The sequence below is a fragment of the Pseudobutyrivibrio ruminis DSM 9787 genome (assembly GCF_900218035.1).
GTDB lineage: Bacteria > Bacillota > Clostridia > Lachnospirales > Lachnospiraceae > Pseudobutyrivibrio > Pseudobutyrivibrio ruminis.
In genome coordinates, this window is the sequence record NZ_OBMR01000004.1 from 1 (window position 1) to 57,671 (window position 57,671).

At 38.3% G+C, this 57,671-nt stretch carries 56 protein-coding genes (1 of these 56 running past the window's edge); 9 read left to right on the top strand and 47 right to left on the bottom strand.

The genetic code is table 11. The features are described 5' to 3' along the window. Positions 1-150 precede the first annotated feature (150 nt). Positions 151-390, bottom strand: coding sequence for a Veg family protein (locus tag CRN97_RS03530; protein WP_033152984.1), 240 nt, complete (start codon positions 388-390; stop codon positions 151-153). Between the two features lie 321 nt (positions 391-711). Here CRN97_RS03530 and CRN97_RS03535 point away from each other — a divergent pair, with 321 nt between their 5' ends. After that, positions 712-1,443 (top strand): lysophospholipid acyltransferase family protein, encoded by a 732-nt coding sequence (locus CRN97_RS03535; protein ID WP_179670669.1) that lies wholly within the window; start codon positions 712-714, stop codon positions 1,441-1,443. 35 nt (positions 1,444-1,478) lie between these two features. Here the strand turns inward: CRN97_RS03535 and CRN97_RS03540 are convergent, their stop codons facing one another. From CRN97_RS03540 to hpf, 4 genes are all read right to left on the bottom strand, one after another. Beyond that, complete coding sequence (locus tag CRN97_RS03540) at positions 1,479-2,858, bottom strand: UDP-N-acetylmuramoyl-tripeptide--D-alanyl-D-alanine ligase (RefSeq protein ID WP_097075893.1); 1,380 nt, start codon at positions 2,856-2,858, stop codon at positions 1,479-1,481. A gap of 24 nt (positions 2,859-2,882) precedes the next feature. Further along, positions 2,883-3,923, bottom strand: coding sequence for a D-alanine--D-alanine ligase family protein (locus CRN97_RS03545; protein ID WP_097075894.1), 1,041 nt, complete (start codon positions 3,921-3,923; stop codon positions 2,883-2,885). Between the two features lie 87 nt (positions 3,924-4,010). Next, positions 4,011-4,889: a helix-turn-helix domain-containing protein gene (locus CRN97_RS03550; protein WP_097075895.1), complete on the bottom strand. Its 879-nt coding sequence runs from the start codon at positions 4,887-4,889 to the stop codon at positions 4,011-4,013. Positions 4,890-4,984: 95 nt separating this feature from the next. Further along, positions 4,985-5,518 (bottom strand): ribosome hibernation-promoting factor, HPF/YfiA family, encoded by a 534-nt coding sequence (hpf, locus tag CRN97_RS03555; protein ID WP_044936281.1) that lies wholly within the window; start codon positions 5,516-5,518, stop codon positions 4,985-4,987. 232 nt (positions 5,519-5,750) lie between these two features. Here hpf and ymfI point away from each other — a divergent pair, with 232 nt between their 5' ends. Continuing rightward, positions 5,751-6,482, top strand: coding sequence for an elongation factor P 5-aminopentanone reductase (gene ymfI / locus CRN97_RS03560; protein WP_097075896.1), 732 nt, complete (start codon positions 5,751-5,753; stop codon positions 6,480-6,482). A 59-nt stretch (positions 6,483-6,541) separates the two neighbouring features. Here the strand turns inward: ymfI and CRN97_RS03565 are convergent, their stop codons facing one another. Next, positions 6,542-7,507, bottom strand: coding sequence for a helix-turn-helix transcriptional regulator (locus CRN97_RS03565; RefSeq protein WP_097075897.1), 966 nt, complete (start codon positions 7,505-7,507; stop codon positions 6,542-6,544). Between the two features lie 89 nt (positions 7,508-7,596). Between CRN97_RS03565 and CRN97_RS03570 the strand changes: the two genes are divergently transcribed. From CRN97_RS03570 to CRN97_RS03580, 3 genes are read left to right on the top strand one after another with little or no spacing between them, the layout of a single operon-like run. Further along, positions 7,597-8,991, top strand: coding sequence for a hypothetical protein (locus tag CRN97_RS03570; RefSeq protein WP_074792284.1), 1,395 nt, complete (start codon positions 7,597-7,599; stop codon positions 8,989-8,991). Continuing rightward, entirely contained in the window at positions 8,975-10,264 is a 1,290-nt protein-coding gene (gene murD / locus CRN97_RS03575; RefSeq protein WP_097075898.1) for a UDP-N-acetylmuramoyl-L-alanine--D-glutamate ligase, read from the top strand. The genes CRN97_RS03570 and murD overlap by 17 nt, the downstream gene beginning before the upstream one ends. 9 nt (positions 10,265-10,273) lie before the next feature. Continuing rightward, positions 10,274-10,546 carry a hypothetical protein gene (locus CRN97_RS03580; RefSeq protein ID WP_049960317.1) on the top strand — a complete coding sequence of 91 codons (273 nt, stop codon included), beginning with the start codon at positions 10,274-10,276 and terminating at the stop codon, positions 10,544-10,546. A gap of 3 nt (positions 10,547-10,549) precedes the next feature. Here CRN97_RS03580 and CRN97_RS03585 read toward each other — a convergent pair whose 3' ends face one another. The 9 genes from CRN97_RS03585 to CRN97_RS03630 form a co-directional block, all read right to left on the bottom strand. Then, complete coding sequence (locus tag CRN97_RS03585; RefSeq protein WP_097075899.1) at positions 10,550-13,222, bottom strand: AAA family ATPase; 2,673 nt, start codon at positions 13,220-13,222, stop codon at positions 10,550-10,552. Then, complete coding sequence (locus CRN97_RS03590) at positions 13,219-14,304, bottom strand: metallophosphoesterase family protein (RefSeq protein WP_044936289.1); 1,086 nt, start codon at positions 14,302-14,304, stop codon at positions 13,219-13,221. The genes CRN97_RS03585 and CRN97_RS03590 overlap by 4 nt, the downstream gene beginning before the upstream one ends. A 701-nt stretch (positions 14,305-15,005) precedes the next feature. Continuing rightward, on the bottom strand, positions 15,006-16,472 hold the full coding sequence (locus CRN97_RS03600; protein ID WP_097075901.1) for a glycoside hydrolase family 1 protein: 1,467 nt from the start codon (positions 16,470-16,472) through the stop codon (positions 15,006-15,008). 18 nt (positions 16,473-16,490) lie between these two features. Further along, on the bottom strand, positions 16,491-18,104 hold the full coding sequence (gene ptsP / locus CRN97_RS03605; RefSeq protein WP_097075902.1) for a phosphoenolpyruvate--protein phosphotransferase: 1,614 nt from the start codon (positions 18,102-18,104) through the stop codon (positions 16,491-16,493). A 12-nt stretch (positions 18,105-18,116) separates the two neighbouring features. Continuing rightward, positions 18,117-18,374 (bottom strand): HPr family phosphocarrier protein, encoded by a 258-nt coding sequence (locus CRN97_RS03610; protein ID WP_090395445.1) that lies wholly within the window; start codon positions 18,372-18,374, stop codon positions 18,117-18,119. Between the two features lie 15 nt (positions 18,375-18,389). Continuing rightward, positions 18,390-19,874 (bottom strand): family 1 glycosylhydrolase, encoded by a 1,485-nt coding sequence (locus tag CRN97_RS03615; protein ID WP_097075903.1) that lies wholly within the window; start codon positions 19,872-19,874, stop codon positions 18,390-18,392. Between the two features lie 57 nt (positions 19,875-19,931). Further along, positions 19,932-21,251, bottom strand: coding sequence for a PTS sugar transporter subunit IIC (locus tag CRN97_RS03620; protein ID WP_097075904.1), 1,320 nt, complete (start codon positions 21,249-21,251; stop codon positions 19,932-19,934). A 42-nt stretch (positions 21,252-21,293) separates the two neighbouring features. Further along, complete coding sequence (locus CRN97_RS03625) at positions 21,294-21,590, bottom strand: PTS sugar transporter subunit IIB (RefSeq protein ID WP_090395442.1); 297 nt, start codon at positions 21,588-21,590, stop codon at positions 21,294-21,296. 34 nt (positions 21,591-21,624) lie between these two features. Next, on the bottom strand, positions 21,625-21,957 hold the full coding sequence (locus tag CRN97_RS03630) for a PTS lactose/cellobiose transporter subunit IIA (RefSeq protein ID WP_090395441.1): 333 nt from the start codon (positions 21,955-21,957) through the stop codon (positions 21,625-21,627). Positions 21,958-22,275: 318 nt separating this feature from the next. Here CRN97_RS03630 and CRN97_RS03635 point away from each other — a divergent pair, with 318 nt between their 5' ends. Then, positions 22,276-22,713: a DUF3284 domain-containing protein gene (locus tag CRN97_RS03635; protein WP_097075905.1), complete on the top strand. Its 438-nt coding sequence runs from the start codon at positions 22,276-22,278 to the stop codon at positions 22,711-22,713. Between the two features lie 55 nt (positions 22,714-22,768). Here CRN97_RS03635 and CRN97_RS03640 read toward each other — a convergent pair whose 3' ends face one another. From CRN97_RS03640 to ung, 6 genes are all read right to left on the bottom strand, one after another. Beyond that, complete coding sequence (locus CRN97_RS03640) at positions 22,769-25,384, bottom strand: PRD domain-containing protein (protein WP_097075906.1); 2,616 nt, start codon at positions 25,382-25,384, stop codon at positions 22,769-22,771. A gap of 7 nt (positions 25,385-25,391) precedes the next feature. Next, a complete protein-coding gene (locus CRN97_RS03645) occupies positions 25,392-26,228 on the bottom strand; it encodes a Cof-type HAD-IIB family hydrolase (protein ID WP_097075907.1) in 837 nt (278 codons plus the stop codon). Between the two features lie 151 nt (positions 26,229-26,379). Then, positions 26,380-28,449 (bottom strand): methyl-accepting chemotaxis protein, encoded by a 2,070-nt coding sequence (locus tag CRN97_RS03650; RefSeq protein ID WP_097075908.1) that lies wholly within the window; start codon positions 28,447-28,449, stop codon positions 26,380-26,382. Positions 28,450-28,575: 126 nt separating this feature from the next. Then, positions 28,576-29,346, bottom strand: a complete 771-nt coding sequence (locus CRN97_RS03655) for a response regulator (RefSeq protein WP_097075909.1) — start codon at positions 29,344-29,346, stop codon at positions 28,576-28,578. A 16-nt stretch (positions 29,347-29,362) separates the two neighbouring features. Next, on the bottom strand, positions 29,363-31,807 hold the full coding sequence (locus CRN97_RS03660; RefSeq protein ID WP_097075910.1) for an ATP-binding protein: 2,445 nt from the start codon (positions 31,805-31,807) through the stop codon (positions 29,363-29,365). A 142-nt stretch (positions 31,808-31,949) separates the two neighbouring features. Then, positions 31,950-32,624 carry a uracil-DNA glycosylase gene (gene ung / locus CRN97_RS03665; protein WP_097075911.1) on the bottom strand — a complete coding sequence of 225 codons (675 nt, stop codon included), beginning with the start codon at positions 32,622-32,624 and terminating at the stop codon, positions 31,950-31,952. 173 nt (positions 32,625-32,797) lie between these two features. Here ung and CRN97_RS03670 point away from each other — a divergent pair, with 173 nt between their 5' ends. Next, complete coding sequence (locus tag CRN97_RS03670) at positions 32,798-34,567, top strand: sensor domain-containing diguanylate cyclase (RefSeq protein WP_097075912.1); 1,770 nt, start codon at positions 32,798-32,800, stop codon at positions 34,565-34,567. A gap of 2 nt (positions 34,568-34,569) precedes the next feature. On the opposite strand, the gene CRN97_RS03675 is transcribed toward CRN97_RS03670, so the two are convergent. The 9 genes from CRN97_RS03675 to CRN97_RS03715 all read right to left on the bottom strand — a co-directional run bounded on the left by CRN97_RS03675 (position 34,570) and on the right by CRN97_RS03715 (position 42,276). Then, positions 34,570-35,097, bottom strand: a complete 528-nt coding sequence (locus CRN97_RS03675; RefSeq protein ID WP_033152949.1) for a transcription repressor NadR — start codon at positions 35,095-35,097, stop codon at positions 34,570-34,572. A gap of 20 nt (positions 35,098-35,117) precedes the next feature. Then, a complete protein-coding gene (gene nadC / locus CRN97_RS14260) occupies positions 35,118-35,969 on the bottom strand; it encodes a carboxylating nicotinate-nucleotide diphosphorylase (protein ID WP_097075913.1) in 852 nt (283 codons plus the stop codon). Further along, positions 35,970-37,277 carry an L-aspartate oxidase gene (locus tag CRN97_RS14265; RefSeq protein WP_097075914.1) on the bottom strand — a complete coding sequence of 436 codons (1,308 nt, stop codon included), beginning with the start codon at positions 37,275-37,277 and terminating at the stop codon, positions 35,970-35,972. A gap of 22 nt (positions 37,278-37,299) precedes the next feature. Continuing rightward, entirely contained in the window at positions 37,300-38,208 is a 909-nt protein-coding gene (nadA, locus tag CRN97_RS03690; RefSeq protein WP_097075915.1) for a quinolinate synthase NadA, read from the bottom strand. 777 nt (positions 38,209-38,985) lie between these two features. Next, positions 38,986-39,237 carry a TIGR03905 family TSCPD domain-containing protein gene (locus CRN97_RS03695; protein ID WP_033152943.1) on the bottom strand — a complete coding sequence of 84 codons (252 nt, stop codon included), beginning with the start codon at positions 39,235-39,237 and terminating at the stop codon, positions 38,986-38,988. A 33-nt stretch (positions 39,238-39,270) separates the two neighbouring features. Beyond that, the gene (locus tag CRN97_RS03700; RefSeq protein ID WP_097075916.1) at positions 39,271-39,975 is read right to left on the bottom strand and encodes a YARHG domain-containing protein; all 705 of its coding nucleotides are present in this window, start codon (positions 39,973-39,975) and stop codon (positions 39,271-39,273) included. Positions 39,976-40,052: 77 nt separating this feature from the next. After that, on the bottom strand, positions 40,053-41,210 hold the full coding sequence (locus tag CRN97_RS03705; protein WP_097075917.1) for an alanyl-tRNA editing protein: 1,158 nt from the start codon (positions 41,208-41,210) through the stop codon (positions 40,053-40,055). Between the two features lie 12 nt (positions 41,211-41,222). Continuing rightward, the gene (locus CRN97_RS03710; RefSeq protein WP_097075918.1) at positions 41,223-41,642 is read right to left on the bottom strand and encodes a hypothetical protein; all 420 of its coding nucleotides are present in this window, start codon (positions 41,640-41,642) and stop codon (positions 41,223-41,225) included. Next, positions 41,632-42,276, bottom strand: coding sequence for an HAD family hydrolase (locus CRN97_RS03715; RefSeq protein ID WP_074790963.1), 645 nt, complete (start codon positions 42,274-42,276; stop codon positions 41,632-41,634). Before CRN97_RS03715 ends, CRN97_RS03710 begins: the two co-directional genes overlap by 11 nt. Before the next feature lie 90 nt (positions 42,277-42,366). Between CRN97_RS03715 and CRN97_RS03720 the strand changes: the two genes are divergently transcribed. Continuing rightward, positions 42,367-43,134 carry a YlmH/Sll1252 family protein gene (locus CRN97_RS03720; RefSeq protein WP_097075919.1) on the top strand — a complete coding sequence of 256 codons (768 nt, stop codon included), beginning with the start codon at positions 42,367-42,369 and terminating at the stop codon, positions 43,132-43,134. Between the two features lie 6 nt (positions 43,135-43,140). Here CRN97_RS03720 and nadE read toward each other — a convergent pair whose 3' ends face one another. Together nadE and CRN97_RS03730 are read right to left on the bottom strand one after the other, a co-directional pair. Next, positions 43,141-43,890, bottom strand: a complete 750-nt coding sequence (gene nadE, locus CRN97_RS03725) for an NAD(+) synthase (protein WP_044936309.1) — start codon at positions 43,888-43,890, stop codon at positions 43,141-43,143. Between the two features lie 11 nt (positions 43,891-43,901). Beyond that, positions 43,902-44,714, bottom strand: coding sequence for an NUDIX hydrolase (locus CRN97_RS03730; RefSeq protein WP_074790958.1), 813 nt, complete (start codon positions 44,712-44,714; stop codon positions 43,902-43,904). 157 nt (positions 44,715-44,871) lie between these two features. Here CRN97_RS03730 and CRN97_RS03735 point away from each other — a divergent pair, with 157 nt between their 5' ends. Continuing rightward, on the top strand, positions 44,872-45,924 hold the full coding sequence (locus tag CRN97_RS03735; RefSeq protein ID WP_097075920.1) for an SGNH/GDSL hydrolase family protein: 1,053 nt from the start codon (positions 44,872-44,874) through the stop codon (positions 45,922-45,924). A 2-nt stretch (positions 45,925-45,926) separates the two neighbouring features. Here CRN97_RS03735 and CRN97_RS03740 read toward each other — a convergent pair whose 3' ends face one another. The 15 genes from CRN97_RS03740 to CRN97_RS03810 form a co-directional block, all read right to left on the bottom strand. Continuing rightward, positions 45,927-47,210 (bottom strand): alginate O-acetyltransferase AlgX-related protein, encoded by a 1,284-nt coding sequence (locus tag CRN97_RS03740; protein ID WP_097075921.1) that lies wholly within the window; start codon positions 47,208-47,210, stop codon positions 45,927-45,929. Positions 47,211-47,218: 8 nt separating this feature from the next. Beyond that, positions 47,219-48,466 carry an MBOAT family O-acyltransferase gene (locus CRN97_RS03745; protein WP_242961998.1) on the bottom strand — a complete coding sequence of 416 codons (1,248 nt, stop codon included), beginning with the start codon at positions 48,464-48,466 and terminating at the stop codon, positions 47,219-47,221. Between the two features lie 239 nt (positions 48,467-48,705). Continuing rightward, a complete protein-coding gene (locus CRN97_RS03750) occupies positions 48,706-49,800 on the bottom strand; it encodes an acyltransferase family protein (protein ID WP_097075923.1) in 1,095 nt (364 codons plus the stop codon). Between the two features lie 5 nt (positions 49,801-49,805). Next, the gene (locus tag CRN97_RS03755) at positions 49,806-50,189 is read right to left on the bottom strand and encodes a PH domain-containing protein (RefSeq protein ID WP_097075924.1); all 384 of its coding nucleotides are present in this window, start codon (positions 50,187-50,189) and stop codon (positions 49,806-49,808) included. A 61-nt stretch (positions 50,190-50,250) separates the two neighbouring features. Then, complete coding sequence (locus tag CRN97_RS03760; protein ID WP_097075925.1) at positions 50,251-51,090, bottom strand: CPBP family intramembrane glutamic endopeptidase; 840 nt, start codon at positions 51,088-51,090, stop codon at positions 50,251-50,253. An 11-nt stretch (positions 51,091-51,101) separates the two neighbouring features. After that, positions 51,102-51,758: a hypothetical protein gene (locus CRN97_RS03765; RefSeq protein WP_097075926.1), complete on the bottom strand. Its 657-nt coding sequence runs from the start codon at positions 51,756-51,758 to the stop codon at positions 51,102-51,104. Between the two features lie 9 nt (positions 51,759-51,767). Then, positions 51,768-52,415 (bottom strand): hypothetical protein, encoded by a 648-nt coding sequence (locus tag CRN97_RS03770; RefSeq protein ID WP_097075927.1) that lies wholly within the window; start codon positions 52,413-52,415, stop codon positions 51,768-51,770. Between the two features lies 1 nt (position 52,416). Further along, complete coding sequence (locus tag CRN97_RS03775) at positions 52,417-53,295, bottom strand: ABC transporter ATP-binding protein (protein WP_097075928.1); 879 nt, start codon at positions 53,293-53,295, stop codon at positions 52,417-52,419. Positions 53,296-53,324: 29 nt separating this feature from the next. Continuing rightward, a complete protein-coding gene (locus CRN97_RS03780) occupies positions 53,325-53,693 on the bottom strand; it encodes a GntR family transcriptional regulator (RefSeq protein ID WP_090394782.1) in 369 nt (122 codons plus the stop codon). A 162-nt stretch (positions 53,694-53,855) separates the two neighbouring features. After that, the gene (locus tag CRN97_RS03785) at positions 53,856-54,470 is read right to left on the bottom strand and encodes a DUF6033 family protein (protein ID WP_097075929.1); all 615 of its coding nucleotides are present in this window, start codon (positions 54,468-54,470) and stop codon (positions 53,856-53,858) included. Between the two features lie 177 nt (positions 54,471-54,647). Then, entirely contained in the window at positions 54,648-55,109 is a 462-nt protein-coding gene (locus tag CRN97_RS03790; RefSeq protein WP_097075930.1) for a hypothetical protein, read from the bottom strand. After that, on the bottom strand, positions 55,106-56,650 hold the full coding sequence (locus CRN97_RS03795; RefSeq protein WP_097075931.1) for a DUF4153 domain-containing protein: 1,545 nt from the start codon (positions 56,648-56,650) through the stop codon (positions 55,106-55,108). Before CRN97_RS03795 ends, CRN97_RS03790 begins: the two co-directional genes overlap by 4 nt. A 2-nt stretch (positions 56,651-56,652) precedes the next feature. Beyond that, positions 56,653-56,865, bottom strand: coding sequence for a helix-turn-helix domain-containing protein (locus CRN97_RS03800; RefSeq protein ID WP_033152907.1), 213 nt, complete (start codon positions 56,863-56,865; stop codon positions 56,653-56,655). A gap of 17 nt (positions 56,866-56,882) precedes the next feature. Next, positions 56,883-57,359 carry a DUF2975 domain-containing protein gene (locus CRN97_RS03805; protein WP_242942691.1) on the bottom strand — a complete coding sequence of 159 codons (477 nt, stop codon included), beginning with the start codon at positions 57,357-57,359 and terminating at the stop codon, positions 56,883-56,885. 170 nt (positions 57,360-57,529) lie between these two features. Then, positions 57,530-57,671: the end of a nucleoside/nucleotide kinase family protein gene (locus CRN97_RS03810; RefSeq protein ID WP_097075932.1), read on the bottom strand. Its footprint extends 593 nt past the window's final position; the window shows 142 of its 735 coding nt (coding positions 594-735); the start codon falls outside the window, past its right edge; the stop codon is at positions 57,530-57,532.

The window sequence follows — 57,671 nt, forward strand, 5'->3', positions numbered from 1 at the left end:
TTTCAATACACTTCCTTTTAAATTCATAACTATAGCGCATAAAAATAACCCTCCTTACTGAACTTTTTATTGTCCAGTAAAGAGGGTACATATCAGAATAATCCGACGGTCCTACCAAATCCATATTTAGTTGTAACTAGCAAGCCAAGCTTAGCAAAGTTTCATGCGAATCTCTTTAGTAATAATATCTGTATAACTGAAAGAAAGTAACTGTGATGGGCTTGTTTCTGTGTCGTCAACTAAGATAGTGAATACACTAGGATAAGCCTCCTGTATAACACCCTGCTGGATGTCCACCTTATTACGTCCTCTGTCTAACTGAATTACAACTCTACTACCGCACTGCGATCTAACCGATTCACGTACTTTGTCAAAGTCCTCGCGTTCCATGATGTCCTCCCCCTTTTCTAGCATTTGAGTATTTAATGATATACTCTTATGTCGTTGGGGCCATTTTATCACTTTTTGTGAATTTTGTCAAAAAGAACGACCGTTATTTTGAATAATTATTATAAAAAACTCCTGAACCACTTACTATCATCACCATTTTAAGCCAAATTAAATTTAGATATAACTGATAGTTTATTAATACCATTCACTTTTTATGAGTAATTATTCATTTTCTCTACATTGATAATTAATATTAGCTATTCTATAATATAAATATTCGGAGAAAATATCTGAATAATACATCAAAATATGGAGGACTCTATGATTAGAACCATAATAACAGTAGCTTTCGTTGTTATATTCCTAATTTGCAGTATTCCAATCTGGCTAATTCTTCTTATCTTAGGTTTGTTCAATAAACCAGCCAAAGATAAAATTGCTTACAACATTGTAGCTTGGGCATTTGGCGTAGTTGCATTCTTAGCCGGAGTAAAATACGAAGTAAAAGGACTTGAGAATATTCCAAAGGACAAAGCAGTACTTTTCATTGGTAACCATCAAAGCTTTTTCGATGTAGTACTTGGTTATCACCTTTGCCCAGCAGTTACTGGTTTCCTTTCAAAGAAAACTTTTGAAAAGGTACCACTTTTAAATGTTTGGATGTACATGAATTATTGCCTATTCCTTACAAGAACAGATCCTAGACAGGATTTAAAGCTTATTATAAAAGCTCAGGAATACATTAAATCTGGCATTTCAATGTTTGTTTTCCCTGAGGGTACTCGTTCAAAGACTGGCGAGATGGCTGAATTCCACGAAGCAAGCTTTAAGATTGCTACAAAAACTGGTTGTCCTATCGTACCAGTAGCTTTTACAAACACAAGAGAAGTTTTCGAGACACATCTTCCTCGTTTAAAGAAAACTCACGTTATCGTTACTTTCTGCCCTGCAATTGACACTACAGCACTTGAGGGCGACAACAAAAAGAAACCTGGCGCATACGTTAGAGGAATTCTTGAGGATCAATTAAAAAAGGACGCAACATTAATCTAAAACAAAAGGCACCTCGTATGAGGTGCCTTTAATATTTATGCCAATCTTTCTTTTAACGCTTCAACTACTTTTGTAAAATTCATAAAGTGTGATGCCTTTACTAAAATGGTATCTCCACCGCGGATGATAGGAAGTAAATCCTCAAGCATAACATCCACATCAGTATAATGATGAGCCATGCAAGAGCTATTCTTCTGAGATAATGATTTATTAATCTCTTCTGATAAATCTCCTACAGTGAATACATATCCAATATGATTATCCTCTAAAGCCTGTCCAATTTCATAATGAAGCTCGCGCTCATCCTGTCCAAGCTCTCCCATATCACCAAGGACTGCAATTGTTCTGCCTGTAGCCTTTCCAAGGACCTCTATAGAAGCCTTCATTGATACAGGGTTTGCATTGTAGCAATCATCGATGATATTGATATCACGAATAGTGATAATGTTGTTTCTACCGGCAATTGTTTCAGCCTTTGATAACCCTTTTGCAATCTCCTGAATTGTAAGACCAAGCTCTTTTCCAACAGCTGCTGCTGCAAGACCATTCATAACGTTATGGCTGCCTGGCAATGGAATTGTAACATCGATATGTTCATCATCCATATTGAGAGTAGCATCTGTTCCAGTAAGACCATTTGGCTTTACGTCAGTGGCATTGATTTGCTGACCGTTTAGACCATAGAAAATCTTTCTAAGCCCAAGTGTGTCGGCATTAATTAGCTTGTCATCATCACCATTAAGGATAACAAGACCATTCTTTGGCATGTGTTCAAATACCTCTGTCTTTGCCTGAAGAATACCGTCTCTAGTCTTTAAAAATTCCAAATGACACTGGCCAATATTTGTCATAACAACAATGTCTGGCTTTGCAATATCGCCAAGACGATGCATTTCTCCAAAATCAGATATTCCCATTTCAACAACTGCGACCTGATGATTATCTCTTATTCTGCAGATTGTAAGTGGAAGACCAATTTCGTTGTTGAAGTTGCCCTCAGTCTTTAAAACAGAAAACTTTGTTTCAAGAACTGATGTAATCATTTCTTTTGTGCTAGTCTTTCCTACACTACCAATAACACCAACTACTGGAATAGAAAGCTCCATTCTGTACGCTGTTGCAATTTGCTTAAGTGCAAGCTTTGTATCCTGAACCTGAATATATGGTCCGCTAGGATTATCAAGCTCTTTTTCAGACAATGAAGCTAACGCACCCTTTGAAAATGCATCCTCTATGAAATCATGTCCATCTACACGAGCACCAACCATAGGAATGAAAAGGAAATCCTTTTCAACCTTACGATTATCATTTACAGCTCCTGCAATTTCTTGATTTTTTGCTGCTTCACAACCTGGTACTAAAACCAATTTTCCATTTGTAACTTCGGCAATCCTTGCCAATGTCATGTTTTTCATAAATATCACTCTTACTTCTATATCTTAGTATTTCTTTAAAGACACCTTAATCAAATGCTCGCATAAATCTTCGAAATCCATTCCAATAACCTTTGCTTCCTGTGGAAGTAAGCTTGTTGGTGTCATTCCTGGAAGTGTGTTTGCCTCAAGACAGTAGATGTTTTCGTCTTCATCCATCATAAAGTCCATACGTGCATATGTTGTAAGTCCAAGTGCCTTGAATGCCATCTCGGCGTATTTCTTCATGGCCTGAGTAGCTTTCTCGCTAATATCTGCTGGGCATGTCTCTACTGCAGAACCAGCTGCATATTTATTCTTGTAATCGTAGAATCCCTGCTTTGGTGCGATTTCGATAACAGGAAGTGCCTTGCCTTCCATAACACCATCAGAGAACTCACGTCCCTTAATGAACTGCTCAATTACAACTTCATCTTCCCATTCAAATGCTGCATCTAAAGCTGCATCTAAATCCTCTGACTTTTCTACGATTGTAACTCCAATGGAAGAACCACCGCAGTTTGGCTTAACGATGCAAGGGAATTTATCAAACTTGAATCCCTTTCTGTTTGCCTTTTTAAGAGATGTACCAACTGGTGTAGGAACTCCTGCTCTGTTGAAGAATTCCTTTGTCATCTGCTTATCCATAGCTATGGCACTTGAAATGTAATCATTTCCTGTATATTTGATTCCATATAAATCAAAGGCAGCCTGAACCTTACCGCTTTCTCCATCTCCGCCATGAAGTGCCATAAATACAATATCAGCCTTCTGACAAATCTTTATAACGTTTGGTCCGAAAAAGCTTGGGCTTTGATCTGCTCTGCTTTTGATGATTGCATTGATATCTGGTGCCTCTGATGGGATAGTTTCAACCTTAACTGAATTGTTGATGCTATCCTCGAAAATATCTGTGATATCACACTCTGCATCAGAATATCCCATGAAAACATCAAGTACTAATGCTCTATGTCCTCTGGCTCTAAGTGCTTCTGCTACCATTGAACCAGATTTAAAAGATACGTCACGCTCAGAGCTAAGTCCGCCTGCTAAAACTACTATATCCATAATATATCCTCTTTAAAAATGTTTTTTCCGAACCACATTATACGTTTTTTCTTTCAATATATAAAGCCACTTTTTTATTTATCTACTTTATTGGTCTGTTATGGTGTAATACTTATTAAAATAATTTATCATAGCTGCCGCCGCTTCAAAGAAGTCATTTATTATTTTCTCACCCTCAGTATTTCCCCTTTCTTTAAACAATTCTTGTTGCAGACACATAACCTGGAAGAACACTCTTCCATCTATGTTTTTTATAGCTTTTGAAAAAATATATCCAATACACTTTTCAGCTTTCATATAGTCATGCTTTGCTATAAGCAATTTCGCTAAACCAGCTGAAACAGAATTACATCTTTTTCTATAATAATCAGTGTTGTCGTTAAAACCATTATTTAACAATAACTCATACAGCTCCTGGGCTTTTTCCAAATAGCCCGTCTCCAGAAGTGCGTTAGCTTTCAGATAAATACCAAAATATTCTAGTTTCGTAAAATGCTGGCCTGTCAGCATATCCGATTTTACCATTTCTTGATTTGTTGGGAATAACTTCTCTATTCTTTCAATAAACTCCTCTTTATCCATTCCACTCTTCAACATATAAACCAAATCGCTGAGCAACACATATTTCTGATGCTCCTCGTTTTCGTGATCCATGTACTTCTTAAACTTCTCTAATTTCTTCTCTATTGTCTTTTTCCCCTTAGTATTTAAGGCCGAAATAAGTTCCTCCTTAACTTTTTGAAATTCCAGGTTCTCATCCATTGTCAGTTCATGATAGTCAACACCATTTACCTCTAATTCAACGCATATTTTGTCAAAAGTTTTTACACTGGGACAAGTTTTACCTGTTTCTATTCCAGAAAGGGTTGAAGGTGCACATTTCAGTTTCCATGCCATGGTTTCTTGACTCCAACCATTAGACTTTCTGTAGCTGTGCATATTTCTTCCTAAATTCCTTAATACCATAAAAATAACCTCCTGATATATCTTTCTACCCAAAGCGGAGATTATATAATCAGGAGGTTAAAAATCCTTGAAAATTTTATTATAAAATTGCGAATTTAGAACTCTGGTTCAATTAAACCGTAAGCTCCATTTTTTCTCTTATAAACGACGTTGATTTCATCAGTATCTGCATTGCGGAACATAAAGAAGTCATGTCCTAACATTTCCATTTCAAGGCATGCATCCTCAGCATACATTGGTTTCATATCGAATGTTTTCTTACGGATAATCTGGATTGTCTCTTCGTCTGAATCCTTCTCCTCGATGAAATCCTGTGCAAATATTGTTCTAGAATCTGATTGTTTCCTATCTATAATTTTATTTCTGTGTTTCTTTAACTGAGCTTCTAATGTGTTTGTAACTGCTTCGATTGAAGCGTACATATCTGAAGTAACTTCCTCTGCTCTAAGATAAGAGCCTTTCATTGGAATAGTAACTTCTATTTTCTGACGCCCTTTCTCTACGTCTAAAGTAACGATAGCTTCTGTGTCCTTATTGAAGTATTTGTCTAATTTCTTAAAACGCTCCTCCACTGCGTCCTTTAATCCCTGTGTTAACTCAATGTTCTTTCCAGTAATTGTTGTTTTCATGATGTCTACCACCTTTGCGACGTATTTGAAAAACTATAAAACAGATTAGTGACATTCACTAATTTTATATTTGCTAGGAAGTTTTTCATGTAAAAATTATACCAATAGTGTTTTATTTTCTCAAGGCTTTTATCTGAATTCTTTCTTAAATAATTATTAATTGTGTATACAACAGTCTCTGGCGTATTGTGTTATACTAAGCACAGATATTACATTGGAAAGGCGTATATTTATGAAGAAAACTGCAATTATCACAGGTGCCAGCCGAGGAATCGGAAAAGCCATTGCTGTAGCCCTTGCTGCTGAAGGATATCATCTGGCATTGTTTTGTCATAACAATATAGAAATGCTGAATCAATTAGCTTCAGATTTAACAAATGAATATAAAGTTGAGGTATACACTTATCAAGGTGATATTTCCGATAGTAGCTTTGTAATAGATTCTTGCAAGGATGCACTTGCCAAACTAGGTCAGGTAGATGTACTTGTTAACAATGCAGGTATCGCTCACATAGGTTTATTAACAGATATGTCCGTGGACCAGTGGAACACAATGGTTAACACAAATCTTTCGCCACTGTTTTACACAGCAAAAGCTGTGGTTCCTTCAATGGTTAATAAAAAGGCAGGAAATATTATTAATATCAGCTCTATGTGGGGCACCGTTGGAGCCAGCTGCGAAGTTGCTTATTCTGCTACAAAAGGTGGAGTCAATTCCTTTACAAAAGCTTTGGCCAAGGAACTGGCACCTAACAATATCGCCGTTAACGCTATCACTTGCGGTGTAGTTGATACAGATATGAACGGAATGCTATCAGCCGATGAAAAAGCTGAACTTGCTGAAGAAATTCCTATCGGCCGTTTCTGCCAGCCCGAAGAAATTGCTAAGACAGTTCTTAGCATAATAAAAGCCCCATCATACATGACAGGGCAAATTATTGGTGTGGATGGCGGATATATTTAATTATTCCGCCATCAATATTTCGTTTTTATCCCAATCCACTTTCGATTGATATTCTCCCCCTACTTATCTATTATTGCTTTTATATAATCCTTAAACTTCCTTTCTTCCTCCTCCGGAAAACATATCGTTGCCCCTATTCCTGTAAGCCAACCGTACAATTGAGGTGAAACCGCAACTGATATACGAGCTCTAACCAAATCTTCTCCTTCTGCTCGAATATCAATATCCGCACCAAATTTATCCAGCACAACGCCAATCAGTCTTTTATCAAATCTGATGGTTACCACTCTTTCATCACCTGCAAACATACTAATGTGTTGCTTTGCGTATTCGTGAGGATTAAGAGCACCGCGCTGTTTATCACCGCTTCTTTCCTCTTCAAGCATCTCGGCAGATATTATTTTATCTACGCGATAGTGCCTTATCTGCTGGCTATCATCATCGTATGCTACAAGATAATAGTTTTCATCATTTCTAAGAAGAAATGCAGGACTTACAACATAAATTTTGCCACCGTGCCTAGGCCTCATCTCCTTCGTGAGAGTCCAGTCCTGATATTTAAAAGACATTTTTTTATTATTATCAAGGCACTGGTAAATCACATCAATGGAATAGAAAATCTTTTCATTTCCTGTGGACCTTTTCTCTGGCACAACAACCTGACGAGTCAACTGAGTAGCTTCATCCATACTGGCCAGCGTGGTTATCTTTTCCACAAGTTCCTTTGTTTTCTTTTGAGATATGAACTTTGATGCACCTACCGCATCCACAAGTAGTTTGAATTCCGCAAGCTCAAATACTCGTGAGCCTATGTAATAGCCCTTGTCCCCTTTTACCACATCAACACCGGCTTCCATAAGCGTAGCCATGTCTTTATAGACCGTTTTTCGCTCTGCCGAAATACCTCTCGCCTCAAGACGTCTTGTCATTTCGATAGCGTTAATCTGGTGTTGCTCATCACTTTCATTCATGAGGATTTGGTATTCGTTTAGAATTTTATACTTCTGTCCTCCAACGTGTGGCATAACGTCTCCTTAACTATTTTTTATTAAAGTATTATGATATATTATATATTTGATTATAAAAGATTTATAGAATGTTTCAAAGGAATTATATGAGTAGAACAGATTTTTATAAAAAATGCAGATTAGATTATCCTACCTTTACTTATCAGGGATATTCGTACGATTTAAATGACGAAGGCATTAGCATGACCTTTGATTTTTCAATTGATGGATTATCAGAGTTTCACCCAACCTGGTTCATACCTCGCATCAACGCTGTAGATTCTATTGACGAATCACTTATTGATGATATGGTATTTTCCCTTGGTATGGTTGAGCTTGTTAGCTATTGGAAAATAGCTTGCCCTCCTACCGTTATTATTAAAGATAGAAAGCTTACAGACCAGCAGATTAGCTGGTGGAAAAAGCTCTATTTTAATGGGCTTGGTGAATTCTACTACACAAACGGAATTGATGAGGATTTTGACGCCTTCATGACAGTTAAATGCGAAAGCGACAAGACTACTCGCCAGTTTGCCCCAGTAGATATACCTACAGCTTCTGCTAATAAAAAACCAAAGGTTCTTATACCTGTAGGCGGCGGCAAGGACAGTGTTGTTTCTATTGAATTACTCAAAGAACATGCCGATATCAATTGCTATGTTATTAATTCACGAGGCGCCACTGACGCCACTGTTGAAGTTGCAAACCTCACAGACAATACAATCTACGCAAAGCGTACTTTAGATAAAAACATGCTTGATTTAAACAAGCAGGGGTTCTTAAACGGTCACACACCATTTTCTGCTTTGGTTGCCTTTTCAAGCATTATCGCTGGATACCTTAACGGATTAAGCTTTGTTGCTCTTTCAAATGAGGGAAGTGCCAATGAGTCCACAGTATTGAACAGCTATGTAAACCATCAGTATTCTAAAAGCTTCGAGTTTGAAGCTGATTTTAGAAGCTACGAAAAAAATTATATCGGTTCTGGTGTATTTTATTTCAGCTTCCTTCGTCCACTTTCAGAGCTTCAGATTGCCATGCTGTTTTCTCGTTTCAAAAAATACCATGGCATTTTCAAGAGCTGTAATGTAGGAAGTAAGCAGGATATCTGGTGCGGACATTGCCCTAAGTGCTTATTTGTTTATATCATCCTTTCTCCTTATCTTTCAGTTGAGGAATTGGATGCAATATTTGGAAAGCGCTTATTTGAGGATGAAACCTTAATGGAAGATTTTGATAAGCTTTGCGGCATTCTTCCAGAAAAGCCATTTGAATGTGTCGGAAGTCGTGACGAGGTAAATGCATCTGTCACTGAAGCAATCAGCAAATACGCGGCTCGTCAAATGCCTCTTCCTGTACTACTCAAGCACTATCAGGATGAAGCTGTTGTTCCAGCTATTCCATTTGCAAAATATATAAAGCAATATTCAACAGAACATGCTTTAAATGAATACTTTGAAAAAATAATCAAGGACGCTCTTAATAATGAAAGAAACAATTAGAAATTTAATCAAAGACAAAAAAGTTTTAATTCTAGGATATGGACGAGAAGGACAATCAAGCTTTCGTATGATTAGCTCTGTAGGCGGGTACCAGGTGCTTGATATTGCCGATGCAAATGCTGTTAGTTCCGATTTAACAGCAAGCCACAAGGTTATCACAGGTGCTAATTATCTTGACTGCTTAGATGAATATGATGTTGTTTTCAAAAGTCCAGGAATTGTTCTTCCTAAGGATATTAAGGAATACAGCTGCCATATTACCTGCCAGGCCGACCTGTTTTTACAGGTTTATGGTGCTCAGACAATAGGAATTACAGGAACTAAGGGAAAATCCACAACATCTTCACTTTTATATCATATACTTAAGGAGTGTGATAAGGATGTTCTCTTCGGAGGAAATATCGGATTACCAATTTTCGATATCACTGATCAGATTCATCCTCGTACTATTATTGTATTTGAGCTTTCTTGCCACCAGCTTGAATATGCTCACTATTCACCATCAAAGGCAATCCTTTTAAATCTTTATGAGGACCACCTGGATCATTACGGAACAGTTGAAAAATATTGGAACGCAAAGAAAAATATTTATAGAAATCAAGGCTACTGCGATTTCCTTTTCTGCAATCCAGAGTTTTTACCAGCTCCCGGTGAATGCAAAGCTACTGTTATCAAGGTTAAATCTGCTGATTTGCCATTCAACTCATTTGACGAGATTGAAGGCGTAACACTCCGCGGTACACACAATCTTTTCAATACCGCCTTTGTTTACGATATCTGCAGAAGATATGACATTACCGATGATGAGTTCAAGAAGGCATTAGCTTCTTTCAAAACTTTGGCTCATCGTTTACAGTTCCTCGGTTCTTTAGATGGAGTTGATTACTACGATGATTCAATCTCTACAACAGTAGAATCTGCTATTAGTGCAATTAAAGCCATTCCAAATGCTGGCACAATTCTTCTCGGAGGAATGGACAGAGGTATTGATTACGATCCTTTGGTTGATTTCTTACAGACACGAAGCTTAGAGCATATTATTTTAATGTATGATAGCGGAAAAGTTATTTTAGAAAAGCTTAAAGCAGCTACAAACGATGAGTTCATGACTCATGTACACTACATAGAAGAACTTGCAGATGCTTGTACCTATGTTAAAGAAAACGCATCTAAGGGTACTGCTGTTATTCTTTCTCCAGCTTCAGCAAGCTATGGTCACTTCAAGAATTTTGAGCAGAGAGGCGATTTCTTTAAAGAACATATTGGACTATGAGGATAAAGTATGAGTAATACACGATATTCTTTTTTGAATGATGAAGGTCCTGCTGTAAAACACTGTTCTAAATGTGGTAGACGTATACCACTTAGCTCACCTTATGACCAGTGCAAAGAATGCATGAAAAAAGAACTCTTTCCAAAGGTGAAAGAGTTCATTAATGAAAACTATGATGTCAACGAAATGATTGTTGCTCAAGAGTTTGGTATCGACCGAAGCATCATCCATGAGTGGGTCCGTGATGGTCACTTGGAATATAAAACACGTCCACAACTGTAGAATTTATATTCTACTGTCGTGGCATGTGAAATATACTGTTTGTCGTTCGTCGGCAATTTTATGAAGGAGTTTTAACGACTCCTTTATTTTTTTGTCATCAAGATTTGTAAATGGATCATCTAAAATAAGAATTGGCTTCTCATCTGGATAAAGCACGTCAACAAGAGCAAGTCTGGAACAAAGCGCTACTAAATCCTGGTACCCTTGAGATAGGTATTCCGCGCTTTTGGTGCTTCCCGAGTATGCCAGCTTTATATTTAAATCCATATCAAGCTCGAAGTCTTCAATGGCATAGCCTGACTTTGTAGCCTCTGGACCATTAATCAAGCTAAGATATTTATGAAGTCCATTTTGAAGTGGTTGCATATACTTTGACTGAAAGCTCTCCCTGGCTCTTTGAAGGAAATCCTCTGTCTTTGTAAGTAACTCTGCGTTCTTTTTGAACTCCTTTTCCTTTACCTCAAGACGTTCTATCTGCTCAGAAATATCGCTTAATCTTTCAACATCCTCAAGTGCCTGTGCAAGATTATCTTTCTCCTGCATAATCTGTCTGTTGAGCTCCATAATCTGCTCATCCAAAATATTCTGCTTTTGCTGAAGATCATCCACTGACTGAACCTGCTCATTCACATCGTACATTTCCTCAAATTTGGCTATTTCTTCTTTGAGGTTGTCTACACGCTCTTTTATTGCAGTGTATGCACGTTTTTTAATGCTGATGCTTTGAATCTGTTCAAGGCGCTCAAGTGATTTATTAATCGGATATCTTGAAAGAATACTGTTGATATCCTCAGTCATGGTTTTGATAGAGCTTTCATGACTGTCTATCTCTTCCTGCTCCTCAAGATATTTTGCATACTTTTCAGCATCCTTTTTGAGCTGAGCAAGGAATTCGTACTCTCCACCCATTTCGTAGAGATTGATTCCATACCATGTAGCAAAAGGCTGAATCTTTGTGTATAGCTCCAACTGCAAATCTGCAAGTTCATCAAGCGTGCCTTCTGCTTCCTGATGTCTTGATTTTTCTTCTTCGAGAAGATGTCGATACTGATCCAGCTTTCTACGAATTTCGTATACATTTTCCTGCATGGTATCAGCTCTGGTAAGAAGGAAGTGAGACAGAAATTCTGAGCACTCTTCCTGTAATTCTCTAAGCTCTAATGTGCTGAGTTCAAGAGCATCCTCTTCTTCCGATACACGCTCCTCGTATTCTGCAGCCTGTTTCATTTTATTCTTGTGAGTACGTCTTCCACTGATTGAAAGGATTACCACATCCACAATGATAGCTACAAAGCTCACTATTTCTACAATTCTTCCAACTACATCTGTCAAATAATTGCTGAACACAACCCCTGTCATAATGAAAATAGCTAAGAAGATTGTACCGATAATATGCCAAACACTAACTGTATTTTTCTTGTTGAGCTTTTCATTTGCTTCCTGCTCTGCTCTAAGGGCGATAAGTCTCTCGTTGCTTTGACTCACCCTTGCCTCAAGACCAGTAATCAAAGTGGTCTGGCGCTCTATATGAGAAAGCTGCTCGTCGGTAGGCTCCATTTTATCGAAGAAGAACTTAAGCTCTGTAAGCTGCTTGTTGGATTCCTCTGATAGTTTTGAGTGCTCTGCCTTAGCACGAAGCTCAGAAAGATTCGATGCCATTTTATTCCACATAGCAAACTCAGAATCGTCTGGAATTCGCTCTGTAAATGGCTTATCAAAAACTGGTGTCTCTCTGCTTCTGTCCTCTGATAATCCTCTAAGGGCACGCTCGTGAACAGCCAAATCTCGCTCAGTCTGCTCCAGCATGACTATTTCGTCATCACTTGGAAGCCCTGATTTAAAGAATTCTTCCAGCTCAGCTAGCTTTCCTAGCTCGCTATCAAGGTTTTCTTTATGAATCTTGTATGCGCCAAGCTCCTGCTCCTTTTTACTTTGAAGCTGAATTGTCTCAGCTAGCTTTACTTTCTCTGCATTGAGCTGATTAAGGCTGCCCTGCTTTTCTTCTACCAGGCAACTCATAGCCTCAACGCTTTCCTCTATAGCTGGAAGTTTTTCGTATTCTTCCTTACATTTGTTTATTTCGTTTTTTACACCGTAAAGCTTGCCCGGGTTGATTTTACTATTTCTAGTGTATTCAACACGTGCATCCTTTACGCTCTTTAACGCTACATCAAAGTTGCTGATGTCGTCTCTGGCAGCAGTAAGATTTCCCATTTTTGCATTTAGAGAATCTGTCATCCCTGTTCCTAAAGAAAGCTGTGGAATATACACGCTCTTCTCGAATGAATCCCTATCTACTCGAAACAGTTCTTCACCAATATTCTCAGTGTAGTCGTTTGATAAAAGCCCTGTCACATCATCGTAAAGAGCAAATGTGTCATCCTTGTCTGTCTTGCCAAAGGTACGCTCAATTCGGTATCTATGGTCTTTTGCAGTAAAGACAATATTACCTCCACACAGGCTACCATCCCATGGAAGATAATGGTTTCTTTCCAGAAGCTTTTTCTTGGTATTGGGAGAATATTCCAATCCATAAAACATGGCCTTGATGAACACTGAAAATGTGGTCTTTCCCCATCCATTTTCCTGAAGTATTGGATTGAAACCTTCATCAAAATCGTATTTAAATTCTGTAATCTTGCCAAAGTGGGCAATATAGCATGATACTAATTTCATTCAATATCCTCCCCCATAATGGCTCTAATTCCTAGTTCGATAATCTTGGCTTTCTCCTCTTCATCCATATCCTGAGCCTGAACAAGTCGAACGAATTCACCCTTCAAGCTCTTGTCATATTTGAAGCTATCATAATCAACTAATGTCTTTGTTCTGTCGTAGCATTTTACGAAGAAGTATTTATTCTCAAAGAGGCGAACGAAGCGCACAATATCAAGCTCATCATCCAGCTCACGCTCACCAGTAATAACAAACTTGATAAGGTCCTGATCATCCACATCGACCAACAGCTCTTTTGCCTTTGCCACAGTATCCTGCAATGACATATCAGCTGTAACCTCTACCTGAATCTCATGAAGTCTTCTAAGAGCAAAAGGAATAAACTCTGATGTGATTTGACCATCGTTTATCTCCATCAGTACAAAGCCCTTATCTCCGGTCTCATCGAAGCCACGGCCCTCCAGACATCCTGGATAGCAATACACTCCTCTATCATCCAATTGCTCATAAATGTACTTATGCACATGACCAAGAGCAAGATAATCAATAAACTTGCCCTTCAAAGCAGTGGTATTGATGATTTCAGCACCATCCCTGCCATCATAATCAGACTGCTGCCCGTGCAACATAACGATATTAGTATTAGCAGAATCAAGCACCAAACGCTGAGCCATAGTTGCAACGTTTGTAGAGTTAATCTCCATACCAGTAATCACAACATCATCAAGCTCATAGCTGGTCCATCCATCATCTGTAAACATATGGAAATTAGAAGGTATCTCATCTATACCCTCTTCCATAAAATCGCATCTATCATGGTTGCCCTTCAGATAATAAAACTCAATCTGAGGATTATTTACTATCTGCTCAACAACTCTTCTTTTAACTTCTTTTCTAATGTGGATTTTATCAAATAAATCTCCGGCAATAAGAATAGCACGCACCTGATTATCAAGAGCGTACTCTACCATACGTTCAAATGTCTCAATCAACTCTGAACGTCTAAGAAGTGCCTGGTCTTTATCAAGATTGCTTTCCATCTTGGAGTCTAAGTGCAGGTCTGCACAATGAATAATTCGCATACAATCTCCCTAACAATTTCTCCCTTATTCTTGCCTATAATTCTAGCACATCTCCCGCCCCCGTAACATCTTCTTTTTTCACCAAAAAGTAACGGCACCCACTATTCACTTTTTCATAGGGCCGGGCTCCCCCACCGTGGTACGGGCGCTGGCACTGCAAGAGAGTGACATCGCATGAATATTATGTTTTTCTAAGGTACAAGGAGAACACACTAATTTGTGGTGTCTTTTGCAGGTCTGTACATTTTCTGAATCTGTATGTCTATGGACGGACACACAGTTCTTGATTAGGATATGGATTTCAAAAACTATGGATACCTTTGGGTGATTTTGGAATAAGCTTAGTAGAACAAAAAGAGATATTTGATATGGATGAGCAGCTGCCGCTAGGACGGCGGCAGCAGTGGTCACTTGAAACACGACGTTGAATGTGCCACGGTGCTCATACATACAAATATCTCTTTTTTAGTTCTACTTTGCGAATGTAATATGAACCCAAGGTACCATAGCTTTGGAAATCCATATTATAAAATATAAAAGTGTCCGTCCTAGCCTATACAGATTCAGAAAAAGTTCATCCCGCAACAAGACACTCACAGTGTGTTCTCCTTTTGTACCAAGAAAAACTATAATATTCGCGAAATCGTCACTCCCTTGCAGTGCCAGCGCCCGTACCACAGTGGGGGAGCCCGGCCATTTTACTAGTCTAAGTGGGTGCCGTTACTTTCGATGACTTTCTTGTACCAGAAGAAGGAGTCTTTGCGGCTGCGGGCCATGGTTCCATTGCCTTCGTCGTCCATGTCTACGTAGATGAATCCGTAGCGCTTGCGCATTTCACCTGTGCCGGCAGATACTACGTCGATGCAGCCCCAGGTTGTGTATCCGATTAGGTCGACGCCGTTGTCGATGGCGTTTGACATTGCCTGGATGTGTGGACGATAGTAGTCGATTCGGTAGTCATCGTGGATGCTTCCGTCGGCCTCTATTGTATCGTATGCTCCAAGTCCATTTTCTACAACCATAAGTGGAATCTGATATCTGTCATAGATTGTTTCAAGGTAGTACTGTAAGCCTGTTGCATCAGTAGCCCAGCCCCAGTCGCTGTACTGGAGATACTCATTTTTTGCACCAGCTGAGAAGTTACCGCCTACCTTTTCCTTTACCTCATGTGTAGTTACAAGCTGTGACATGTAGTAAGAGAATGTGTACATATCAACAGTGCCTCTCTTGAGGTCAGCCAAATCTTCTTCTGTGATATCGAGATTTACATTGTGCTCTTTCCAAAGGCGTTTTGCATATGTGCCGTATTCGCCTTTGCATTGAACATCTCCACAGTAGAATATATTTCTCTCCCATGCATGACGATTTGCAAGTATGTCGTTAGGATCGCATGTTGCAGGATACCATGTGATACCACAAATCATGCAGCCGATTCTGTTTGTTGGATCGATGGCATGTCCTATCTGAACTGCTTTTGCAGATGCAACAAACTGATAATGTAGATGCTGATATGAATCCTGGAAGTCCTTGTCAGATGGGTTGCCCATCATATCAAGGAACTGGATTGTATTGTTGATTTCGTTGAATGTAAGCCAGTTGTGAACTAAGCCTTTGAATTCTGTGAAGCAGGTTGTTACGTAACGAACAAAAAGCTCGATTGTGTCGCGATTCTTCCAGTCACCTAGGTTTTGTTCTATATATAAAGGTGTATCAAAATGCCATAGTGTAACAAGAGGTTCAATTCCGTGTGTCTTTAACTCTGTAAAAAGATTTCTGTAGAATTCCACTCCTTCTTTATTTGGCTCTTTTTCCAAACCTGTAGGATAAAGTCTTGACCATGAAATGGAAGTTCTAAACTGCTTAAATCCCATTTCTGCCATAAGGGCAACATCCTCTTTGTAGTGATGGTAGCCATCAACTGCGTTATGATTTGGATAGTGGTAATCCTCTAAAACTGCAAATTTTGCACCCTCTGGGATTTTACCAAATTGCATTACCTTTCCAGGATTGCCATCCTTGTCAATGTATGTGATATATCTAGGTGTGTTTACTGTACCGCCTGTAGTAACGTCTGTCTTTGCAGGGCCTCTTCCATCTACATTCCAGGCGCCTTCCCACTGATTTGCTGCTACAGCACCGCCCCATAAAAAGTCTTTTGGAAATGACATATTTAAATCCTCCAAGTATTAATCCATATTTCTAATTGCTTCCCTTACTGGAAGTACCATTGCAGGGCTGACTGATAATTCGTCAAATCCCATTTCAACAAAAGTTTTTGTAAGTTCCAGGTCAGCACCTAGTTCTCCACAAATACCAACCCAACAATCACTCTTATGCCCATTATCCACAATCATTTTCAACATCTTCAAAATTGCTGGATGATGTGGATCATAGAAGTTTTCCAAGCGCTGATTCTGTCTGTCAATGGCAAGTGTATACTGAGTTAAGTCATTGGTTCCTATAGAGAAGAAATCAACTTCTTTTCCAATTTCCTCGCTCATCATTACAGCTGCTGGTGTTTCAATCATTACACCCAGCTCTACATCCTTATACTGAATTCCATCTTCATCCAGTTCACGCTTTACCTCTGCTACTATTTCTTTGATGCGCTTAACTTCATCAACAGAGATAATCATTGGAAACATAATTGATATATTTCCATAGTAGCTTGCTCTGTACAAAGCTCTCAACTGAGTCTTGAAAACATCTGGGCGTTCCAAACATATTCTTATAGCTCTAAAGCCAAGAGCAGGATTATCCTCATGTCCTAAATCAAAATAATCTACCTGCTTGTCTGCACCAATGTCTAGTGTTCGGATTATAACCTTTTTACCGGCCATTGTTTCTGCTACCTGACGATAGATTTTAAACTGCTCTTCCTCTGTAGGATAGCTGTCTGATTTCAAATATATAAACTCACTTCTGAATAGCCCAATACCTTCTGCGCCATTTACAAGAACAGAATTTAAATCACCGATACTACCAATGTTTGCATACAGATTTACTTTTCTGCCACTCTTAGTAACAGTGTCTTTATTCCTCAGCTCTTTGAGCAATTCCTTCTGACGTCTGTTCTGCTCGCGAACCTTTTCGTAGTTTTCCAATGTCTCCTTATCAGGTTCAACAATCATTAAGCCTTCAGTACCATCAACTATTGCCTCTTTGCCATTTACGTCTTCAGATACATCTGCAGCGCCAACCAATGCAGGTATTCCCATTGTTCTTGCAAGAATAGCTGTATGAGAATTTTCAGATCCAAGCTTTGTTACAAAAGCCAGGATTTTATCTTTATCCATCTGTACAGTTTCACTTGGAGATAAATCCTCTGCAACAACAATTACAGGCTCATCAAAGTTTGTCTCACCTGATTGATTTCCAAGCAGAATTGAGATTACTCGCTCTGCAATATCTTTTACATCTGCAGCTCTAGCCTTGAAATAATCATCATCCATATTTGCAAACATATCCGCAAAGTTGTCACCAGTCTGAGCTGTTGCATACTCCGCATTTACGTTTTGAGTTTTTATCATGTTCTCAATTGAGTCGCTAAACTCATCCTCAAGCATCATGATATGAACGTTGAAGATTTCTGCTTCTTCCTCCGATGCAATCTTTTTTGTTTTCTCGTACAAAGCAGTAAGCTGGGAAATTGCCTCTTCCCTTGCATCCAAATATCTTTGCCACTCTGCATCTGTATCTGTGATTTTTGTTCTTGTTACTATATTTTCTTTTTTTGCATAAAAATATATCTTTCCAATGGCAACACCATTGAAGACTTTCTTTCCAGTGAGTTTTTTCATAATCATTACTTCCTACAAATTGTTTTTGAAATATTCTTCAAGCTTAACCAAGGTGTCAGCCTCTGTCTCTCCCTCAACCTGTACAGTAACTTCCTCCCCTTGCTTTGCACCAAGTGACAATAATCCCATTAGCTTCTTTGCGTCGGCGCTCTTTTCGCCTTTAACTATTGTGATTTTATCTGCATGGCTCTTTGCCTCTGTTACCAAAAGGCTAGCTGGTCTTGCGTGAATTCCTACTTCATCTGTGATTGTATAATTGAAACTTACCATTTTCTCTTTTCCCCTTTAATCTAAATCTTCGCCATCTGAGGCAATTACTTTTTTGTACCACTCAAAGCTGTCCTTCTTAGAACGCTCTAGTGTACCATTTCCTTCATCATCCATATCTACATACACGAAGCCGTAGCGTTTTTTCATCTCGCCTGTGCCTGCAGATACTAAATCAATACATCCCCACATTGTGTAGCCCATCAAATCTACACCATCTAAATTGATTGCATCTGACATAGATTTAATGTTCTTTCTCAAGTAATCAATACGATAATCATCGTGAACACTTCCATCGGCTTCCTTAACATCACTCCAGCCTATACCATTTTCTACAATCCAAATTGGTTTGCGGTAGCAATAATAAAGTGTATTACATGCAAGTCTTAAGCAAGCTGGATCAGTTGCCCATCCCCATGCATTTGTCTCCATGTATGGATTCTTAACTCCCATAAAGAAGTTGCCGCCTGAGCCTTCCACATCTTTATGAGTTGTGAGTGTGTGCCCACCATAGCATGAGAAACTAAGGAAATCTGATGAATAGTTTTTGATTAACTCATAATCCTCTGGAGTGTCATCTAATACTATTCCTTTTCTTTCATATTCCTTCAATCTGTACTCTGGATAAAATCCTCCAGTCTGTACATCAGAATAGAATAATGTGTGCTGTGACATTTCAAGCTGAAGAATCTGATCAGCTGGATCACATGTGTATGGATAAAGTGGTGCATATGCAAGCATCTGTCCCACCTTAATTTCTGGATCAATTTCATGAGCTACTTTTACAGCAAGAGCACTGGCAACAAATTGATTGTGTGCACCCTGGGCTTTTGCCTGATCAGAATTATCCATCATTCCGCCGCCCATGTATGGAGCCATGTCCATAATGTTTATTTCATTAAATGTAAGGTAATACTTAACTTTACCTTTATATCTTTCAAATACTGTTCTTGCGTATTTTTCAAAAAAGCCTATAAGCTTTCTATTTTTCCAGCCCCCGTAGTTGATAAGAAGCTGAAGTGGGGTTTCATAATGTGAAAGTGTAACTAGTGGCTCGATACCATATTTTTTACACTCGTCGAAAACCTCATCATAAAACTTGAGACCTTCTTCATTTGCCTGGTCATCATCTCCATTTGGAAAGATTCGAGCCCAGTTCATAGAAAGACGAAATGTTTTAAATCCCATCTCCCCCATATATGCAATATCTTCCTTAAAATGATGGTAGAAATCTGTCGCAACATGACTAGGATAATATGTGTTTTCTAGTACTGCTGGAACAGCTCCCTCTGGAAATGTCATATCACTTCCAAAACCCATTCCTGTGTAACCTGTCTCACCTGTCTTTTCATTTTTCCATGTAATTCTACGTGGAACAGTGTGACTTCCGGCTGTCATAACATCAGATGTATTAAGCCCCTTGCCCCCCTCAAGGTAGCCTCCTTCATACTGATTGGCTGCTGTAGCGCCTCCCCATAAAAAACCTTTTGGAAATTTACTCATGTCTCCTCCTAAAAAGAGAACTGCCATTGATATTTATTCAACGGCAGTTCAATAGCTTTACTGATTTTCTGCTGCCTTAGCTTCTGCTTCCTTAGCTGCAAGCTGGTTGTCATATACCTTGAAGAATGGATACCAAACAAGGCCTGCTGGGATAATCATGAGATAATCCCAAAGAGCATTCTGCCAACGGAATGTTCCAAGGAACTGCGCAAAGCCCATAGGCATCAATGCACCGATATATACATGTGCTGGTCTTAAGAATCCAAACTTGTATGCAAAGTATGTAAGCACCATGATTACTAAGCAGTTTAAGATGTATGGAATGCAAAGGATTGGATTGTACATTACTGGCATACCAAATGTTACAGGCTCGTTAATTCCGAACCATCCAGGAACAACACCAACCTTTGATACGGCACGAATCTGCTCTGACTTTGCCTTAAGTCCGAACAAGCAAAGTGGAAGAGTGTTACCAGTACCACCACAAATTGCGATGCAAGCAAAGAGTGCAACTGGATAGAATGTAAGAGCTGCCTGTGCCTCTGCTACTGTTCCGCCTGCTGCAATTACTGCCTCATAAGCAGCTGCATTCTCAGATGTTGCCATAATGATTGGAGCCATAAGAACTGAAATCATAAGCATTGTTCCGTGAATACCGAAGCACCACATAAAGCAAGCAAATGCACAAAGTACAAAGATACCAGCTGTTGATGTAAGTGCTGCAAGAGGAGCTGAAAGAACAGCCATAAATCCTGATGCAAGGTTGTAAGCTCCGCCTGTTGCCGAGATAACAATTGCTGAAATGCCAAGCCAAATTGTTGCGTTGAAGAATGATGGGATGATTGCTGCCATAGCGTTTACAAGTGATGGTGGGCAAACATCTGGCATCTTGATCTGTACGTGATTCTTCTGGCAGAAGTAATCAACATTTACACAGCAGAATGCAACTACGAATCCAAGGAACATTCCCTGTGAACCAAGATATGTAACAGAAAGATTTGCAATTGAAGAGCCCTGTGTAAGATCAAAGCAAGCTACCATTGCAAATACTGCTGATGCTTCAATTGTTGAAAGAAGTGGAGATTTAACTCCTCTTGTCTTTGCGTAATTGAATGCAATCATACCTGTAATCCAAAGAGCTACCAAACCCATTGTAAAATTATATGGCTGATAGAGTATTGTGTAGATTGTTGAATCTGATGATACCCCAAGCATCGACAATACTGCACATATAATCTGAAATACCGAACCAGTCATGATGAGTGACATTGAACCCATCATTGCTGCCTGTAAAGAGCTAAGGAATTTGTTCTGTCCCAATTTCTGCCCAAATTCCTGCAAGGCAATCATGCCCTTTGAGTTAAAAATACCTTCCATAAAATTTCTTCTCCTTCTAGATATGTAAATAGTTTATTTATATTAAGAAGCCAGCATCCCCTTTACTTGCTTCATAATATTTGGGCAGTTAGCAACTGCATAATCAAGTGAATTTACAACGTCTGCTGGAAGACCTGTATCTTTCTTGATATCCTCCAACTTATATCTAACCTGTGGTCCTACAAGAACGCATTCGTAATCCTGGAATACATCCTTATATTCAGCCAAACCAACAGCGTCGATTGTAAGTTCCTCTCCTTGCTGCTCCCAATACTCTTTCATCTTCTTCATAAGAAGACCTGTTGACATTCCACCTGCACATACTAATAAGATTTTCATAGTTTTACCTCTCCTTTTCTTAAACCCTTAAGTTTTATTTTTCGTCCAGTCTTTTATAGAGCTGGATTATTTCCCTGATTAACTCTTCTGCTAACATGCTTGTCATGAAATGATCCTGAGCATGTACTAAAAGCACATCCATTTCAGGAGCATTGCCATTTGCCTGAGCTGTAAGTAAATCCATCTGACTCTGGTGTGCCCCAACACCAGCTTCCTTGCATTTTTCTAACAGCTTATCTGCTTCCTCGTAATTCCCTTTCTTTGCTTCCTCGAGTGCTGCGAAAGCATATGAACGAGCATCACCTGCACTGGCAATTATTCCCATAGCAATCATCTCGCCATCGATAGGCTCTTGAACCTCTGCCATAGCTAAAACCCTCCTTGCTAGTTGTTATGTGACTACTTTACATTCTTTGTGCAATAGTGTCAATATATCAATATTTTCGTAATATTTGTTTAGTGCAAAATGCACAATCTTTCTTTTCCAAGTGTATAAATTCACATTTTGAACATACTTTATTTTTTATACACTAGCTATGTTCTATGGTTTGTGTATAGTTTTTTTGCCTTATTTTATTTGTGTATAAATTCTTCTGTACTTATTCCGTTTATGTATAAATTCTGTCTAAAAAATCCGGATTTTAGTGACCTTGTTTGTATAAAATTACTGTGCTAATATGCCCCTATGAAGATATCAAGAACACTTACTATTACAACAGATGAGTTCTTTGACTATCTGGAAAACCAGCTACTGAAAATCGCTAACGATAATTTGGATGAGGAGCAGGAGGCCTATACCAATTCAGATATTCAGGAAGGTTTTCGCATTATTCAGAATCGTGATACCGATATCAATAAGGTCGAATTACTTATCAACAAGTACAAAAAAGGGGAATTTTACGAAGCGACTGCTTCTTCATTGACTGATTCATATAGGATGAGTTATCTGATTACTCCGAAAGACGATAATATCCTTGTAGATTATGAGCAAGTTAATTTAAACAATTTCCAAGCCGAAAGCAAAGGTTTCTTTGCAAAGCTCGGCGAAGCCTTATATCTCTCTCGCATGTCTAACTCTCTTTACGACGTTGAAAGAGCCGTATTTAAAGCTAGAGCAAACTAATTTTTCGCACTGAAAAAGAGTGGATACCACTTATTGGTTCCACTCTTTTTTAGTTTTATCTTTCTTTTTTCAGAATGCGCATTAAGGTCGCCACCTCTTCATCGCTAATTATCACATGGAAGTTCTTTTCCAGCGCTTTTAGATAATTAGATATTACCTTATAGTCCGTAGGGTTATCTGCAAAATACTTTGAATTGTTTATTCCCTTGATTTTATAGTTTGGCGAGCTAAGAACATCCAGCATATAGACAATGTGAGCACACAATCCTACTCGCTCATCAGCATCCAAATCATAAGCCACAGCCAGCTTTTCAACTGTACCCGGTACGTATTTACGAAGCTTTTCAGCAGTAAGATATTTTGCTTCTTTGCCATAATTATCAATTACTTTTTCATAGCCCATATATTTTCTTTGAACTGTTTCAAACATCAACACATGGTCCAAATCTTCCTTGCTGCATTCAAACACATCTGCAATAGATATAAATGGAATACCAAAAATCTCAGGATCAAATGTACCTACAAAGGCATGTATTCTGTAGCTTTTCTTAATCTCGATAACCTCTTTTATAAGCTTATCTTTATTTCCCATTGAAAGGGCAAATATCGGCATTTCAAGCTTTGAATATCTGCTGATGTAATTCTTTAGCTGCTCAGCCCCACCTTCAGATGTATGACATAAGGTTACGATTGCCATTGGACGTTTATATTCGTAGTACATATGATTCATGGATTTTCTGATTCCATGATATGCCTTATCAATATCATTTTCTTTTTTGCAATTTCGTGAGGCCACCACTCCGATGGTTGTAATCGGTATATTCATACCACGTATTTTTATATTACAACGCTCTGCTATGCTATCTAACATCACCTCCATGGAAGACGAGTCGTATATTACAACCACTCCGCCACCTTGATTCACTTCTTTAATCCTCTGTTCCAAAGCTAGGTTAGTTGCAGAGGTATCTTCATTGACATCAAGTTCCAAGGCATATGCATTGTTTTCCTTTGTGGTTGTGTTGGCAACCTCCGCCAAGCCAGAAGCCACCCCTTTTCCATGCATAGCATAAAGCAATACCGGACTATCATCAGATTCCTTAGTATCTATCAGATACATTGTAAGGATAGCCACTTCCTCTATTGAAAACTTTAAGAAGAATCGCTCATACAAAACATGAGTAAAATCCAACATAGTGGCATATTCTTTAGGATAATGAGTGATAATTGCTCTAACCTGATCATCATCAATTCTTTTTGGACTGATTTTATCCTTTTTCAGAATGCTATTAATATGCAAGCAAAGACCGCAAAACATGCTATCAGACAGCTCTTTTCCATAGTCATGCTTGTATCTTTCAGCAAATAGACTGACATAGTTTATTACATTTGTATCAACAATCTGAGCCAGCTGGCCTATATTTATGTTTGAGCCTGAAATCAGATTTTTAGGCATATCAAAGCAAATATTATCCAGATATGAACCAATAACCTTTTTGATTGCATCAGCTGATATTCCTTTGTCTATCATTCCCTGATACTGATTCTTTAACTGACCGTAAACTTCGGTGGCCTCTATTTCACCTTCATCACTAGACTTATCTCCAAAAGAAAAATAGTTTGCAGTACCAATAATACTATCGATTTGAGCACCAATGGCTCCTATTGGTCTGAAATTAGCCTGGACATCTTCTGGTAAATCCTGTCCTGTTACATACATTGTCTTTCCTTCTTCGTCCAAAAGCTTTATGTATGCATTAGCACAGGCACTTTTTATTCCATTTACCATTGTTTTTATTCCATGAGGGTATTCCACATTCATCAATATCCTCATGGCATCCACGTCTACCTTAATCTGGCATCCTGAGTTTTCAGCTTCCTTTGCAAAGAAGTTTTTAATAAGCTTAAAAATCTCCTTCATTGGTCTGTCATTAAGCCGTGGTAATGGTATAGAAACAGTATTTCTCCAGTCAACCTGTTCATCATCCCAGGATGTCATGGTAAATACAAATACAAGATTCTTTATATATTCCGTTCTTTTATCCACCGAACTATCGATTCTTCCTGTTTCAAGGAAGCCTGATATTCGGCTATATTGTTCCGGTTCTAAAAGCTCAATATGGTCAATAAACAGCACTCCACCCATTGCTTGATAGAATGCTGATTTTTCTATTCCACTTTTGTCACCAAAAATCACATCATTTAATGCACTACGATTCTTATTGAAATGTCTACAATTAACATAAATAAATGGACTGTTCTTGCCAAACTTTCCCATCATCAAACCGTAGTAATAAATATCATTGCAAAATGCAGTTGAGCCACTGCCTGCATCAGTAACCACCTGAATATTCAATGAGTCAGCTGGATACATCAAAGCCTTTTTTACATCATCAACCGCCTTTTTCAGGCTGCCATCAAATCCCACCAGCTCTTCAAAAGGCTTTCTTTCAACAGTATCCTGTGTACGTGATGCCACCTTGTATAAAACTGGCCTCGTTTTTGACTTTATCAGCAAACCTTCCGTTGTAAGCTCATTTAAAAGTGTGCTTACATTTGTTCTTTGCATATTTAAAGCTTCTGCAACCTCATCGGTTTTCCAACTTGTTTTCCCTGTAGCTATGCTCTCTTTCCAAAGATATTCATAGACAATGTCGCGATTTTTCTTCATACCCCACCTAGATTAATTTCAATTCCTTCATCCCATTATATATTCCGTCTTCAGTGATATTAGTTGTGACAAAATCCGCTATCGCCTTTAAATCATCTGAAGCATTTCCCATGGCAACCCCAATGCCAGCATATTCAATCATTTCAAAATCGTTTGGCCCGTCACCAAATGCAACTGTGTCTTCTCTTGTGATACCTAAGTATTCAACAAGCTTTTCCATTCCCACAGCCTTTGTGATTCCACCAACTGCTATTTCACCAGAGGACTCGTTCTCATTTTTAAAGCTCATGGCAGTAATGTAGTAATCTTCCCCAAGCATCTCTCTTATCTGCCCAAGCGATAATCCAGCTTTGTAATAGCATATTTTCTCAGCATTTTCATACTTCGCCGCGTTATTTATTAAATTGTCATCTACATATTCATGCTCGAAAATCTGTGAAATATTCTTTGGGACCTGCCCCTTTAGACGTTCCTTAAAATTCTCATGCATCGCCTCAAAGCACTCAGATGTACCAACCACCTTGTCAGTGCATTGAAGCATGTAAATCATTTCTTGAGATTTCATAAAATCAAGAAGTTTAGATAGCTGGGCCTCCGTCATATGGTTTGCAAAAATTTCTTTTCCACCGTATGTAACATTCGCTCCAGCTGCAGATACGAATCCGTCAAATCCGAATTCTAATAGTCTTTCTTCAATTTGGCAGATGCTTCTGCCAGTACATAAAATAATCTTGTGGCCATTTGCCTTAGCCAATCTTAAAGCTTCTTTGGCGGATTCTGGAAATTCCCCGCCAAAATTGATGAGTGTACCATCAATATCAAAAAATATAACTTTCTTACTCATAATATCTAGACCTCGTCGTAATTAATTCGATTATTCCATAATTAAAATTATCTGTCTAGACTATTATTTTCTAAAATATGCATAAAAAAGTGAGGTCACCTATGATTACATAAATGGCCCCACCCCTTATCAAAATTTTGTATTATTCGGATTATTCCGCAGTCTCTGTATCTAATCTGAACTGGCTTACAACTCTTGTTAAATCCTGTGCAATGCCATTTTGCTTATCTGACATTCCGTTAATCTCAGTTACTGTCTCAGATAGCTCGGAAACTGAATCCATTACTTCGCCACTGTTTGCAGCTGTATTCTGAGTAGCCTCTGCAATATTTTGAATTGCAGATTTTACTTCGTTCATAATCTCCTGAATTGACTCTGTCATGTTCGACAGCTTTTCAGATGTTTCTTTAATTGATTCTGCATCCTGACCGTATCTTTCAGCAACACCTACAAAGTTTTTATAATCTGGTGTTACTGTATTTGAAACATAGTCAAGAAGGGATTTAGCGTTAGTAGCAAGGCCTTCAAAGGCATCCTGTATACCAGAAATAGTTTCCTGAATCTTTTCTACAGAATCTGTTGTCTGACCTGCCAGCTTTCCAATTTCAGTTGCAACAACTGCGAAGCCTTTTCCTTGCTCGCCTGCACGTGCTGCTTCGATTGATGCATTAAGAGAAAGCAATGTAATCTGATCTGCAATGTCTGCAATTACACTTGCCATCTCACCAATGTTTTCAACAACCTTAGACTGTGCTATACTGTCCTCCAGCTTAGTCTCGAAGCTAGACTGCAAGGTTTGAGATTTATCGAAGGCCTCCTGGCTGTTCTTACCGATTTCTGTAGCTCTCTTCTGAATATCAATAGCAAGATCCAAGCTACCTTTAGTCTCATCATTTAAGCTGTCTGTAGACATTGCAACCTGCTCAACAGATGCAGAAAGCTGCTGTGTTGCAGCTGAGGAATTCATCATATCCTCGTTTACAGCTGTCATAATATCTACAATCTTATCGAACTCAATCTTAAGCTCATTTGCAGAAGATTTAAGATTATTACTTGCCTCGTTAATATCCACTGAATAGTCTGAAATGCTCTGAATAACACCCTTGTTATTTCCGTACATATCATTCAATGACGTTGACATTACAGCAAGCTCATCCTTACCTTTTACAGAAAGCTTCTCAATTGTAAAATCACCTTCCGCAAGCTCTGTCGCAAAGTTTTGAACCTTTCTGATTGTCTTTGCTACACCGCCGATACCGATAACAATAATTATTATTGCTACTACCAATGCCACAACGCATACGATCACTAAACGATTGATTAACAGGTATATTGGCTGCTTTAATTCATATGCATCAATGGAAACCATAAGCTTCCATCCTGTCAGATCAATAGTATCAAAATATACCTTATGGTCAGTCTTTCCTGCGGTATATCCAGATGTTCCTTCATCTTCAGCAAGCACCGTACTCATCATGGAAACTACGGATGCATTTTCATCTTCTGTTAAATATGCTCCGTCCTGAACTTTCTGATCGTCATATCCTGCAATAAGAAGACCGTCTGAAGCTGTAAGGATACCTACACCTGTTTTTCCTACTGTTACATTGCTAATGATTTCAGTAATAGCGGAAAGCTCAATATCTACTGTAACACAACCAATCTTTGTGCCATTTACAACAATAGGGGTAGAACATGAGGACATTACTGTTTCAGATGTTGGATCATAATATGGATCTGTTATAACTGGGCCATCGCTTGCCATTGCATTTGTATAGTATTCCTGAGCGAAATAATCATATGTGGAATTGCTATATTCCCATGTAGTAACTGATTTGTCACCATCCTTATATACATATGGACCATAGTATTGTTGCTCTGGGTCGTAGGCATATGGTTCGAACCACAATCCGGATCCTAACACGATATCGTTTGTTGCGATCATATCCTGAAGCATCTTCTCATATGCATCCCATGCTGTGAATGTATATGATGAAGCAACACTGATAGCGATTGAATCTGCCAGAGTTTCAACATCCTGCAAATATCCACTTACCTCAGAAATATTTGCACGTAGCTCTGCACTCATAGACTCTTGTGTTTTTGTATCTACAAGAGCATCACTTGATGTTGCCGACATAATAGTCAATACTATCTGAGCAATAACAAGTATTGGCAAAATCATTACCAGCATCTTGGTTCCGATTTTCTTAAAACTCATATTATCCCCTCCGTATTGTCTGATAATTGTCTATATTTTAATCTATATTTGTGTATAAATGTTGAAAATTCAACGTCATCAAGTGAACATTTTGTGCATAAAAAAGCGCCCCGAAGGGCGCTTGCTTTATGATTCTGCTTGCTTTAAGAAAATATTTTCTATCGCATTTATAATCTTTGTTTGCATTGGTGGCTTTACAAAATAGCCTGCTGGCTTAAGATCAAGTACTGCATCTACATGCTCCTTATCTGCAATTCCTGTAAGGAAAATTACTGGAACATTTTTGTAATCATCCTCTGCTCTAATCATTTCAAGAGTCTGCTTACCATCTACAACTGGCATTTCATAGTCAAGAATGATTAAGTCCGGTCTATCCTGTCCCATAGCTTTCATACACTGAGCCGCAGATGTTGCAAGAGTAACTCGATACTTATCCTGAAGCATATTTCTCATATTTCTAAGAAGTACTGGGTTGTCATCTACAACAATGATGTGGCGCTTCTCAGTTTCTACTACAGCATTCAAAATAGCATCTGCATTCATACTAAAAGCCTTGCAAATTTCTTTTATAATCTCTTCACGGCCTGGCTGTGGAATATGCTTGCACTGTCCTGAATAATAGTATGAAATAAACATTTGTTTCTTAAGCTCTCGTCCAAATGTTATGACAGGAAGCTGTTCATTGTATTCTCGAATCGCTTCAAAAATATCTTCCTGATGCATCTCGAAGTCATCAATGTCCATCAAAACTAAATCAGGAGCGTACAACTTCAACATGCTCTTAACTATTTTTGCACTACTAGTACATAACTGTGTATGGAAATGTTGTGCAAGGAATGAATTTACATCTGATGGAGATTCGCTACTGAAATCTCCCACTATAAGTATTTTACGCATTTTGTATTCTCCTTAACTAGCTTTGTAGCTCTTCAATATCTGCAAGTGCCTCATCTTCTTCCAAATTCATAATACGAAGATTTAATTGCTCTAGTTTAACTTGTTTATCATCGTCATAAGAATATGACATAATCTGTTTCATAATATTGTCAGCCTGCTCTGAGTCATGTGTCATAATTGACATCTTCAACATTTCAAGCAAAGCAAACAGTTCATCAATATCCTCCAGCTTAGGCTTTTCAACATCCGATGAAAGCACCTTCAGCCTGTCATGCATTATTTCCAACTCTTCAATAAGAATTGGTGTAATAGCTTTAATTCTATCGATGTTATTGTCCTTAGCTGCAAACTCACAAGTCTTTGCAAGTCCGCCTAATGCTGTAGCGCCAATTGTATTGGCCATGCTTTTAACTGCGTGAACTTTTATACGATAATCTTCAAGAGTGTTTCCGCTGTCTATATCTTTATAATACCTAAGTATCTCATCCCTTTCAAACATTATCGAATCATAAAAATCCACCGCCGTCTGAAATACCATGTTTGTATCAGGGAAATGCAACAATGCATAATCCCAATCAATTCCTTCAATATCAGGAAGCTCAATTTTCTTAACACGATTCATTCTTGCTTCATCTTTTGCATCAGGCTCATGATACTCCAGCAACGACTCTGGAAGAAAATCACGGATTGTTTTTTCAAGCTGTGCAGGCACTACCGGCTTTGAAAGGAAGCCATGGAAACCAAGTGTTAAATATCTTTCTTTTGCTCCTGCAATAGCATTTGCGGTAAGTGCTATTACTGGTGTGCCAAGGCACTTGTTGCCCTCAAGCTTCGCCATAGCTTTGAAGGTTTCAACACCATCCATACCAGGCATCATATGATCCAGGAAAATCATATCAAAATGCTGATTCTTTATAAGCTGCAAGCAATCATATCCATTTTCAGCTTCAACAACTTTTACCTTGGAATCTCTAAGCAATGCAACGAACACCTTACGGTTCATAGCATTATCATCTACAACTAGGAAAGTAGCATTTGGTGCTTCAAAACTTGTGCTGTACTCGTAATTTGAGGTAAGCTGCTTTAACTTCTGCTCAAAATCACCGATTGGCTCAGGATTTACTACCTCTTGGCTAATGGTAAATGAGAAAGTAGAGCCCTCGCCGTAGGTACTATCTACATTTAATGTGCTACCCATCATCTTAAGAAGATTTTGAGTAATGGTCATTCCAAGGCCAGCACCTTCGATATTTCTATTTCTATTTACTTCCAATCGCTCAAAGGATTCAAACATCCTTTTGATATCCTCTGGCTTTATTCCTATACCTGTATCTTTTACAGAAAAGGTAAGCTCAACATATTCGCCAAGGCTCTTTTGACAGGTGGTGGTTATTTCAATGTAGCCTTCCTGGGTATACTTTACTGCATTTGTGATGATGTTTGTAAGCACCTGCTTGATTCGAATATCATCGCCCAACATATTGCAAGGGATATTGCTTGCAATATTAAGCCTTAATTCCAGATTCTTTTCCTTCGCCCTCAGCACAACATTATTTAAAACATCATGCATAAGGCTCATGAAATCATATTCACCTTTAACGATGCCCATCTTACCTGACTCGATTTTGGTGATATCCAAAATATCATTTATTAATGAAAGCAGGTTTTGTGAAGCCGTCTTGATATCCAAAGCATATTCTTCAACGACCTTTTCTGAGGTTTCTCTCAAAATCATCTCGTCCATACCCATGATGGTATTGATTGGAGTTCTGATTTCATGAGACATATTTGCAAGGAAATTACTCTTTGCTTCTGTCGCTGTCTGCGCCTGCTTCTCGGCCTTTTTAGCCTGCAGTGTTTTTTCTAACAAATCATCGTTGTTGATAGCAGCTTGTCTATATAATTTTTCATAAATTGATCTCTGGAATTTAATAATTGAGCCGATTGCGAAGGCACTAATCATCATTGATTGTACCACGTCAAAAAATACGCTTCGCTTTGTCTGTAAGCTCACTACATATTCTGGATGATAATAAGAAATGACGTAGCAACCAATAATGATTGCCACATCAGTTAATAACATAAATAAGAAATCCATGCCGTCTAAAAGCATGAATATAAAAATAAGTCCCATGGAGAACCAGCAAACCATACCGCTGTTGATTCCTCCGGTAACAAAGAACATGACTGGAAACAGAGCTATTCCCACCACAAAACATACTGCGATAGTACTGTTTTTCAGCCTATTCATATAGTTGGCCATATATATGCAGACTGCATCTATTATCACAGAAACGAAAATAACTGCAGTCAAAATTCCTGACATACCATTAATAATGTTGAATGGAATAGTGATAATTCCACCAATCAATCCAACAATAGTAATGATATTGAATAACACCAAATCTATAGGTAGGTCTGGACTAAAATACTTTTTCTGAAATGCCCTTAGTTTGTTCAAAACAACGTCCCCATTATCCCTTATAAAGTGTGTATTTTCACCGAAAATACCCTAAATTAAATATAAAGGAATAAATAAAATTGTACAATACCGGACCCAAGAATAATTCGTGAAAAAACTGTGAAAACATCACATCTATCAACTATATATTCTCAATTTGCCAGTCAATGGTGCTTAATCCCTTAGATTTCAAAAATTCGTTAGTCTTTGAAAAGTGCTTACAACCGAAGAAACCTCTGTATGCAGAAAGAGGTGATGGATGTGGTGCTTTAAGTATTAAATGATTCGGATTATTTAGCTTTGCGCATTTTTTGGCAGCTGGTGAGCCCCATAGTAAAAATACTATTGGACGGTCCTGCTGGTTTAAAATATCGATTACTGCATCGGTGAATTTTTCCCAGCCGATACCTGCATGGCTTGCAGCCTGATGTGCACGAACTGTAAGTACATTGTTAAGCATAAGAACACCCTGGCGTGCCCATTTTTCCAAATATCCATTGTTTGGAATATAACATCCCAAATCATCGTTCAACTCTTTATATATATTCACAAGTGAAGGTGGCGTTTTTACTCCAGGCTTAACCGAAAAGCAAAGGCCATGAGCTTGACCAGGCTCGTGATATGGATCCTGACCAATAATAACTACCTTTACTTCTGATAGTGGCGTGAAATCAAAAGCGTTAAAAATATCATCTGCCGGTGGATACACAGGATGCTCGTGATATTCCTTCTTCACTGCTTCATATAAATCTTTATAATATGGCTTTTTAAACTCTGGAGTAAGAGGCTCAAGCCAATCATTTGTAATTGCTGACATTATTCTTCCCTTCTATAAGTCATATATTTCTTACCTTTTATTATATCTTATCCTTGTTTTCATTAAAACCATTCTATTTGACTATCAAATTAATAGGTTAGTCTTAAAATAATCACAACATAATGCTATTATGATTACAAAATATAATTTTGAACTATTAATTTGGAGGTCATATGTTTCAAAAAACTTATTATTTTCAAAGCATAGATGAACTCGATGATATATTAGGTACAATCTCAAATTCGGAAGCATACATTTCTGCTTCTGGTATTTTGATGCAATTATATAACTCAAAGACTGACGTGGATGAACAGGCTATGATTAATAAAATAATAAGCCAATGTCCTAAGGCATGTCTTACTGGTATGACTGCAGCCAATATTGCCACAGAAGAATACGATATAAGCAGCTTTCCGCTACAGCTATCTGTTACATATTTTAAAGAAACACAGCTTGTTCAGTTTGAATTCGATATGGAAAACACAACAGCTTTCGTGGCTGGCCGCGTTATGAGCAAAGCATTGGAAGATTTAGAGAATGTAAAATGTCTTCAAATACTTTATTACGCAAACAGTATTTCAATAAACAGTTTTGTCCATGAGTTTAACCATCACCATATACCTACATTCGGAGCGAAGGCTGGAAGAAACATTCGAGTGTTAAATCCTGCTCATATATATGGCAAAGGTGTATACTCTACCGGATTTATTGTAGTTGCTTTTGTAAGTACTTCATTAAAAATATATATGGACAACAATCTCGGTTGGCAGCCTATCGGTTTGGAAATGGCAATCACAAAAACATCCGGTAATAGCACTATTGTTGAAGTGGATAAAAAGCCTGCCGTAGATATATTTTCTAAATATTTGAAAGTTTCGCCCAATAGCCACTTTGTTCAGAATGTTTGCGAATTTCCATTGATAATCGAGCGAAATAATTTCAAAATTGCAAGAGTTCCTTCTGGATATTTGCAAGATGGCAGCATTTCCTTCACGTCAGATGTGCAAAAAGGAGACCATTTTAGATTATCTTATGCAAATCCTGATAATCTCTTTGCTCTCACTGCTCAATCTGTAAATGATGTACACAATTTTGAGCCAGAAGCGCTTTTCATCTTTGAATGTGGCAATCGAGTAAAGTTTTTGAAGGATAAATATTTAGAAGAAATCAATCAGTACTACCACTATTATCCTGAATTATCAGTAACTACCGGCTATGCTGAGCTATTCTATACTGATGATGGATTTGGTGGAGACTTAAATAGTGCTTTAGTAGCAGTAGGCTTAAAAGAATCTGACAATTCTACAGACTGTATAATTCCTTGTCGAGAGTATGTGGAAGAAAAAAGTGACTTAAACAACAAAAAAATTGACCAGGAAATACCATTTGTAGAACGTATCCTTACCTTCCTTGAAAGCACTTCTAAGGAATTGGACAACCTAAACAAGGAACTTGGCAAGGTAGCCTATACGGATCAACTTACTAAAATCTATAACCGTTGGGAATTAGAAAGAAAAATAGAAGAGGCGCTGGAACTCACAAATCAAGGCATGTCCTATGGCCTGTTCTTTATCGATATTGACCATTTCAAACATGTAAATGATACCTATGGTCATGATGTTGGTGATTCAGTTCTTTTATCAGTTGTAAATGTTATCAAGGAAAGTCTGAAAGAAGGCCATATATTTGGCAGATGGGGTGGTGAAGAATTTGTTTATATTATCCCAGATGTGGATGAAAAGACTGCAGTAGAATTTGCCGAATCTATACGAAAGAAAATCGATGAAATATGCTTTGTAACTGTAAAACATCTAACAATAAGCTTAGGTGTCACATTGGCAAAACCAAATGACACCCTTACATCATTTGTAAAAAGAGCGGATGACGCAGTATATGAAGCCAAGGAAAGTGGCCGAAATCAAGTCAAATTCCATTTAGATTAGTATTACTGCAAAATCCAATCATCAAGAGGTAACCAGAAGCCCAAATCCTTAAGCTCCTGCTCAATAATATCAAGTGTCTCCTCATTATCTGCACTAATGATATGATAATGATATCCACTTGTAGCAGAGCTTAGGGATTTTGATTTTCCGGAAACTATCGCCTCCATAAATTCCTTTGCTTGCCTTCTTGAGCTAACATTAAGTGGTGCTTCAAGACGGTTGTAAAAGCGATGGTTGATAATGATATTCTCTGCACAACCACCATTATCAACTATTGCAAAAAGCTCATCTAATATCTGATCATCATTGTGATGACTTTTTATTATTCTTTTGCATTTATTCTCAGATGCTAATACATATCCTCTGTTTGTTGAAGTAATTTCTATGCCATTAGCTCTAATTAATGCAATATCTGTGACCACAACCTGACGACTAACATCAAGTTCATTTGCCAGTGCTGTGCCCGATACAGGCTTATCCGATTTTCGAATTATCTCTATAAGTCTTTTTCTTCTTGCCTGTCCGTCCATAGTTCCTCCCTTTATGCAGATTAAACTGCATGTAAGTTTTTCATCGAAATATCAAGAATTGGAGCTGAATGAGTTAATGCTCCACTTGAAACATAATCAACTCCGCTGTCTATTATATTTTTTATGTTCTCTTTTGTCACGTTTCCTGAGCATTCTGTTTTGGCGCGACCATTAATTATTGCAACTGCTTCTTTCATAGTTGCCACGTCCATGTTATCAAGCATGATAATATCAGCACCTGCTTCCACTGCTTCCTTAACCTGCTCAAGAGTTTCTGTTTCGATTTCTATCTTTCTAACGAATGGCGCATATTCCTTAGCCATCTGAACAGCCTTTGTGATAGAGCCTGCTGCGCCGATATGGTTATCCTTTAAAAGAATTCCATCAGAAAGATTATATCTGTGGTTTTGTCCACCGCCACACTTTACTGCATATTTCTCAAAAATACGCATGTTAGGTGTTGTCTTTCTTGTATCAAGAAGAACGGTCTTGCTGCCCTCTAAAAGCTTAACAACTTGATTTGTGTATGTTGCAATTCCACTCATACGCTGAAGGTAGTTAAGAGCCACGCGCTCTCCTGAAAGAAGCACACGAATGTCTCCCTTTACCTTTGCCATAAGCTGTCCCTTTGCGACCTTATCTCCATCTTTTACATACTTTTCCACAATTGTATCTTCATCAAGTATCTTGAATACACGCTCGTATACGTCCATTCCACATATTACACCATCCTGCTTACAGATAAGCTCCACCTCACCTGCCTGTGGACCTGGCATAACAGAATTTGTAGTAACATCTTCACTTGAAATATCCTCGCGCAATGCCATTTTGATAAGCTCGTCTGCATTGAGCTTCATTGTAATATTGTTCATTTATATGGCCTCCTTTTCGGCTCTCATGTCTGCTTCTTTTTTGATTTCACCAACCACCATTGCATGATAGTTTTCCATAATGCTTGGAAGATCCTCATAACCATCCATGTTTACAAGATTATCAAAATCCTGAGCTGTTTTATAGTCATTTCTTGCTGCAATATCCAGTGCGGCACGTTTTGCAAATACAAGGCTTTCAAGCAATGAATTGCTAGCAAGACGATTTCTTCCATGTACTCCATTACAGCTGGTTTCGCCAACTGCGTACAGCTGCTCCATTGTGGTTTTGCTGTCTCTATCTACATAAATGCCGCCCATGAAATAGTGCTGTGCAGGCACTACTGGAACCCAATCAGTAAGCGGATCATATCCAGCCTCCTTGCACTTGTTGTAGATATTTGGAAAATGATTTAAAATCTCATCCTTTGGAATTGGTGAAAAATCCAGCCATACATGCTCAGTTCCCTGCTCCTTCATCTTGTCAAAGATTGCATGACTAACCACATCTCTTGGCTGTAATTCATCTGTAAATCTTTCACCGTTCTTATCTCTGAGGACTGCTCCCTCTCCACGAACAGACTCTGAAATCAAGAAGCTTCGTCCACCCTGCTTTGTAAACAGAGTTGTAGGATGAATCTGTACATAATCACAGTTCTCCAGCTTAACATTGTGATACATAGCAAGTGCCAAAGCATCGCCAGAGATATGCCTGAAGTTTGTCGAATGAGGATATACACCGCCTAAGCCTCCACAGGCTAGTACTGTTACGTCCGCTTCGATTGCAGTTGTTTTGCCATCCATATCTGCAACAACAATTCCATAGCATACATTTTCATGACAAACCCAATCAACCATAGTTGTGTGTGCCATCAATGTGATATTATCTCGCTCCTGTGCTCTAGCCAAAAGCTTACTTGTAATCTCGCGTCCTGTTATATCTGCATGAAACAGGATACGATTGTTGGAGTGAGCACCCTCCTTTGTAAAGAGGAACTCACCATCCTTTTTATCAAATTCTACCCCATAGTTAACCAAATCATTGATTATACTCTGAGAGCTCTTTATCATGATTTCTACCGACTCACGGCGATTTTCATAATGACCAGCTCTCATCGTATCTTCAAAATATGCCTCATAATCTGCTTCGTCTCTAAGCATACATATGCCACCCTGAGCCAAAAAGCTATCGCATCCATCCAAGGCATCCTTTGAAATACATAATATTTTTTTATCCTGTGGCAGGCTCAGTGCACAGAACAAACCTGCAACACCAGTGCCCACGATTACTACATCATATTTCTTTTCCATGATTCATACTCTTTTCCACAAATTACTTTGCCAACTCCAGCATCCGCTTAAGTGGAACCAATGATTTCTCCCTCTTTTCATCACTTACTTCAACTACCCCTGTTCCATCTCTCAAACAATCCCTTACCTTCTCCAAAGTAACCTTCTTCATGTTTGGACAAATCTGAACAGAGCCTGCTGAATAAAATGTCTTCTCCGGATTATTCTTCTTGAGCTGATAAAGCACTCCAAGCTCCGTAGAAATAATGAATTCTTTTTTATCAGATGCAGTAGCATAATCAATTATTCCTGAAGTGCTTCCAATATAGTCCGCATACTCCAAAACATCCAATGTACACTCAGGATGAATCAAAACCTCCGCATCCGGATGAGCCTCCTTCGCCCTCTTTACTGTATCCACAGTAACAGCCTTATGCACATGGCAGTAACCATCGTTAAAGATGAAATTCTTCTCCGGAACCTTACTAGCAATATATCTGCCCAAATTCTCATCAGGAATAAAATAAATATTCTTATTAGGCAATGACTTTACAATCTTCATAGCATTTGAAGAAGTAACGCACACATCTGAATGCATCTTCAATTCCGCTGTAGAATTGATATAGCAAACAACTGCCACATCATCATATTCAGCCCTCACCTGATTAATCTTTTCCACCTCTGCCATATGCGCCATAGGGCAATCCGCTTTCTCATCAGGCATCAGAACCGTCTTCTCAGGATTCAGAATCTTAGCCGATTCCCCCATAAACTTAACACCTGCAAAAACAATGGTGCTCTCCTTCAAATCCACAGCTACCTTTGCCAAATAGTAACTGTCCCCCACATAATCCGCTATAGCCTGCACATCATCATTAACATAATAATGTGCCAAAATAACAGCGTTCTTTTCCTTCTTTAACTCCTTAATCTCTTCTGCCAGAGTAGACATAACAATTCTCCTTTTACATGCCAATCTCAGTTGACAGCAAGTATACCACATGTATAGTCTACTGACAAGACACTTGTCAAAACACCGTCACGCCCTCCAGCCAACCAACGCGCTAAGGCCGCCATGCCCTCCCAGCCTCTAACGTATAAAGGCCACCCTACCCCGGCCCCGGCACACCCGCCTGCTGCCACCTGCAAGTATCATTGGAGCAGATTTTTGGATTACCTTAATGTGTAATGTCGCTCATATGTAGGTGTACTTACGAAGCTTTTACTATTCGAAGGTAAGGTATGGGTGGGACGGACAATGTAGTTTATATAATCATCTAGTCTTAACTAGTCTTTGTATTATTACTTTTGCTACTCCGTTCACAAAGAAAAATTAAAAAAGAGCTATTTGTATGTATTGGCACCGTGGCACATTCAACGTCGTGTTTCAAGTGACCACTGCTGCCGCCGTCCTAGCGGCAGCTGCCAATTCATATCAAATATCTCTTTTTATTTTTCTAAGTTCACTCCAAAGCAAATAGTAATAAATACAAAGCTAGCTTAAGACAGATGATTACTAAGTGTAGTGTTTGTCCGTCTCCACCCATACCTTACCGATAGAATTGTAAAACTTTGTAAGAACACCTACTAATAAATATGGGCGACTACACATTTAGATAATCCAAAATCTGTGACGTACTTGCAGGAGACAGCAGGCGGGTGTGCCGGGGCCGGGGTAGGGTGGCCTGGGAATTTCCACGCCGGGAGGGCATGGTGGCCGGGTGTACTCCTAGGCCTGGAGGGCCTGTTCGATGCCTAGGGCAAGTTGGTCGGCACAGCTGGTGCCTTTGAAGCCACAGAGGTTGCCCTTGAGAATTTCTACGGTGTGGGCTGCATCGGCGCCCTCGAGGAGTTTGCTGATGGCGAGTGTGTTGCCTGCGCATCCTCCGGTGAATTTTACGTTGTGAAGCTTGCCGTCCTCAATTTCGAAGTCGATTTTGCGTGCGCAAACTCCCTTTGGTGTATAGCTGTATTTTTCCATTTAAACTCCTTTTTCGCTCTGCCAGTGAGCGTATTACATTGTGTCTATTGAATTTAGCATGTCTAGGTTTTTGACTTCCGTTTCTGTAAATACATCCTCAGAAAAATCTGAAGGCATTACAGATGGAGAGTACCAAACCTGACCCATGAAATAATTCATTATTTCTGAATCTCTGAAACTATAGCCGTGACGGGCATAGATTTCGTTTTTTGCGATGTGTATAACCTCTGCAGGTACATTTTCAAAATCCGCAGTGGTGTAGACTGTTGTGTCTGTATTGAATAAGTATGTGCAGTAGCAAGCATCACCGGTGACACCACGTGCTGTTTCCCAGTAGCTCGCTACTGTAGGCCAGTATTTGTTGTCTGTAAGGTATTGGCTGCGCTCAGATATTGCTGCAGATATTTCATCTGACGACCAGTCTTTGATGGTGTCAACGTATTCGCCAGGATCCACAACTGTGATAACAGAATTGTCTTCCACAGCCTCCTCTGAGGATTCTGTGGATTCTGCTGTGTCGGTTGTTTCTACAACTTCTTCCTGGGCTACCGCATTTTCCTCGCTCACTGTAAGTTTTTTATCCTTCTTGTGAAGGGCATTATAAGAAAAACAGCCTGCAAGTAGACCTACCACTATACATACTACGATTTCAATTGTCCATCGACGAACATTTTTGTTGTTATAAAGCTTAACTATAAGCTTACGTAAATCATCAAAACGTGAAAACATTTCTTCCATAGCTACTCTTCCCTTTTCCGTTTTTCTTTAGAGTATACCATATTTTGACGAATTTGTTACATTATATTGCGTTTTTGTTACATTGTGCGCTCAATCTCGTTTCTTGTAGCATTTACGCTACCTTGAGCCATTTGCTTGCTACCGCCGCCTTTAGCTCCTAAAAGCTCTCGCATTCCTGCTGCAATTGCTGCGCAATCTCTGGTCCTGCTTCCAATTACAAAGTTGTAGCCATCATCGTCATTTCCTGAGAATATGCAGCACAAGCCATCATGCTTTTCAACCAATGCGTTTACTCCATCACGCATTATCTTTGCATCCAGATTTTCCGAGAAGATTGTGATATCTGAAACATCAGAGGGATAGCTGTCAATCTGATTCATCAATATTCCAGATTTGATTTCATTGATTTCGTATTTTAACTGCTTCCCCTCGTCCATCAAAGATGTGATTTTATCTGGTACTTCATCCTCTTTGCAGCTCAGTGTGCGGTACGCTTTAGCCAGCAATTTCATACGACGATTGTAGTCGTCTAAGGCTCTTAATCCACATAGGATATAGATTCTTGTTCCGCCTTTGTATTTCTCGTATGATACCACTTTTAATATGCCTACCTGGCCAGTGCTTTTAACGTGTGGTGCACAGCAGGCACATAGATCAACTCCTTCGATTTCTACCAATCGAACTGGCCCATCAATTTCCTTTTTACTTCTGTAGGCTATTGCTCCAAGCAATTCCTGTTTAGGATAATATGCCTTAATAGCCACATCTGCGGCAATGATTTCATTTGCCTTTCTTTCGATATTCTCAACCATATCCTCTGAAAGCTCTATATTCAGATCGAGTGTGACCGTATTGTCACTAAGGTGGAATCCAACATTTTCAGCACCATATTCATTATGAGCAAGTCCTGTAAAAATATGCTCTCCTGTATGCTGCTGCATATTTGAAAAACGATGGTTCCAATCAATCACACCATGAACTTCCTCACCAATCAGGAAGCCCCCTTTGCAGTAATGATAAACTGTATCCCCCTCAATCTGTACATCCACCACCTGATGATCATCTAAACGACCTATATCACTGGTCTGTCCCCCCTGCTCAGGGAAAAATAATGACTTATCAAGAACTACCTTGTAAAGCTTTTGATCATCGATTATAACTTCATCACAAGAAATTACTTTTGCAGTAAAGTCCTTTGCAAATGCATCTTCATCATAAAGTGCTATTGTTTTCATATATATCCACCCTTAGTTTTTGCCGATTGGAATACCAAAAATCTTTGTCTGAAATCCATCTCGTAAGGTCTCATAATCTGTGTAGTTAATAGTAGATTTGAAATAATTATTCCAAGTATCCTTTAGCTTGTCACAGATTTCTTTGCCATTTTCTTCATTTGTGAGAATAGCTGGGAAAACATAATAAATCATGAAATAATTCAGGTTCATTAAGTCAGCACCTCTTACCTTGCCAAACTTTTTGAATGCAGCTGTTACATCCTCGCAAAGCTCCTTTGCGCTAGCTTCTACATTATCAGCTTCCACCAAATCCTTTAGCAAATCATATCTCTGCTGATTAAACATATCCATCTGCTTTTCATAGTCCTTTTTGTTGTGAACCTTGCTAAGATATGCTACATCCTCAAACAATTTTTCAACATTAAATCCCATCAATAATACCTCCTAAATCTTTTATGTCATCCACCTTTGCTGCGTATCCATCTACTGAATCGCCATATCCATATGCTGCCCAGATGAAATCAACCCCCGCTGCATCGCAAGCATCCTTATCGCCTTGAATATCCCCGATATATACCGGTTTCTTCAAACCATTTTTCTTGGCAATTCCTTTTATATTATCCGCTTTTCCAAGGCCGTTGTCGCCGTAACAAATGAAATCTGTAAAGTACTTTCCGTAACCACTTCTCTCTAGAAATGATTCGATATATCCCTGCTGACAATTGCTTACTATAAAAAGCTTTGTCTTTTTGCAAAGTGTCTCAAGTGTTTCCTCCAAGCCTTCATATGTTGTATCGCCCTTTGACTGTGCCAAATCCTGCATCTCATATTCTTCGCAAAGCTTTACTGTATCGTATCTGCGATTTGGATCTTCGTCAGGAATACAGGCATCAGCAATGTCTGTCATTGTCTTTCCAAAAAGCTGCTGAAGCTTAGCTGGAGTGAACTTAACATCATACCCTTTATCCTTGCAGGCTCTTTCCCAGCTTGCAGCGAATAGTGGTGTGTTGTCCCAGATTGTTCCATCCATGTCAAAAATCAATCCATCAGTATGTATCTTGCTCATTTAATTGCTCCATTTTCTATCTATAACTAGGTGCTATTTTATAACATTTTCAGTATAATTGATAGATAAAATACCTAGAAAGGAAACGGTATGAACGACGACGATCAGCTTTTATATAAACGACTAATAGAGCTCTCCAACAGAGCTTATCAAAATAACATCTATACCTTCAGTGATTTTCTCAGCCTCTCCCAGCAGGATGTACTTTATCAGGCTGCAAGAGACAAATCCTTTGCACCTATCAAATACGATTTGTTTGGCGGTTATGAAAATTGCGAGCGCAAAATGGTTCGCTTTGGAAGTGAAGCAGATTTTGGATACGAAATTGATTTTCCAATTAAATGTATCAAGGTAGAGCCTCTTTCCAAGAAATTTGCAAAAGAATACACCCACAGAGACTACCTGGGCTCTCTCATGAGCCTTGGCATGGATAGAAAAAAGTTTGGTGATATCTTTGTAGATGGCATGGATGCATATATCTACGCCGATGAATCTACTGCCGATTATCTTCTAGAAAACTTTGTTTCCGTAGGTCGTAATTCTGTTAAGTGTTCCATCTCAGAATTGCCGGAATCATATAAAAAATCAGCCCTAAAGGAAACCACCATACAGGTAGCATCCCCTAGAGCTGATGCTGTTATTTCTAAAGTTTATAACCTAAGCCGCAAAGACACGATTCCATATTTCACCGAGAAAAAGGTATCGGTTAACGGGCACATTGTCGAAAACAACGACAAGATTCTCTCTGCTGGAGATTCGGTATCTGTCCGTGGCTTCGGTAAATTTAACCTTGTAGAAGAAGGTGGCCTGTCTAGAAAAGGCAAGCTCAACCTTGTGGTAGAAATCTTCGGCCGATAGCCGCAATTAATGTCTCTTGTATGCAGGCATTAACTGAAGCTTGTGAAGATTTGCCACATGCTTTCTATCGATTGATTCTCTAACGTCGGCTGGAATGTCGGCGTTGGAATCTGAAATATATTCATCAAGCTGAGCATACTTAAATCCAAGCTTATCTTCATCAGACATTCCTGATAATCCATCAGAAGGTGTCTTGTGTACTAACTCATTTGGAAGTCCCAAATATTCTCCAATCTGAAGAACCTCTGTAACTGTGAAATCCTGAAGCAATGAAACATCACCTGCTGCATCGCCGTACTTTGTTGAATATCCAACATAATCCTCTGAAGCATTGCATGTGTTAACAACAAATGAGGTGACTGGCTGTCCCTGTGCAACTGCGTACAAAGTAGACATACGAAGACGTGGTGCCAAATTGATACGTAAATCCTTTGTTACTTCAAAGGCACTGGCCTTTTCAAAAGTAGCAATGGCTGCATTGTAGTAATCTGTAATAGGTACTACTTCGTTTGGTATTCCAAGGAAATCTACAAGCATTTTAGCATCTGCCAAATCTGACATCTCGCCATTTGGCATAATGATTCCAACTACTCTATCTGCTCCAAGTGCCTCTTTTAAAATAGCTGCTGTTACAGATGAATCCTTGCCTCCAGAAATACCAATAACTGCTCTTGTGTTATCTCCGAATTTGTTGAACCACTCTCTTGTATACTCAATTAGCTTCTTTGTTTGATCTTCAACATTAAACTCTCTCATCGTTATGCTCCTTATTTAAGTCGGTATAATTCTGACATTCTACGTCCGACAATTGACTTTTCTTTCTTACCAACTGGCTCAATTCTATCAGCAACCATGATTCTAAAGTTGGCCTTGTAAAGGCTATGGCCTAAAAGTAACTCATAGATTACCTGTAAATCAGGAAGAGTAAATTCTTTGTTTGCCATACTGAATGGAAGGTCAGTATATTCGATTTCTCTTCTGAGCTTAATCATTGACTCAACGATGATTTCATCATGGTCAAATGCCAACTGAGATTTGCTCTTTTGAGCAGCTACGGTATTTGCATATCTAACATTTCCATTCTGGAAACGCTTTGTAGAAAGCTGATATACAATCTCTACACCAATATCGTCATTGAAAATACGAAGCATGTTGTCTGTAAACTCAAAATCAAACCATGCTGCTTCCAATGCATCATCACCGCCTCTTACTGGTGGTGCAACTGGAGAGAGTGCCATGTAAGCAACACTCATTACACGTGTACGAGGATCTCTGTTAGGCTTTGAGAATGTGTAAACCTGCTCAAGGAATACATTCTTAAGACCTGTCTCCTCCTTAAGCTCGCGGGCTGCCGCTTCATAGCATGATTCATCCTCGTGTACGAATCCACCTGGAAGCGCCCAACAATTAATGAAAGGATGAGCTCCTCTTTTTATAAGTAATATCTTTAAGCCAGAATAATCTTTTTTAGGTCCTAATACCATCATATCAACTGTTACGGATGGTCTAGGATAATCTCCTGGGCTGTACTGTGCAAGAAATTCTTTTTCGGTTAAACCGTTCTTGTCCTTATACTCCATCTTATCCTCCTATTTTCCCTCATAATCAATAATTCCATAGTAGTAATGTACTACCTGTTTTATATTTTGTCAATCATTAATCAATATTTCTTACTATTCTTATTTATGATATACTTAATACTTGAAATCTAAATATTATGATGATTGGAGAATTATTTTGAGAAAAAAACTAATAGTAATCCTTTGGATATCATTGGTTGTTTTAGTAATTGCCTTTTGTTCTCTTGTAATTTATCAAAACAAATTGGCTGATGAAAAACTAAAAGAACAGGAACGAATAGAAGCACAACAGGAAGCTGCTGCTTTAGAGGAAGAAGAAGCTGAAGAAGAAACCGATGAGGAGCTTCCAGCTGACGAATACACATTTACAGATTTGGAAGCCACCTACTTTGCACAGTCTGACGCCACAGTTCGTGAAGAACCATACGACACTGCGGAAATCATCGGTACCCTTTCCATTGATTCCCGTATTTCTGTTGTTGGCACTTGCAATGAAACTGATTACTACAAAATAAAGATTAATGGGGATTATGGTTATATCGCCTTTGATGACGTTTCAGAAGAATACATCGACATACCAGTTCCTTCTGCAACAAAAGCTGTCCCTACAGCAACAAAGGACATTCTTTTCATAGGAAATTCCATCACATTCTATCCAGCCACATCTGACTGGTGGGGTTCAGGATGGGGATGCGGTGCATCATCACCTGCAGCCGATTATGTACATTTGACTGTAGCTGCCAAGGGCTACTCTTCATATGATTGCATGTCACTTAGAGCTTGGGAGTTTTCTAGCACTAGAAATTACGAGCTTGATGACTTAGATCCATACATCACTAACTATCAATACAGCACTATCGTTATTGAATTAGGTGAGAATGTTAAAGGCCACGAGACTCACTTCAAAGAAGATTTAAAAGATATGATTACCTATATCAAGTCTTACAATCCTAATGCTCGTATCGTAATGCTTGATAATTTCTGGAAATATAGCAGTATCATTAGTACTAAAAAGGAAGTTGCTTCAGAAATGGGCTGCACTTATGTAAGCCTTTCAGATATTCAGGGTGTTGCAGAATATCAGCTTCAAGAAGGCGACCAATATACAGCACCAGATGGCACTGTATATACAATCGGTTCCTTCCTTGCTGGTCATCCAAACGATGCCGGATATTCGGCAATCGCTCAGCACTTAATAAGCGCTTTGTAATATTATTTCAAAACATTTATCACACGTTGCATTGTTTTAAATGCTTCATAGTCGTATCTTTCTACGGCTTCAATAACAATTACATCAGAGTTTTTGATGTCAGAGTGGATTTGTGACATATAATCACGATGTGCAAATGTACACTCAGTAAAATCCTTAGAAATATAAGGCATCATGTTTACACGAAAGCTGTCGCCGATAAGGCACAGCTTTTTTTGATTTGCCCCATCACTTGTAGTATGGCAAACCATAGCCTCAGTGTCCAAGCCATTAACTGTAATCTCAGGGCGATAATCCACTGTGTATTCTATATCGTCATGGTAGATTTGGTCATCCGGTATACCCATGTATGTATATAATTCGTATTTATCTGCATCCTGAATTCCAGCAATCCATTCTGATGGGTCAGTCTGCTCTACTCCCATAGCAGCATAAAGAGCATTTGTACCGTACAATGCCCCCATATGATTCCAATGACTATCGTATTTGTAATAGGTGCGTGTAACTCCAGCAGCATATAACGATTCTGTCAAAGGATACAAAAATGGAGTTGAGCAATTCTCAGTTATATAACTGTGTAACTGCTGTTCTCTTTTATATGTGTTTACTATATCTACTGTAGGCATGTACTGGGAATATACCTGAGATTTATTTGGAGCTATGTAAATGTACAGTTCCTTTCCCTGGGCTGTGCATAGCGCCTGTAATTCATTAAGTGTAGCCGCGTAGCTAGCCATTTCACTCTCACTAAGTATATTTGTGCCCTGATAGCATTCTATTTCGTTTTCTCCATATAAAAACAGCCAATTATCTCTCGCAATAATTACATCCTGATATACATGAAGTGGGAAGTACGTATCTGTTCCAGCAACCTCTTCTACCGACTCATTTGTTTGAGCTTCCTCTCCTGGAACAATAGGCTTGTTCGTCTCACCCTTGTCAACAGTTTCAACTATATTGGTAGGGGTATATAGCTTGTTGCCGATGGCAGTCTCCACCTTATCAAACTGACCTTCTACAGTATCATTAAGAGATTTGTACCAGGTTATAAGGGTATATCGAAATGGTATTCTATCGTCAATAAAGCTCGAAACAGTTTCCCCAGAGTTAAGCAAATCTCCCCATTCTATTGTGGCCGCCTCTCGATTCTCTGTCTCTACATTTGAAATCTTGCCATAAAAATCCGGAGCAACTACTCTAAGCAATCCCCCTCCCACCCATGGGAATACAAGGATTGCTAAAAAGACTAATATGAAGATTTTGTTCTTTAGATTCGTAAAATTCATATTGCTCCTTAAAACTGATAATAAATAAATGGATTATAGGTTCCATTTACAAGGAATAACAAGCTAACCAGTAATATTGCAAGGCACACTGCCATGTTACCTTTTACCGCTTTGATACTCATATGAGCCTGGACAAATCCTGCAAATATCACTGCTGCAAAAATAGCGATTACACCCATGCCTGATAGATATGTAAACAGGTTCAGAATTCTGATTCCGCCTGCAAACATTCTGGAAATATATGTAAATGCAGATATTATGGAATCCGCTCTAAACACTACCCATAAAAGATTTACGACAAAAAATGTTAATAATCTATTTAGGAATTTCACTGGATTCTTTTCCAATATCTTTCCAAACCAAACTCTTTCGAATATAAGCAAAATGCCATACACAAGGCCCCATGTAATAAAGGTCCAGTTAGCTCCATGCCATATTCCTGTCAAAAGGAATACGATAAATATGTTTCCGCAGGTCTTCTTTAAAGTGCATCTGCTTCCACCTAGTGGAATATACACATAATCTCTAAACCAGGTAGAGAGTGAAATATGCCAGCGTCTCCAGAACTCTCTTACTGATTCCGCCCTGTAAGGATGATCAAAGTTTTCTTTGAAATCGAATCCAAACATTTTTCCAAGGCCTATAGCCATGTCAGAATATCCGCTGAAATCATAGTAAATCTGGAACGTGTAACAAATAGAGCCAAGCCATGCAACTGTAGCATCCAGCTGTGATATATCAGCAGTCCAGATTTTATCTGCAATGGACGCTAACGTATTTGCGATAATAACCTTTTTACCTAGTCCAAAGCAAAATCGTTTGATACCAGCTGCAAACTCGTAGCTTCCAACACTTCGTTCTGTCAGCTGGCCCGAGATATCTTTATAGTGAACAATAGGTCCAGCTATCAGCTGTGGAAAGCATGAAATATAAAGTGCAAAATACCAAAAGCTGCTCTGCACCTCCACTTGGTCGTTGTATACGTCAATTACATAGGACAAAGCCTGGAAGGTAAAAAATGATATACCAACCGGAAGAACAATCTGTGGAAGATTTAATGCACCTGTACCTACTCCCGAAAATAGATTTGTAAATCTATCTGAAACAGTAAGGCTTCCGCCAAAGAATATATTTTCAATTATCGCTATAAAAAAGTTGAAATATTTAAAGAAAAAAAGAATGCCTAAATCAAGAACAACAACTGATATCAAAGATATCTTGTTGAACCTGTGGCTATGACGATTGCTTGCACACAAAAATCCTCCAGCCCAATTTATAAAAATAACTATGCCTATCAGCAGGAGATATTTCACCCCGCCGAAGGCATAGAACACCAAGCTGAATATTAAAAGGATTATGTTGGAAAGCTTAATCCTATTTGCATATGAACCACCTTTAAGCCTTGGAATTCCATAGTAGGCCAACAGACATAAAGGTAGGAAAATTGTAGTAAATATAATAGAACTAAAAACCAAGTTATTCTCCCTTTGTAATACTAGTTTTTAATCATTAATGTAGTGAGTGGCTTTTTCTTGTTAAAAAATGAAACTACTACATCACATACATAAGCCCCAATGAGTGTCACCACTGTACATCCCAAAACCTTAGCTGGGAAGCTGATGTTTGGAAGAAGTGACTGCACTAATCTGATGCTGTAAAACTGATTTAAATATATAAGCAAGCTCATCTTGCCACACCAGCCAAATATAGGCTTATCAAAGATTTGATGACATGGATTTACATTTGAAAATGTAAGAATTAAACCAATCATCATAATAAAAAGTGTAGGGAAACTATACTTAGGATCAACTCCTGTTACTGCATATCCAAATACAAGTAAATAACAAACTAGCTCTACTATTGCTAAGATAGTTTTCCCTGCCTTTGTAAATTCGATTTTGTTAAGCTGTCTTGTAAGGCTGTATGCACTACATCCAAGTGCCATCTCTGACATTCCTCTAAGGAAGCACTTGTAGAAGTGACCTGTCCAGCCATCAATTCCAGCCAAGCTATTGTATTCATGAGCCATGTAGCCCAGCACAAAGAGGGCTAAAAGAGGGCATACGATTTTTACAAAAGCTTCATAGTGACGTCTAAGGAAGTACCAGAAAATAAAGGTAACCATAAGCCATACATCCAAATACCAGGTAAGCTTATTAACCCATGTGCTATCAAATCCAAAGACCTGAAGGAAAAATACAGAAGCCCAAGAATCCACTACATAGCTGATTCTTCCTTTTACTGTATTCTCCAAGAAATACGCATTTACGATAATCGTAAGAATAATCGCAAACAGATGATATGGAAAAACATTCTTGATTTTCTTCCACATCATCTGTGCTGTTTCTGTACCAATTAATTCTGTGCTGACAGCTCTTTTAGCAAAAGCACAGGCAGCCAGCAAATAGCCTGAAACCAAAAAGAAAAACTCTACTCCAATATACCCATGATTGAAGAAGTATATTCCTTTTATTCCAATGCTAATATTTCCATCCACTGCGAAACGCTTGTGAATATGGAAAAATAGAATCCCCAAAGCAAAAATAAAACGTAAAAACTCCACTCGTCCATTTTTCCCTTGTTTACTCATATCGTCTAAAAATCTCCTTCGTGGATGTCATTGTCATCCACATCATCTACCATATTTTCTCTTGTGTATACACGCTTTGCCTCGCGCTGCTGTTCAACCTGAACTGAAAGCATTTCCTTTACATTTGCAGAATGCTTAACATTTCTGATTTCAAATGTGCCAAGGCTTTTATCAGATGAGCTTACAATAATAGAACCTACGCCAAAGATTCTCTGACCTAAGCTGCGCTTAAGCTGTAAATCAAGGATTCTATATAGTCTAACTTCATTCTGCTCCAGGTTGAAAAAACCAGTTTCAACGAAGAGTCTGTCTTCACTCATGCTGTACTTTGTAAAGCTGATAGGTAAGCCTAAATGTCTTTTTCTATCGTGCCATAAAATGTTTGCCATAGTTATCCTCCCAAATAAAAAATTAAGGTGTAGAAATAAATCCACACCCTAAGTATATCACTTATGCCTCAATTGTTCCTTCTCTTTTTGCTATAGACTTGAGAATCAATCTTGTTAAGAAGAATGAACCAACTGCAAGTACTCCCGTAACAACTGCAGTTGTGATCATACTAGAGGTGTTCGCGCGTCCCACCTCTGCTGTTTCCGCAAAATCCATTCCAACCTGTTCCATTGCCCAATTCAGCATAAAAAGAAGTGCCATATTGTATCCATTGAATACGATATGCATAATCATTGATGTAAATACGCTTCCGCTAGCTCTGTTTGTGTAAGCAAATATAATGCCTAAAACAGTTGCATAGCAGAACTGATTAATATTCAGATGAAGAGCACCAAACATTAATGCTGAAATAATAGCAGCTGCTGTAAATGGCAGGATTTTGTTTAATCTATTTGTAAAGAAACCTCTGCATACTATTTCTTCTACAACTGGTGCACAGAGTACTGTAGCTACTAATGTAAGTCCAACCGATTCTGATGCAAACTGGTCAACACTCTGAACCATTACATTTGGAACTATAAACTGTGAAAGTATATTTGCAAACATTGACATAGGGCTAACTACAATTACAAGTAAAATAGTCTGGAAGAATGTAGCTACCTTAATTCCTTTAAACCCAAATGCTTCAACAATTGAATCTCCCTTTTTGATAGTGTAGGCAAACACTGGAATCAAAAGGCAGATGTCCAAAACAAAAACGTGGACGTATGTCGGAACATTAATGCCTAATACATTTGTAAATATCCCGAAGATTGTGTTAAGACCAAGTTCAATTGCTATTTCCAGTAAAAATAATAACATTAACTTTGCTACTTCAATTTTGTCGATTTTCTTTTCCATTTTCTCTCCCTTTATAAATCATTATTTACTGCTACTTTCCTGGTTGTAAGCCAGGAGATAATAAGTGTAACCACTATAAAAACTATGATTCCAAGCCATATTCCAAGCTGATTGTAAACTGGGTTTACTAAATGATCAAACGCACTTGCAAAGCAATCTCTAATTACTGGGAATATGTGCGAAAGTCTTGGAACTCCAAACATTAATACAAAAATGCCAACGTAATATACCCAGTATGCATTTTTTCCAAATCGAATGATGCTATTACCGACAGCCCCAGATATCAACGAAAATACGCCAAAACAAAGTGCCGCTACTTTTAACACTACGCTAGCTCCAACCACACTTGGCAAAGCAATAATAATCAAACTAATAATGATGATTTCAACCAAATCATATAGTCTTGTATAAATAAACATTTTCTTTCTTGTCATACCAAATGACAGAGCTCTTGGAAAATCTGTTGCCACCAAAAATGGTTTGAAGAATATGCTCATTCCTATATATCCACCTGCAATAAAGCTTGCACATAGCTCTATAATAGTTAAGTCATCTTCTGTACATACTGTTATTATTAAAGACAGAAGCACTGCACCAAATACGATTATCCCATAAAAGATTTCATTGTACTTCTTAATCTCAAATGTTGCTTTTAAATCTCTTATCATATCGTCCCCCTACCTAACCATCATGGTTTTGCTGAGCTTGTATCCCCAGGCTTCTAAACCTACAAATAAAAGTATTATCACTATTGGAAATAGAATTGGCGGTATACTAGCTACGTTTGTTACTAATATAGCGTTGCCATCTATTGCTGCACCAACACCTATCGTTCCACCTAATATGGCACATCCCAAAACAATAACCATAATTACAACTTTTCCATATCTTCTAAGCTTGTGCCCAATAACATTTCCTGCCGCACCGGTTACAAGCCCCATTAATGCTGTTGCATATACATAGAACATAAAAAACTTGCTTAAGAATATTGATGCAACCACTGCCACAACCGCTGTATTACATACAACTATAATTAATTGCTTTATTAGCTGGCCCACGAATATATCTTTTCTTCTAGCCCCCATTGAAAGAGTGAGACTGTCATACCAGCCTGGGCCATACATAGAATAAATACCATTCAGTATTGATGTAAACAAACCGCCAACCATCACAAACATTCTAGGAATGTATTCCCTTAAATCTTCGTCACTGCCGATTAGAATCCATTCCAGAATAAGCAGCATTTCGATTAAAAGTATAAGTCCATAGTTTTTTAAGCCATTAATCAAGTAGTACTTATATGTTCTCTTTGAAAGATCAGACATACTAAGCCTCCTTTCTCTCATCCACACTCATGGCATAGAAAAGATTCTGAAGTGAAACTGGCTCTACCATAACATCCTCTGAAAAACTATCAATTGGCTCATCAGCAAGCACTGTAACCACCTTATTGCGTCCAATTGACTCTGGATGATAAACCTTTAAATCCTTTACAGCTGCATCTACCAATGTTTCTTCTCCGCTGATGCGATATGCTCTAGCTAATAAACCTTCTGTATTTTCCTTAACAACAATCTGGCCATCATCAATCATGATAACCTCTTCAAACAATGAAGCTGCCTCCTCGATGATGTGTGTACTGATGATGAATGTTCTGCCTGTAGCTGCGTATTCCTCAATAACAAGCTTGTAGAACTGTTCCCTTGCTACTACATCAAGACCTGCAACCGGCTCATCGAGGATTGTGATTTCAGCCTTGCTTGCAAGAGCGATAATGATTGTTACTGCTGAAAGCATTCCCTTTGAAAGTCTGTTGATTTTTTTCTTAATATTGATGTTAAAAAGCTTTATAAGCTCCTTTGCATATTCCTCATCCCAGTTAACATAAAATGCCTTTGCTGTAGATAAGTAATCCTTTACCCTGTATGTGTTTGGTCCAAACATTGTGACTGGTGAAATCTCTCTTGAATAACAGATTCTTGAAAGAGACTTTTCATTTTCCCATACTGGCTCACCGTCAAGTGTAACTGTTCCTTCTGAGGCAGGATTTTGAGCTGTAAGGATAGAAAGAAGAGTAGTCTTTCCTGCTCCATTTCTTCCAATCAGTCCATAAATCTTTCCTGTCTCAATATTAATGTCTACGTTCTTTAGAACTGTGTCTTTACCATATCTTTTAACGATATTCTTTCCTACTAATGTGCTCATATATCCTCCATTCCTCCCATAAAGAAAAACTATACTTCACTAGTTTCATCAATAAGCTTTTTTAAATCTTCTTTTGTAATACCAATCAACTTTGCCTCGCTAATTATTTTTTTGAGGTAAGTTTCTTTGAAGCTTGTCTTTCGAGCTTCCATGATTTGTTCTTTAGCTCCTGCCTGTACAAACATACCGATACCTCTTTTCTTGTAAATGATTCCTTTATCAACCAATAAATTAATTCCTTTTCCAGCCGTGGCAGGATTAATCTTATAAAACTTTGATAGCTCTGTTGTGCTAGGCACTTGTTCTTCTTCCTTAATGATGTCCCTTAATATTTCATCTTCTATCATTTCGCTAATCTGCAGATAGATTGATTTATCTTCCCCTAAATTGCTTAACACACACCCACCTCCTTTACTTCATCGGTTAATTACTTGTGTAATTAACCATATCACCATATATTATATCTGTCAATTATTTTTCTAAATTTTTCTAATATTTTTTTGACAATAAAAAAAGTAGCAGACTCTTTCAAGTCTGCTACGTCCTATATTTACTAGGTTTTAACCTCTACATTCATCATACATGTCTAACAAAGTTTTTGCTAAATCCTCATCCTCTTCTGGAAGGTCAATAAATGCTCCTGGAATTACATTGTAATCTTCCTCTTGTGTTGGTGTTGGATATTCATTATATGATACAGAATAATGGAGTTCGTCTCCCACCATAGTGAAATACTGCTCTATGCATTGCATTGAACATCCTACCCTCATACTGCAATCTGCTGCATCACTTGTGTAATCCTCATATACATCATCCCTTGTAACCTCTTTAATTCTATCCAGCATTTCCTGTTCAAATTCCGGATCAGCTTGCATCTTCTTTATAACAGATGCATCTATTCTGATGCTCTTCTGTCCTGGCTCTGTGTAGTTTTCTCCAACTAAGTTCATTGAGCCATCATAGCCATAAAATGCGCCGTGATCCATAATCTTTGATGCATCATCCAAAGTAAATGCTACATCAGGGAACTGCTTACACATATCTTCATAGTAAGACACAGTTGTATCTTCCTTCTCACTTTTCATAGTGAACTTAAAAACTGGCTTCTCTATCTCATTTCTAAAGCCATTATATTTAATTTTCAAATTGTAATCAGCCGATACTCTACTAATCATCTCTAATCCTCCAGTCGGGATAAATAAAAAGGCACCTATTTCAATTTCATTCCATTGAAATAAGCGCCTTCCTTAGCTTCCCTATTGAACTATTACGTATAGAATATCGGGTATAAGCTTTTTTATTTTAATATACAAACTGCACTAAATTCTGCCAATATATTTGGCCTTGAATACTTAATCGATTCTTCTTCTGTAAATTATTCTTTCACTCTCATATTGAACATATCTAACATCCTCAGGATCGAGAAAATCCCATTTTTTAACTGTTATTATGCCATCACTATGACTAGTTTCTATTCCTTTCTCTGGATTAACCTCGGTACCTAAAGCAACTAAATACATCCAGACTACAAATATTAATCCTCCTATTACAGCACCCATTATAATAAACAGGTTTTCTAATGCATTAAATCCCTCTGATTTTTTAGTTGCCTTATGCCTTAAAATATAGATACATAAAAAACCTATTCCTAATATCCACATGAACAGAACTAATTCATATAAATCCATATATATAAATTCTCTCAGTTCTAATTTTTTTGGCACACTGTGCAAAAGTATATATAATACTACAGATAGAACTGCAAGCACTTCAAAATATATTGTCACAAATCGTTTAAAAGAGTCTTCTTTCATTTCGCATCCTCAAATACTTTCTCTGCTCTCCAATATGAATAGTTGAACTTTCTTATGCTGCCATCATATCTGCTTTCCCAATAATACATAAAAACACGATCTTTATATAGATTAAGTAACTCCTCATCCGACTGAAATGCTGGAAGTGCATCCAAAGACAAGCATTCTGTTACATATGATGTAATTGATTCGTATGAAGTATCATTTCCATCCACATGTGCCAAATCATACTTCGCTATCTGATAATCAGGATTAGCAAATGCAAATGCTAAGTAAGCAACAGTGATTGTTACCATGGCAGCTTTGAATACTGGAAAATCTGATTTATACAAGCCAATAATCAAATATGCAAGCCAAAGGCTAAGTACACAAAGGAACCAAAGTACAAACAATCTAAGGAATGTAAGCGTATACGCTCCGATGTATAAAATCATTCTCATTGCAGAAGATGCAATCATTATGTATGTGCAAATGCCGATGATAGACAGAATGCATGTTAATAATTTATTCTTTGCAAAGATTCTTGAACAAATTGATACAAGCGCCACGTTAATCAAGCATACTGCAAGCAACTGGTAAAAACCTTCGTGAGCATATGATGCGTATGTGTAACCAGCTGGTAATGTCATGCTTCCTGTAAATAGGAATAATACCTGTATCAAGCAGAAAAGAAGATATACTAAACCAAGTAAAACAGTGAATGTAATAGCTATAAGCGGATTTGTGTTTCCCTGCTTTGCTGGACCGATTCCAATTTTCTTCTTGTATAAGGAATTTGGAATTATATATGCGCAAATAAATGAGATGCACAAAGTTAATACTATTCCAACAATGTCTCCAAAGTTATCTGGTAGGTGTATGCCCTCAAATACTTTTTCTAAAATGCGGCTGAACACTGCATCTGCTGACACAAGCAAGCTAACAACCACTGCAAGAAGCGGAACTGCAACAATAAGTCCAATAAGAACTGCCATAATAGCATTCTTTTTTTCTTTACTTGTCTCACTGCCTCTTTCCTTTACAAAAAGTGCAAAGTCCTGAAATGGCCATGCAATATTAGCAAACGGTCTCACCATTGTAAGTGCGATTCCGCCAAGCCATCCAACTATATCCCAGCCAGTAGTATCAATGTAAAGCTGCATGATAAATGAAAAGAATAGTAGGAATATAGCCAATCCGCTAAGCCACTGGATGCTATAGCTTGTAAACATGCACTTTGTGACTGACAGTAAAAACAGCGAAATCACATAAAATAAATTTAATCCTACTTTTCCATTTTTGTCTTTCAGGAATGGTAAATCATCTGACTTTCTGACTGCATATATTAAGCCAAATGTTATGACCATAAATATTGGATAAGTGATTCCAGATTTATTCTTGTACAAGCAAAACGTATATACGATAGCAAATACAAGAGATAATAATCCATATTTTCTGAAGCTCTTTGCATCGCCTTTAACCTGTGCCTGCACTGGGGCTTCTAAAACAATATTTGACATACTTGGTTCATTATAATTATTTTCTCTAGCGGTGTTATCCATAACTATTCCTCCTCATCCACAACGTATTCCAATATGTCCCCCGGCTGGCAATCCAATGCTTTGCATATGGCATCCAAGGTTTCCAGCCTAACTGCCTTTGCCTTATTGTTTTTTAGAATTGAAAGATTGGCATTTGTGATTCCAACTATTCCTGCCAGCTCAGTCAATCCAATTTTTCTTTTTGCCATCATGACATCTAAATTTATTACAATCATATTTTCACCTGAGCTTTCTATATAGTTAAATCATTTTCCTGCTTGTAACTAACAGCTCTTTCAAACACTCGAGCTAAAACCTTGCTGAATAATCCTGCAAAGAAGAATACTCCTGCCACTACAACAGCCGAAGGTGTGAAATATACGAAGCAACGAAGTAGCTTCACTCCTGTGATTACAAATGCGTATGTTCCCATCTTGTAAAGACTAGTAACATTTTGCATTACAAAGCAATCATCCTCTATAACAGTTTTCATCATCTTTCTAAGCTCAAACAGAATCAAAAGTGCTGAGCCGCCAGCTACCATAATGGAAACAACTGCATATGGATAATGCTCTAAAATCTTTGCATACTCTGTTGTCTCGCCAAGAATCTTAATTGTAAGATTTACTGCATATTTCAGACCAAATGGAACGGCCACTTCCATCACTGCTCCTATGAAAAAGCATATGTCCAAAATCCTTTTTACAAATACATTTAATTTATTGTTCATTGTATGCCTCCAATGCATTTCATTTCTTAACTTAATTTTGTTATATCACTCTTGTTTTTGTTTTGCAACAACTTTTTATCGATTTGCGATAAATAATTTCTGTTTTACATTTATTCCAAACAAAAAAAAACTCATCCCCTTTTATAAGGGATGAGCTAAAAACTCAATTATTAAATTACTTTATACTCATTGTTTTCCAGGATTTCCAGATTTAAGTCTGCTTTCTTGGAATGGTGTAAAACCTCTAGGGCATTGCGCATATCTGAGTATTCTACAAACTTCTTTGCTGCTTCCAATGGAGTGTTCTTTGCT

Bases quoted from the DNA above. Each gene is read 5' to 3' on its own strand.
- CRN97_RS03640 (WP_097075906.1), bottom strand. From the start codon at position 25,384: ATGAAGAAAAATCGCGACATTGTCTATGAATATCTTTGGAAAGAGAGC.
- CRN97_RS03765 (WP_097075926.1), bottom strand. From the start codon at position 51,758: ATGATAAGAGATTTAAAAGCAACATTTGAGATTAAGAAGTACAATGAA.
- CRN97_RS03535 (WP_179670669.1), top strand. From the start codon at position 712: ATGATTAGAACCATAATAACAGTAGCTTTCGTTGTTATATTCCTAATT.
- CRN97_RS03695 (WP_033152943.1), bottom strand. From the start codon at position 39,237: ATGGAAAAATACAGCTATACACCAAAGGGAGTTTGCGCACGCAAAATC.
- CRN97_RS03635 (WP_097075905.1), top strand. From the start codon at position 22,276: ATGAAGATATCAAGAACACTTACTATTACAACAGATGAGTTCTTTGAC.
- CRN97_RS03615 (WP_097075903.1), bottom strand. From the start codon at position 19,874: ATGAGTAAATTTCCAAAAGGTTTTTTATGGGGAGGCGCTACAGCAGCC.
- CRN97_RS03645 (WP_097075907.1), bottom strand. From the start codon at position 26,228: ATGAGTAAGAAAGTTATATTTTTTGATATTGATGGTACACTCATCAAT.
- CRN97_RS03805 (WP_242942691.1), bottom strand. From the start codon at position 57,359: ATGAACAATAAATTAAATGTATTTGTAAAAAGGATTTTGGACATATGC.
- CRN97_RS03545 (WP_097075894.1), bottom strand. From the start codon at position 3,923: ATGGATATAGTAGTTTTAGCAGGCGGACTTAGCTCTGAGCGTGACGTA.
- CRN97_RS03785 (WP_097075929.1), bottom strand. From the start codon at position 54,470: ATGATTAGTAGAGTATCGGCTGATTACAATTTGAAAATTAAATATAAT.
- CRN97_RS03705 (WP_097075917.1), bottom strand. From the start codon at position 41,210: ATGAAAACAATAGCACTTTATGATGAAGATGCATTTGCAAAGGACTTT.
- CRN97_RS03715 (WP_074790963.1), bottom strand. From the start codon at position 42,276: ATGAGCAAGATACATACTGATGGATTGATTTTTGACATGGATGGAACA.
- CRN97_RS03760 (WP_097075925.1), bottom strand. From the start codon at position 51,090: ATGGAAAAGAAAATCGACAAAATTGAAGTAGCAAAGTTAATGTTATTA.
- CRN97_RS03770 (WP_097075927.1), bottom strand. From the start codon at position 52,415: ATGTCTGATCTTTCAAAGAGAACATATAAGTACTACTTGATTAATGGC.
- ptsP (WP_097075902.1), bottom strand. From the start codon at position 18,104: ATGAAAAAACTCACTGGAAAGAAAGTCTTCAATGGTGTTGCCATTGGA.
- CRN97_RS03585 (WP_097075899.1), bottom strand. From the start codon at position 13,222: ATGAAATTAGTATCATGCTATATTGCCCACTTTGGCAAGATTACAGAA.
- CRN97_RS03700 (WP_097075916.1), bottom strand. From the start codon at position 39,975: ATGGAAGAAATGTTTTCACGTTTTGATGATTTACGTAAGCTTATAGTT.
- CRN97_RS03730 (WP_074790958.1), bottom strand. From the start codon at position 44,714: ATGGAGTATAAGGACAAGAACGGTTTAACCGAAAAAGAATTTCTTGCA.
- CRN97_RS03750 (WP_097075923.1), bottom strand. From the start codon at position 49,800: ATGAGTAAACAAGGGAAAAATGGACGAGTGGAGTTTTTACGTTTTATT.
- ung (WP_097075911.1), bottom strand. From the start codon at position 32,624: ATGTCAGCAATTACAAATGATTGGCTTGAGCCTCTTACTCCAGAGTTT.
- CRN97_RS03755 (WP_097075924.1), bottom strand. From the start codon at position 50,189: ATGGCAAACATTTTATGGCACGATAGAAAAAGACATTTAGGCTTACCT.
- CRN97_RS03795 (WP_097075931.1), bottom strand. From the start codon at position 56,650: ATGGATAACACCGCTAGAGAAAATAATTATAATGAACCAAGTATGTCA.
- nadC (WP_097075913.1), bottom strand. From the start codon at position 35,969: ATGAACAATATTACAATGAAGCTCAATGCAGACGAGCTTATCAAAATG.
- murD (WP_097075898.1), top strand. From the start codon at position 8,975: ATGAAAGAAACAATTAGAAATTTAATCAAAGACAAAAAAGTTTTAATT.
- CRN97_RS03550 (WP_097075895.1), bottom strand. From the start codon at position 4,889: ATGGTATTAAGGAATTTAGGAAGAAATATGCACAGCTACAGAAAGTCT.
- hpf (WP_044936281.1), bottom strand. From the start codon at position 5,518: ATGAAAACAACAATTACTGGAAAGAACATTGAGTTAACACAGGGATTA.
- CRN97_RS03670 (WP_097075912.1), top strand. From the start codon at position 32,798: ATGTTTCAAAAAACTTATTATTTTCAAAGCATAGATGAACTCGATGAT.
- CRN97_RS03600 (WP_097075901.1), bottom strand. From the start codon at position 16,472: ATGTCATTTCCAAAAGACTTTTTATGGGGCGGTGCTGTAGCAGCAAAT.
- CRN97_RS03650 (WP_097075908.1), bottom strand. From the start codon at position 28,449: ATGAGTTTTAAGAAAATCGGAACCAAGATGCTGGTAATGATTTTGCCA.
- CRN97_RS03740 (WP_097075921.1), bottom strand. From the start codon at position 47,210: ATGAATTTTACGAATCTAAAGAACAAAATCTTCATATTAGTCTTTTTA.
- CRN97_RS03710 (WP_097075918.1), bottom strand. From the start codon at position 41,642: ATGGGATTTAATGTTGAAAAATTGTTTGAGGATGTAGCATATCTTAGC.
- CRN97_RS03565 (WP_097075897.1), bottom strand. From the start codon at position 7,507: ATGCCACACGTTGGAGGACAGAAGTATAAAATTCTAAACGAATACCAA.
- CRN97_RS03540 (WP_097075893.1), bottom strand. From the start codon at position 2,858: ATGAAAAACATGACATTGGCAAGGATTGCCGAAGTTACAAATGGAAAA.
- nadA (WP_097075915.1), bottom strand. From the start codon at position 38,208: ATGTCTACTCTGGCAGAAGAGATTAAGGAGTTAAAGAAGGAAAAGAAC.
- CRN97_RS03570 (WP_074792284.1), top strand. From the start codon at position 7,597: ATGAGTAGAACAGATTTTTATAAAAAATGCAGATTAGATTATCCTACC.
- CRN97_RS03675 (WP_033152949.1), bottom strand. From the start codon at position 35,097: ATGGACGGACAGGCAAGAAGAAAAAGACTTATAGAGATAATTCGAAAA.
- ymfI (WP_097075896.1), top strand. From the start codon at position 5,751: ATGAAGAAAACTGCAATTATCACAGGTGCCAGCCGAGGAATCGGAAAA.
- CRN97_RS03655 (WP_097075909.1), bottom strand. From the start codon at position 29,346: ATGCGTAAAATACTTATAGTGGGAGATTTCAGTAGCGAATCTCCATCA.
- CRN97_RS03800 (WP_033152907.1), bottom strand. From the start codon at position 56,865: ATGATTGTAATAAATTTAGATGTCATGATGGCAAAAAGAAAAATTGGA.
- CRN97_RS03580 (WP_049960317.1), top strand. From the start codon at position 10,274: ATGAGTAATACACGATATTCTTTTTTGAATGATGAAGGTCCTGCTGTA.
- CRN97_RS03610 (WP_090395445.1), bottom strand. From the start codon at position 18,374: ATGGTAAGTTTCAATTATACAATCACAGATGAAGTAGGAATTCACGCA.
- CRN97_RS03720 (WP_097075919.1), top strand. From the start codon at position 42,367: ATGAACGACGACGATCAGCTTTTATATAAACGACTAATAGAGCTCTCC.
- CRN97_RS03790 (WP_097075930.1), bottom strand. From the start codon at position 55,109: ATGAAAGAAGACTCTTTTAAACGATTTGTGACAATATATTTTGAAGTG.
- CRN97_RS14265 (WP_097075914.1), bottom strand. From the start codon at position 37,277: ATGGAAAAGAAATATGATGTAGTAATCGTGGGCACTGGTGTTGCAGGT.
- CRN97_RS03620 (WP_097075904.1), bottom strand. From the start codon at position 21,251: ATGGAAGGTATTTTTAACTCAAAGGGCATGATTGCCTTGCAGGAATTT.
- CRN97_RS03625 (WP_090395442.1), bottom strand. From the start codon at position 21,590: ATGAAAATCTTATTAGTATGTGCAGGTGGAATGTCAACAGGTCTTCTT.
- CRN97_RS03630 (WP_090395441.1), bottom strand. From the start codon at position 21,957: ATGGCAGAGGTTCAAGAGCCTATCGATGGCGAGATGATTGCTATGGGA.
- CRN97_RS03530 (WP_033152984.1), bottom strand. From the start codon at position 390: ATGGAACGCGAGGACTTTGACAAAGTACGTGAATCGGTTAGATCGCAG.
- CRN97_RS03590 (WP_044936289.1), bottom strand. From the start codon at position 14,304: ATGCGAATTATTCATTGTGCAGACCTGCACTTAGACTCCAAGATGGAA.
- CRN97_RS03775 (WP_097075928.1), bottom strand. From the start codon at position 53,295: ATGAGCACATTAGTAGGAAAGAATATCGTTAAAAGATATGGTAAAGAC.
- nadE (WP_044936309.1), bottom strand. From the start codon at position 43,890: ATGAGAGAGTTTAATGTTGAAGATCAAACAAAGAAGCTAATTGAGTAT.